The following is a 56,282-nucleotide window of genomic DNA, read 5'->3' as shown; positions in this document are numbered from 1 at the left end:
GACATGGCCGCCGCCGTGGCCAGTTCGGCCAGGGTCCACGGGTGGGCGGGGTCTCCGTGCATGAGCCGCAGCACCGGGCCGATGCGCGCGTCACTCAGCGCCCGCAGCCAGCCGGTGGGGAAGGTGTGGGCCTCGCGCAGGAAGGCGCGCAGGACCTGGACGAAGAGCAGTCGGGCCAGGTGGTTCGCCGCGAACGTGGCGCCGGGCCGGTCCGCACGCATCTCGTGGAACGCCTGGGTGAGGAGCCAGCGGGCGGCCGGAGCCTCGGGCGTCGTGGCCCGCATGTGCATCAGGGGCGGCAGCGCGTCGAGGAGAAGGTCCCGTCCGGCGGCTTCGAGCTCGATGTGGCCCCCGATCGCGACGGTCTCCGGGGCGCCCGGAGGCCCTGCGTGGTGGAAGGGCTCCACGGTCGCCTTCGGCAGCGGCAGGGCTTCGGCCGGAGGCAGGCCCGGTGCGCTTGCCAGCACGTACCGCCGATCGCCGGCGAGGACCACGACATCGCCCGCCTCCAGCAGGACCGGCGCGGCGATCCCGTCCATCAGCAGCCAGGTGGTGCCTTCGAGGACCGCGTGGAGCTTCAGCCTGCCGGGCGCGGGAAACGCCAGCGACCAGGGGCCGGTGAAGGTGAGGCCACGCGTCAGTGCCCAGCGGGCGCCGGCCAGTTCGAGTGCCTCGGCGATCGGGTCGCCCCCCATCGGGTGCGGGGACGGCACGGGCAGGAGGTCCATGGCGGGACTGTCGCGCAATCCGCAAGGGCGGGCAACTCTCCTCCCACGACCGGAAACCCGGCGCCGACCAGGGCCGGAACACGGGCCCGTCGCCCGGAGCCACGCCTGCGGGCCTCGGGGGATGCTGCTCCGGTCGGCATCCGATGGCCGGCGGGGCCCTCCGGCGGCCGGATGCCGGCCGAGTGACTCCTTTCACCCGAACGCGGTACCCGCTACCGGCGGGCCTGGACAGGGATGCCCGGCCTCCCGGGGAAATGGCGTGGACGGCGGCGTGCCCGAGTGCGGACTCTCGCGCAGGTTACCCGTACGGGCAAGCATTCACATGCCGCGACCGGTCGGTCACGATCGGTTGCGGCGCATACGCACGCTGTGCTGTGCGACCGGAGTCGGGCCGCCGACCGGTGGCCGGCTCCCCAGTCTCAGGAGGTAGTTCCCATGGGCGGATTCCAGGACCGCGACAAGTTCCACCCGGACGAGGTCGTGCTGTCGGTCGCCGAGCAGCGCATCATCGCCGAGTTCGCCACGGACGGCCGGGCCGACTCGGGCGAGTCCACCGACGAGGGCTGACACCAACCCGAGGGCATGAACAGCCAGGGGCGCCGGGCCGCGGCGGTCGCACACCGTCCACCGCGGGCCGACGCCCCACCGAGCAGACGGGACGGCCGTGACCACCACCCCCACACACACCGCACCTCCCCAGTCCGGGGAACGCAGCCTCCTCCCTGACGCGGCGTCCGGAAGGGCTGCGGCCGCGATCGCGGCCCTGGGGCTGGAGGCCGATCTCGCCCCGATCCTCGACGGCAGTCCCGGGACCTGGCGGTGCGTCCTGAGCCGAGCCGGAGTACCGCTGCGCACCGGGCTCGGGCTGGGCAAGGGCGGTCGGGCGGAGGCCCGGGCGGGTGCGCTGTTCGAGGCCCTGGAACACTTTCTCAGCGGGGTCGACGGACTGGTCGGCGCGCCGATCCGGTTGGCCGCCGCCCACGGCGTCGCCCGTGGTCCGCTCCGGTACGACGTCGCCGCCGCGCTGCTGGCCCAGGCGCCCGACCACCCGCTGGGATGCCTGCCGTACCGGTCACTGGACGGCGGCCCGGACACCGACGTCCCGCTCTTCCTGTCCATGCCCGAATACCTGAGACCGGCCGGCGACGACCTGCGCCGGGAGGCCGGCGACTCCTACGACTACCGGTCGGTGGGCCGCTACTCGGTCAACAACGGCTGGGCCGCCGGGGCCGATCCGGTCGAAGCCGCCGTGCACGCGATCAACGAGCTGATCGAGCGTGACGCGCTTTCCCTGCTGCTGGTCGGCCAGTTCCTGCGGGAGCGGCCGCGGCGGCTGGTCGTGGTCGACCCGGCGTCGCTGCCCGGCGACCTCACCACCCTCCTCGGCTTCACCACCGCCCGCACCGGCCGGCCGGTGCACCTGATCGACATGACCACCGACCTGGGCGTGCCGGCGTACACGGCCTACCAGGCACCGCCCCCGGGGCGGCCCGCGCGGATCTGCGGGTGGGGCGCGTCGCTCTCGCGCCGCTACGCGATCTCGCGGGCACTGAGCGAACTCGTCCAGCTGCACAGCACCATCGGCCTGCGTGAACAGTACGCGGATCTGCTGCCGGCGCAGCGTGACGACACCGGCCCCTACCCCGGGCTCCACGCCTGCTACCTGTCCGACTTCGGCGCCGCGCTGGAGGCCGCCGAGGTGCGCCCGTTCGAGCCGACCGTGGCGCCGGACACCCCGCACGGGCATCTCGACCGACTCCTGGGGCTTCTGCGGGAGCGCGGCTTCGCGGCGTACCAGCGCGACCACCACGTCACGCCGGACGCTGCCGTGGTCAATGTGCTGGTGCCCGGGCTGGAGCGGTTCATGCTGGTCACCGATGGCCAGGTCGTGGTGCCCGGTGGGCGCGGACTCGCGGAGGCCCGCAGTGAGTGAGCCGGTGTGGCGCCCGCTCGCCCGCTCCGACGCGCGCCGCACCGCGGAGCTGCTGGCCGTCTGCGAGCGCGCCGACGGAACGGGCGACCGGCGGGGCGAGCAGGACGTCCTCGACGGCTGGGCCGCTTCGGGCATCGACCTGGCCGCCGGCACGATCTCCGGCTGGGCCGGACCGGAGCAGGTGGCGCATGCGGTCACGCGGACGCGTGAACAGGCGGACCCCGTCCACGAGATGACCGTGGAGATCGCGGTGCACCCGGCCTACCGGACCTCGGAGACGGCCGAGTACCTCCTCGCCTGGTGCCGTCGCGCGGCCACCCGAAGGCACCGGCAGCGGTTCACCGGCACCCCGCTGGAGCTCCACGCCCGGACGCACGGCCGTCAGCGGTGGCTCGCGGGGCAGTTGGATGCCGCAGGGTACCGAAGGGCACGCAGCTACCGGGGCATGCGGATCGACCTGGCGCGGTACGCGTCGGCCGCCGCGCGGTTGCCGCCGCGCGGCACCGCGATCGTGCCGTTCGAGGACCGGTACGACGCGCAGTTGCTGGCGGCCCGGAACGAGATCTTCGCCGACACCTGGGGCAGCGTGCGGATGACGGCGGCGACCTGGCGTCATTCCGTGACCGGCAGCCCGTACTTCCGCCCCGCGTCGTCCTTCCTGCTGCTGTCCGCCGAGTGCCGGGAGATTCTCTGCTACCTGCTCTGCACCGAACTCGCCGACGCGGGAGCCGAACGCGAGCTCTACCTCGCCAACGCGGGCACCCGCCCGGACCTGCACGGCCGAGGCCTGTACCGCGCCGTGTTCACCCACACGCTCGCCCGGGCGAAGGCCGAGGGCTACCGGTGGGCCGTCGCGGACGTCGACTCCACCAACGCCATGGCGGCCGGCGGCTTCTACGACCGCGTGGGCCTGCGCACCTTCCGCACCTGGACCGGGCACGTGCTGGACCTCGCGGGCACGGCGGAGAGCAGCCCCGCCCGCGGGCGGGAGGCCGTCGGCCGGACGGGGGCGAGCGAGCGGACACCACGACCGCCGGGGCACGGCCCTGCCGCACGAAAGCTCGACCCACTGGTCACGGGCGGTCACCTGGGTGAGACGTCAGCGCTGTCCGGGTGAGTGCAGCGACCCCGGGTGCGGGCCGGGCAGGCACCTGCGGGGTGTCCGTGCGATCGTTCGAGCAGGGCGGTGCCGGACGGCGTGGGTGGGGGCGCGCAGACCGGGGGACCGGGCCGGCACGGCGAGTCCTGGCGACCAGCTGGAGGAGTCCGCGATGGATCTGCACCTGTCGGGCAAGGCCGCCGTGGTCACCGGGGCGGGGAAGGGTATCGGCCTCGCGGTCACCCGCGCCCTCGCCGCCGAGGGGGCCAGTGTGCTGGCCGCCTCGCGAACCGTGACCGAGGAACTCGCCCGCCTCGGCCGCGGTGCCAACGTCGTCCCGCTGCCAGTGGACCTCACCGCCCCGGACGCCCCTGCTCGCGCTGTCGACCAGGCTGTTTCGCTCTTCGGCGGGCTCGACGTCCTGGTCAACAACGTCGGCGCCGTCCTCCCCCGCCTCGACGGCTTCCTCTCCGTGACCGACGACGACTGGACGCGGACGCTGACGATCAACTTCCTGGCCGCCGTCCGGACCACCCGAGCGGCACTGCCCCACCTCCTGGAGCGCGGCAGCGCCTCGATCGTGACCGTCAGCTCGGTCAACGCCTACCTTCCGGACCCGCTGGTCATCGACTACAGCGCGGCGAAGGCGGCGCTGGCCAACTTCTGCAAGTCCCTCTCCAAGGAGGTCGGCCCCCGAGGCGTGCGGGTCAACACGATCAGCCCGGGGCCGGTCTCGACAGCACTGTGGCTCGGCGAGGACGGCGTCGCAGCGACCGTGGCGAAGGCCGGCGGCGGCACGGCGGACGACGTGGTCCAGCGGGCCACGGCAGAGTTCGCCACACGCCGCTTCACCCGCCCGGAGGAGGTCGCCGACCTCGTCGTGCTGCTCGCCGGTGACCGCACCGGCAACGTCACCGGCGCCGACTTCCGGATCGACGGCGGACTCGTCACCACCCTGTGACGCCTTCAGGGCGAACCGTCGAACGGTCCGGAATCGAGGGGCGGTCGCGGCCCGTAGCCGGGAGTAATAGCGTGGATACCCAAGGTGGTCCTTCTGTCATGGCTTGGTGTCCGCGAATGGGGAAATCATGACCAACAAGGCCGGCATCGTCTTCGCCCACGGACTCTGGGCCGACGGCTCGTGCTTCAACAAGCTCATCCCCGCCCTCCAGGCCGAAGGGCACGAGGTGTCCGCCTCGCAGCACGGCCTGGACTCGCTCGCGGGCGACGTCGCCTGCGTCACCCGCTCCATCGACCACGTGCCGGGGCCGGTCGTGCTCGTCGGTCATTCCTACGGCGGCACGCTGATCACCAAGGCCGGCACCCACGACCGCGTGGGCGCCCTGGTCTACATCGCCGCCCTCGCGCCTGACGATGACGAGACCTCGCAGGACCAGCAGGACAAATTCCCGCGCACGCCCGTCTTCGACCACATCGACATCGCCGACGGCCGGATCTGGCTCCTTGAGTCCGGCGTCGGCGACTTCTGCGGCGACCTTCCGGCAGCCGAGCAGAAGCTCGTCCTCGCGACGGGCGCCGTGCCGGTCCCCGACCTGTTCACCCAGCAGGTTCCCGGCACCGCCTGGCGCACGAAGCCGAGTTGGTACATCGTCGCGAACAACGACCGCACGGTGCACCCGGACCTGGAGCGGGCGGCCGCCGAACGCATCGGCGCCAAGACCTACGCCGTCGACAGCAGCCACGTGCCCATGCTCTCGCATCCCGACCTCGTCCTCGACGTCATCCGCGACGCCGCGAAGACCCTCGAAGCGTAGAACCGGTGCCGGGGAGGCGTGCCCTTCCCCGCGCGGTCTGCCGCCCGTCGGCGTAGCCCCGTGCCCTGGGCCGCTCTGCCGTCGCGCTGTGCGTATCGACCGTGCCAGGTCGGGCGGCGCCTGCTTCACGGGTCGAGGGTCGCGTGAAGCAGGCGGCCCGGGCCGCTCGGGTCAGCCCAGCACGCGGTCGAGGTTGAAGGCGGCGCTGATCAGGGAGAGGTGGGTGAAGGCCTGGGGGAAGTTGCCGAGCTGTTCGCCGGTCGGGCCGATCTCCTCCGCGAACAGGCCGACGTGGTTGGCGTAGGTGAGCATCTTCTCGAAGGCGAGCCGGGCCTCCTCCAGCCGGCCCGCGCGGGCCAGCGCCTCCACGTACCAGAAGGAACAGATCGAGAAGGTGCCCTCGGGGCCGTGCAGGCCGTCCGGGCTGGTGGCCGGGTTGTAGCGGTGGACCAGTGAGTCGGAGACCAGGTCCGTGGCGAGGGCGTCCAGGGTGGAGAGCCACTTGGGGTCGGTGGGCGAGACGAACTTGGCCATCGGCATCATCAGCAGCGAGGCGTCCAGCTCGTCGTCGTCCAGAGCCTGGGTGAACGCGCTCCGCCGGGCCGACCAGCCGCGCCGCATGATCTGCCGGTAGATCGCGTCCCGGGACTCCCGCCAGCGGGGCAGGTCGGCCGGCAGGCCGCGGCGGTTCGCCATCCGCATCGCCCGCTCCAGCGCCACCCAGCACATCAGCCGCGAGTACACGAAGTCCCTGCGGCCCGCGCGGGTCTCCCAGATTCCCTCGTCGGGCTGGTCCCAGTGCTCGCAGAGCCAGTCCGCGACCGCGCCGACCTCGTCCCAACGCTCGCTGCCGATCGGCTGCCCCCACTTGTCGTACAGGTAGACGGAGTCGATCAGGGCTCCGTAGATGTCCAGCTGGAGCTGGCCCGTCGCGGCGTTGCCGACCCGGACCGGCGCGGAGCCGAGGTAGCCCTCCAGGTGCGGCAGCTCGTACTCGGGCAGCTCACTGCGCCCGTCGATGCCGTACATGATCTGCAACGGGCCGGTCGCGCCGGCGCCGCGCATGACACCGCGTTCGTCGAGGAACCCCATGAACGCCTCGGCCTCCGAGGTGAACCCCAGCCGCAGCATGGCGTAGACGCAGAAGGCGGCGTCCCGGACCCAGACGTACCGGTAGTCCCAGTTGCGCTCGCCGCCGATCAGTTCGGGCAGGCTGGTGGTCGGTGCGGCGATGATCGCCCCGGTCGGCGCGTAGGTGAGCAGCTTGAGCACCAGGGCGGAGCGGTTCACCATTTCCCGCCACCGTCCGTGGTAGCGCGAACCGGCCAGCCAGTGACGCCAGAACCGGACGGTCGCCTTGGCCTGCTCCTGCGCCTCGGCGCGTGGACAGGACCGAGGGGCCACGTCGTCGCCGATCTGGTCGAGGGCGAAGACGTGGGACTCGCCCTCCAGGAGCTTGAAGTGCGACCACACGTCCAGGCCGTCGCTCTCCAGGGGTGCGGTGGACGTCAGGGCGAGCGTCAGGGACGGGGAGCGGAACACCGCCTGGTTGCCTTCGAGGTGTGTGGTGTGCGCTTCGGCGCCGTAGCCGAAGCGGGGGGCGATGCGCGCTCCGAAGGGGAGGGTTCCGCGGACGCAGAGCACCCGCCGGATCAGCCGGTGCCGGGCTGCCTCGCGCGCCTCGTCGACCAGGGGCATGAAGTCCTGGATCTCCGCCACACCGTCTGCGGCGAAGAACCGCGTGATCAGCACGTTCGTGTCGGGGAAGTAGAACTGCCTGGTGCGGGTCGGGACCTCGGCGGCCAACTCGAACGACCCGCCCCGGTCGGCGTCGAGGATGGACCCGAACACACTGGGCGCATCGAAGCGCGGGCAGCAGTACCAGTCGATGGTGCCGTTGGTGCCGACCAGCGCGGTCGTCCGAAGGTCGCCGATCAGGCCGTGCTCGGAGATCGGTAGGTAGCGGGAGTCGCCCGCCTGCGCGAACCCGGTCGTGTCGAACGCCATGCCGGCCTCCCTGCCGCTGAGGTGCGGGCCTGGAGATGGAGCCTTGCCCTTCATGCTAGATCGCCACCCGGGATGCGGCTCCGTCGGAGTCGCGGGCGCCGGTTCCGCATCACCCCGCCCAGGGCGGTGTCTGCTGCACCGGGCGGTGCCGGAGGCACTGGCGAACGCACTGCTCCTGCCTGCATGCCTGCCGCGACGCGCTGCCGGCGCCGCGGGGTTCCGCCTCCTGGCGGCCCGGATGCTAGGACGCCGGGCGGCCGGGCTCCGCGCCGTCGGCCGTGGCCGCGGAGTCGCAGATGTCGGCGTCGGCGTCGCAGGGCCGGCTCCCCGGTCCGGTGTCCAGCGCACTGCGGGCGACCCGCCCGAGCAGGGCCCGGAACGCCTCGCGCCCGGTCTCGTCGACGGCGGAGAGAAGGGCGTCCTCGGCCTCGCGCACCTGGCGCCGGAGGTGTTGCAGGGTGTCGATGCCGTGGTCGGTCGCAACGATCCTGCGCCGTCGCCGGTCGGAGGGGTCGAGTCGGCGCACGACCAGGTCGGCCGCGACCAGATCGTCGAGCAGGTAGGTCATCACGGTGCGGTCGATCCGCAGATAGCCGGCCAGGGCGAGCTGGCTCGGCCCGTCGCCGTCCACCACGGCGGCAAGCGTCTGGAAGCCGCGCGCACCTTGCGGCACGGCCTCCAGGACCGAGGAGACGGCGGTCCGGTAGGCATGCGCCACCACCATCAGCGAGAACCCGAAGTCCTCGGTGAGATCGGCGCACCCGGCCGCCGGCGCGGTGGACGTCTCGCTGCCCATGACAGGAATGGTACCCAGCGACTCTTTGTTGACCAGATCGTCTGCTCGGCAGACGATCTGCCGGGCCGCGTACCGTGCAGGCGCCATGCGTCCGCGCACGAGGAAAGGCAGGGCCCGTCATGCCCAAGATCGGCATCATCCTCGGCAGTACCCGCCCCAACCGCAACGGCGAACAGGTCGCCCGCTGGGTGCTGGACATCGCCGCACGCCGCACAGACGCCCGGTTCGAGCTCCTGGACCTGCGTGACCACCCGCTGCCGCACCTCGACGAGCCCATGCCGCCCTCGCTCGGCCGGTACCAGAACGAGCACACCCGGCAGTGGGCTGACACGATCGCGTCGTTCGACGGGTTCGTCATCGTGACGCCGGAGTACAACCACGGCATCCCCGGCGTGCTGAAGAACGCCCTGGACTTCCTCTACGCCGAGTGGAACAACAAGGCGGTCGGCTTCGTGTCCTACGGCGGGGTCGGTGGCGTCCGGGCGGTGGAGCAGCTGCGTCTGGTGGCCGGCGAGCTCCAGCTGGCCGACGTGCGCCAGCAGGTCGCGCTCTCGCTGATCACCGAGTTCGAGAACTACCAGGTCTTCAAGCCCGGCGACTACAACGTGCCCGCCCTGAACACGATGATCGACCAGGTCATCGCCTGGAGCGCCGCGCTCGCCCCGCTTCGGGAGTCCCGGGCCCTCGTTGCCTGAGCCGGGTTCGCGACCTGTGGCGGCCTGTCGGGATCAAGGAGTCAACGGCTGTTCACGGGTGCTGAGTTGAATGTCTCGCGGTAGGTGCTCGGCGGTGCCCCGACGTGTGCTTCGATTCGTTGCCGGCGTGCTTCGGCGTCGGGATCAGGCGCGGCGTCGGTTGCTGTCATGGCGGAGGCGGTCGGTGTGGGCGGTGAGGGCGTCGAGGCGCGTGGCGAGGTCGGTGTGGCCGGTGCCGAGGTGGGGGCGGATGTGGGTGAGGGGTGTGACGAGGTCGGCAGGGTCGGCGGTGCCGAGGGCAGTGGCGAGGGCTCTCTGGGCCGGGCGTGCTGCGGGGGCCAGATCGGTGAGGGCGGTGATCCGGGCGGCGATCACGCGCAGGTCGGCGGCGTTGTCGCGGGCCCAGGCGGTGACGGCGCGGTCGGCGGCGCGGCGGTCGCGGACGGTCTTGACCCGTCCGGCGCGGGTGTCCCCGGTCGCGTCGGTGCTGTCGGCGGGGCGCAGGCGCAGGTAGCGGTTCTCGGCGGCCTGCCGGCTGGCGACGCCCATGGGATGGGCGAGGTCGGCCCAGGTGGCGCCGGCGGCGCGGGCGGTCTCGACGAGGCCGGCCTCCCAACCGGCGAGGTTGGTGCGCAGTTCGCGCAGCAGCAGGAGCGCGGCGAGGGCCGTGGCGGGGTCGGTCGCGGGCTCGGGGCCGGTGGTGGTGGGCGGGGTTCGGGCGGTGCGGACGGCGTCGTCCATGGCGGCGAGCGCGTCGGCCGCGGCGAGGAAGGAGGAGGGCTCGGTCGGCGAGGTGTTCCCGGTCGGCGGGGTGGTCGGTTTGTCTGCCATTCGCTGTCACTCTCCCAGTGACTCGTGAGGTTGTCATCGAGTGGATGACATGTTAGAACGGATTCAGGTGAAGCGCACTGGCACCCATTCGATCTGTGGAGGTGTTTCGCGATGCTGATGCGCACTGACCCGTTCCGCGAGCTGGACCGGCTGTCCCAGGAGTTCCTGGGCACGACGGCAGGCACGTGGTCGCGGCCGAGTCCGATGCCGCTGGATGCTTACCGCGCCGGCGACGAGTACGTAATCTGCTTCGACCTGCCCGGGGTGGATCCGCAGGCGATCGACATCGACGTCGAGCGGAACATGCTGACCGTGAAGGCCGAGCGCCGTCCCCGCCATCAGGGTGAGGACGTGAAGTGGGAGCTGTCCGAGCGCCCGCTCGGCGTCTTCTCGCGGCAGGTCATGCTGTCCGACACCCTGGATCCCGAGGGGATCAGCGCCGACTACGACGCCGGTGTGCTGACTCTGAAGATCCCGGTCGCCGAGCGGGCCAAGCCCCGCAAGATCGCGATCAGCCACAGCGGCGACCGCAAGCAGATCCGGGCTTGATCAGCACGGTTCCGACCGAGGCCGGCCCGCGCGGATCTCTCCCCTCATGCGCGCGGGCCGGCCCGCCTCCGGGCCGCGGTCCGGAGGTTCGTGCCGGGCGGAGGACGAGGGTGTCATGTCCGATCGACGGAGGATGGCGGCGACCGTGGTGACCGTGAGCGGCGACCTCGACCTCGACACCGCCCCGGCACTGTGCGGCGCACTGACCACCGCCCTGAACAGTCACCGCGAGGTGGTACTCGACCTGTCCGGGGTGGAGTTCATGGACTGCGCGGGCCTGGGCGCCCTCGTCCAAGCCCACAACCAGGCCGACCGAGTCGGCGCGCGCCTGGTCCTGCGTGGTGCTGACCGCTCCGTCGTGCGGCTGCTGGGACTCACCGGCCTCGACCGGCGCCTGAGGGTGGGACCCGGGCCGGGAGCCTGCGCGGGTGCCGTCTGAGCGAAGGGAGATTCGTGGTGACCCTGCAATGGGAGGCGTTCCTGGACCGGGTCCGCGACCTCGGCCGCTACACGACCGCCCACCACGCCGAGCACGTCCTGGAAGCCGTGCTGGCCGTACTCGGTTCCCAGCTCACCGGCGAGGAGCGCTGCGACCTCGCCGCCGCTCTGCCGGTGCGGGCCCGCACCGCCCTCGCCGCCCCGATTCCCCTCACCCAACCGGTCCCGGCCCCCGCGTTCGTCGAGGCCGTCGCCCGCGAGCTCGACACCACCCTGGCCCAGGCCCGCTGGGACGCCTCCGCCGTCCTGGTCGCTCTCGGCGGCCTCGTCGGCGACCGGCTCACCGACCGCCTCCTCACCCACCTGCCCCGCGGGTACGCGCTCCTGTTCGGACGGGCCGACCTCGTCACCACCGCCTGAACCGGTGCCCGGCACCGGTGGTCGCCACTGCCCGGGTCACGGCAGTTCGGTCGCGTGCAGGCAGGTGTGCGCGTGCAGGCAGGTGCCGGCCGGCCTGCGGGAGGAGGGGGCGCACCGGTCGGCGCCCAGGAGTCTCCACTTGATCCTGGTCAGGTGCCGTCGCGCCCGCGTGGCGGCGTCGGCCCGCCGCCGACACCGTGGTTCCCGACGGGCAGCGGGGAAGCTACGGCCGCTGCCCGGGCGCTCGACCGGTCCTGGGCTCAGCGCGCCGTCGGTTTTCGCGATCGGCCTGTTCGGCGTCGGCCGGATCGGCCCGACGGGGCCTCTGCGGCCGCTGGGCGGCACACTGCCCCGGGCCCGTGCGGAGGGTCGAGTCCTCGTCCTTCCGGGCTCGTTCTATGCGCTCAGTGTTCTTCTGGGCGACTTCGTCCTTGAGGTGGGACAAGTTCTTGGATTTCCGGTGGGCCTGCTCACGGTCGAACTCGCTCATGGGCTGCCTTCCTGGGTGGGCGCGGTAGTGGGGCCCGGCTGTCAGTCGGGCCAGGTCCCCGTGAGGCGGCGGGTGCCGACGGCTCCACTGCGGTCGACCACCGCCTTGACGAGGGCGAAGACCGCTCCGTTGAGGGCAGCGGCAGTCAGCACCTCTTTCCAGGTGCGGTCCTCGTCGGTGGCCTGCGGCGCGCTGCCCTCATGACCGAGGACAGCCCACAGGCGCCGGAAGACGGCAGCCGCGATCACCCCGCCGAGGGCACCGAACAGCAGGCCGAGGGGCTTGTAAAGGATCTTCACCATTGCGGTCTCCTCCGTTGGCATGACCACCGTGGCGTGGCGGCCACTGTGCGTCTGTCCGTAGGGCGCACAGCCAATCGTCGGAACGGCCGGTGCGCGGCCGGCACCGGGAGTGCAGGCCGCGGCCGCAGTCCGGAGGCGGCAGAGGGCCGGCGGACGTAACTTGCCGACATGACCACAGACGGGGCGACCGTGCCGGCGGTAGGGGCGCGCAGGCCGGGCGCGGTACTCGACGCAGTGAGGGCAGCCAACCGTCTGCCCTTACCGTGCGCCGCTTCGAACACGGCGTGCGGGCGGCCTGTCGGTGGGCCGCGGGAGCCCGGCGATAGCTCCCCGATCCGAGGGAAGAAGCAGCACCATGGGCCAATTCGATTCGTTCGCCGCCTTGTTGGACTACCCGGTGTATGTCGTCACCGCGACGACCGGAGGGGAGCACGCGGGGTGCCTGGTCGGCTTCGCCGGCCAGTGCTCGATTCAGCCGCTCCGCTTCGCCGTGTGGATCTCCAAGGCGAACCGGACCTATGCCGTCGCGTCGCGCTCCCCGGTGCTGGTGGTCCATCTGCTCCCGACGCGCCGACATGATCTCGCCGAGCTGTTCGGCGGCCGCACGGGTGACGACGTCGACAAGTTCGCGGTCGCCGCGTGGGAGGCGGGACCATACGGAGTTCCGGTGCTGGCAGGTGCCTTGGCCTGGTTCGCCGGCCGTGTCCTCGACCGGGCGGACTGGGGCGACCACGTGGGCTTCCTCCTGGAACCGATCGACACCGAAGCCGCATCGAGCGGCAGCCCGCTGACCTTCCAGGACGTCAAGGACATCGACGCCGGACACCCCGCGTGAAGAGAGTCGGGGCCCGGCGGCGAGGCAGGACGGCGCTGCGGTTCCGGCCGGAAGGCCGCCCGTTGCCGTCCAGCGGGGCTGCGAGGCGCTGAGAGCGTCGGGAGTGACAGCCTCATCGTCTGCGGCGCACAGGCCAGGCCCGAGACAGCTCCCGGGTTCGACACCAGCGTCGTCCGGCCAGACATGGCGGCCGTCCACCATGACCGCAGGAGCCGCTCGGGAAGGTCCGGCAGGGCCGACAACCACGGCGAGGCCCTCGCCGGGCCGGGTTTGCGGCAAGCTGCCATCCTGCCCATCCTCCGACGCTCCGTTCTGCGGACAACTGCACCGCTGGGCGATCCGGCCATTGTGCCCGCGACCGGGGTGCCGACGCCGTGGCGGGGCGTCGGCGACCGCTTCGGGTGACTATGGAAAGGCACCGAAGGCCCGGGCGCGGCCACCAGCATCGGAGGGCAGGATGTCTCCTTCACTCGTGATGCGGCCGCTGGCCGTCTACCTGAACGACCACCTCACCGGCGCGGTTGCGGGCGCCGCACTGGCCCGTCGGATGGCCGACACCCACCGCTACAGCGGCCGCGCCCGTGAACTCCGGTCACTGGCCAGGGACATTGAGGAGGACCGCGAGGAGCTCGTGCGGATCATGACGCGGCTCGGCGTGCCCGTGCGCCGCTACCGCACGTGGCTGGGGCTCGCCGCGGAACGGGCCGGCCGCCTCAAGCCCAACGGCACCCTGGTCCGGCGCGCACCGTTGTCCGACCTGATCGAGCTGGAGACCCTACGCACCGGTGTCGAAGCCGAAGCAGCCTTGTGGAGAGCGTTGCAGGCCATCGCGGACGACGAACCGCGACTGGAGACCCGGCAACTGGAGCGGCTGTCCGAGCGGGCCCGTGACCAGGCGCGGACCCTGAACGGCCGGCACCGTGCCGCCAGCTCCCGGGTCCTCCCCGACAATGCCCCCGGTGTCAGCAGCAGCACCGGGCTGCCCCTGTGAGCACGCATGGACACGATCGGACGGGGCAGACGAATCCACGTCGAGCACGACGACGCTGATGACGGAGGTCGCTGACGATGGTTCCCTTCTGCTGGTGCTGCTGCTCGTTCTGATCCTCTTCGGCGCGGGGTTCGCGCTGAAGGCTCTGTGGTGGGTGGCGATCGTCGTTCTGGCCGTCCGGCTGCTCGGCTTCGTCGCACGCGGTACCAGCAGTGTCGGAAGCCGGGGCCGCTGGTACCGCCGGTAGCACTCAGATGATCCTGCACCCGCGATACGCACTGACGCTTCCCGGCAGGGCCGTGGCGAAGGTGGTTGTCGTGGTGCACCTGCTCGTGGAGGCGGTGGGAAGCCCCGTCCGGAGCGGTACAGGGGCGCAGTGGCGGGTGCGGGGACCGACGGTGGCGCCGAGACCGAGCTGGGCGCCCCTGCCGGCTGCGGGGCGCGGCAGAGCCTGCGAGCGGTCCCGCTGTCCCGGGCGGGTTGCCGGCACTCGGTGCAGAGTCGAACCGGGCACGTTCCTCGCCGACGACATGGCCGACGACATGAAGGAGCACAGCGTGAGCGTTCAGCCGATCCACCGACTCGACCGGCACCACCCCGGTCGGACCGCCGCTCACGCGGAGGAGCGATGAGGGCCGGGACCGTCGCCGAAGACCTACCCGTCGGTACGGCGGCCGAGGAGCACCGTGCGTGGGTGGGTGCGGAGTTCAGGCGGATGGGTGCCACGGGCGAGCTTGCGCTGCCGCTTCCCGGCGGCGGCAGCACCCGTGCCCGGTGGGCGACCTTCACCCGGTGGGCCCAGCGGGACCTGTCCCTGGCCCGGTTGGGGGAGGGCCACGCCGACGCGGTGGCGATCCTCGCGGAACTCGGAGCTTCGGCCGACCCAGCCGGGGACGACGCCTTGTGGGGGGTGTGGGCGGCGGAGCCGCCCGGCTACACCTTGGAGGCGCGCCGTGCGGGTGCCGGCTGGTTGTTGTCCGGGGTGAAGCCGTTCTGTTCGGGGGCGCGGGTGTGCACCCGGGCGTTGGTGACCGCGCGGGAGGGGGACCGGCGGCGGTTGTTCGCCGTGGACGCCGGCCACCCGGGTGTCGTTCCGCGCCCGGAGAGCTGGCCTGCCGCCGGGATGGCGGGCAGCGACACGCTGGATGTCGACTTTGACGCCGTCGCGGCGGTGAACGTCGGTGAGCCGGGCGCGTACGTGGAGCGGCCCGGGTTCCACCACGGCGGCATCGGCGTGGCTGCGTGCTGGTACGGCGGTGCCCGCGCGGTCGCCAACACCCTGCTGACAGCCTCACGCTCCTGGGACCTCGATTCGCACGCCCTGGCTCACCTGGGCGCCGTCGACTCCAGGCTCGCGACGGTGGGGGCGCTGCTGGAGGAGGCGGCCCGGCAGGTGGACGCCGACCCCTCGGACCGCGCCGGCACGGCCCGCCTCCGAACGATGCGGGTCCGCGCCGCCGTCGAGGACGCCGTCGGCGACGTGCTGCGACGGGTCGGCCGCGCACTGGGCGCAGCTCCCCTCGGCCACGACGCCGCTCACGCCCGCGCGGTCGCGGACCTGACCGTGTACGTGCGCCAGCACCACGCCGAGCGCGACCTCGCGGCGCTCGGCAAGGCCGCCTCCGCCACCCGTCTGTCCTGGGAGGTGGCATGAGGGAGAACGCGGTGCCGTTGGCGCCGAAGGGCCCGGCGGACGCGATCCAGGCCCCTGGTACCCCCGAAGCCGAGTGGCAGGCGTGGGGCGGACTCCGGGACCTTCCTCGGCTCGACCCGCTCAGCCGACTCCCCGCCGGCCCGGGCCGCGTTTCCAGGGTCGTCGTGATCGCGGCGCACCCGGATGACGAAGTCCTCGGCTTCGGCGGTACCCTCGCGCTCCTCGCCGACGCGGGAGTGCGGCCGGTCCTGGTGTCGGTCACCGACGGCGAAGCCTCGCACCCGAACAGCCGTTCCCCGCAGGCCCGCGACCTCGCCGCGGCCCGCACCCAGGAATTGGACCGGGCCCTGTCCCGGCTGCACGCCCGGATGCACCGGACGGCCCTGCACCTTCCGGACGGCGGCGTCGGTCGGCACGAGAAGGACCTGACGGACCGGCTCACCCGGCTGCTGGACGGATGCGACCTGTGCGTCGCCCCCTACAGTCGGGACCTGCACCCGGACCACGAGGCGGCCGGCCGCGCGGCGCTGGCCGCCGCGAAGGTTCGCGGCGTGCCGGTGTGGGAGTACCCGGTCTGGTCCTGGCACTGGGCCCGGCCCGCGGACCCCGCGCTGCCCTGGCACCGCGCGGCCCGCATCCCGCTGCCCGCCGGGATCCAGGCCCGCAAGCAGGCCGCCCTCGACTGCTTCCGCAGCCAGACCCGGCCCCTCGGCACCGGGCCGGGCGACAAGCCGATCCTGCCCCCGGAGGAACTGGTCCACTTCCAGCGCGACTTCGAGGTGATATGGCAGTGACCGCACCCCGCATCCCGGCGGCGGTCGAGGGCACGCCGGGGGACTACTTCGTCCGTATGTACGCCCACCGGCCCGACCCGTGGCAGCTCGCCGACCGCTGGTACGAACAGCGCAAGTACGCCCTCACCCTCGCTGCCCTCCCCGAGCGGCACTACCGCAGCGCCTTCGAGCCCGGCTGCTCCGTCGGCGTCCTCTCCGGCAGGCTCGCCACCCGCTGCCAGGCACTGCTCTCCTGTGACCGCGAGGAGACCGCGGTGGCCCAGGCCCGTTCGAGGCTCGCCCACCTTCCGCATGTCACCGTCCAGCAGCGGGTTCTGCCCGGTGACTGGCCTCCGGGCCGTTTCGACCTCGTCGTCCTGTCCGAGCTGCTGTACTACTTCACCGCGGACGACAGCGGTCGGCTCCTCGACCTGGCCGTCGCATCGCTGGATCCCGGTGGGACATTGATGCTCGTCCACTGGCGCCCGGAGGTGGCGGAGCACGCGCAGCCCGGAGACGCCGTCCACCAGCAGGCCCGCTCCCACCCGGAGCTGGTCCGAATCGCCGAGCACACCGAGCCGGACTTCCTCCTGGACGCATTCGTGCGATCCGAGCAGCCCGCCGCACCGCACCGGCTGTCCGTCGCCGCAGCGGAGGGCCTGCGGTGATCGGCGCCCTGGCCGTGGTCGTCCCGGCCCGCGACGAGGAGGAACTGCTCCCCGGCTGCCTGGAAGCGCTCGACCGAGCGCTCCGGCACCCGGGCGTGCCCGACCTCCCGGTCCTGGTCACCGTGGTCGCCGACGGGTGCACGGACGCCACCGCCCGGATCGGCCGCGCCTTCGGCGCCGCGGTCCTGGAGGTGAACGCCTGCAACGTGGGTGCTGCCCGCGCGGCGGGCAGCACCCACGCCCTCGGGGCCGCCGCGCAGATCGCGCCCGGCCAGGGCGCCGGCGGGGTGTGGCTGGCCCACACCGACGCGGACTCCCGGATTCCGCCCGACTGGATCGCCCGCCAGCTCGCCTACGCCGTCTCCGGCTGGCACGCCGTCGCGGGAACCGTCCGCGTGACCGACTGGCACGGCCACCCGGAGCGCACCGCGGCCGCTTTCGCACGGCACTACCAGCACGATGACGACCCGCGATCCGCCGGGCACCCGCACGTCCACGGCGCGAACCTCGGCGTACGCGGGGACGCCTACCGGGCAGTCGGAGGCTTCCAGCCCCTCGCCGTCGGCGAGGACCGGGCCCTGGTCGCGGCCCTGGACACGGCGGGCTACCACGTAGGACGCACCGTCCACAGCCCCGTGACCACGTCGGGGCGGCGGGACCCGCGCGCCCGTGGCGGGTTCGGCGACTACCTGCGCGGCCTGGACACCCTGGCCGGCTGACTCCCCGGCGGCTACGCCACTCGGCTCAGCCCGCCCCGCACCGAACAGGAGGTACTGGCAGCGTGACCCTCATGGGGGTCATACTCGCGCGAAGCACCCGAACCGCCCGCTGATTCGCCGGCCCGGGTCCTGGCGCGGCGGCCGCATGCGCGTTCCGCACGCGGGTACATGCTCAGCATGCTGACCCTCGGCGTTGAAGAGGAATACCTCCTGCTCGACCCGGCCACCGGGCTCCCGGTGGCCCGCGCCGCCCAGGTCCGGGAGGCCGCCCGCCTCCAACCTGCCCTGGAGCGCGGCGAGGTCCAGCGAGAACTGCTCCAGGCGCAGATGGAGGTCGCCACCCCCGTCTGCCACGACCTGGAGGAGGTCGGCGGACACCTGCTGCGGATGCGCCTGGCCCTCGGTGAGGCCGCCCGGCAGGAAGGCTGCCGCTTGGCCGCGTGCGGCGCGGCGCCGTTCACCGATCGCCTGCCGGTCCCCATCACGGATACCGCCCGCTACCGCGCCATCCACTCCGACACCCGGCTCCTCACCGACCAGCAGCTGATCACGGGCATGCACGTCCACCTCGGCATCCCCGACCGCGGCGCGGGCGTCACCGTGATGAACGGGCTGCGTCCATGGCTGCCGCTACTGATCGCGCTCGCCGCCAACTCACCGCTTTGGCAGAACACGGACACCGGCTTCGCCAGCTGGCGCACCGTCGTCTTCGGCCGCTGGCCCGTCAGCGGGCCGCCGCCCTTCTTCCACGACGCCGACGCCTACGACCGGCGCACCAAAGCTCTGGTCAAGGGCGGCCTGATCCGCGATGTCGGGCAGGTCTACTGGCACATCCGCCTGTCCGAGAACTTCCCCACCGTGGAGATCCGGGCCATGGATGTCCAGTTGCGCGCGGACGAAGCGGTGATGCTCGCCGGGGTCGTGCGTGCCCTTGCCACGTGCGCCCTCAGCGATGCGCGAGCTCGGCAGCGCGTCCCGCCCGTCGAGCAGGAGATGCTCGCGGCCGCCGTGTGGCACGGCGCCCGGCACGGCTGCGCGAGCACGATGTTCGACCCGCTCTCCGGCCACCTGGCCGATGCGGGGGACGCGGTGGCCGCGCTGCTGGACCACATCGACCCGGTGATCGAAGAAAGTACGGACCTGCGACACCTCGTCCCCGTCCTGGAGCGTCTGCTGCGGGACGGCAACGGCGCCGCCCGCCAGCTGCGCCGACTGCGCACCGAGGGCCGTGACGGTCTCGTGACGATGATCACCGACCAGAGCACCGGCGTGTAGCGGCGCCTCCCTTCACGGCTGAACGGCGCCTTGTCAGAGGCGGACGACGCCCGCAGCCATGTCGTCGCGAGCACCGCCGGCGACGCCGAGTCGCGCGGGCAGTGCGTCGGCCGGCCGCGCCGGGCCCGAGGCCGGTGAGGCCGGCGATGCGGTGAACGGCCGGTCCAGGCCGGTGCCGATGCCCTCTTCACGGTGTTCGATCAGCCCGCCGGCGCAGAGGGTGAGGGCGTCTGCCGGGGGAGTGGGCGATGCGGGCGTGTCGTCGGGGCACGTGCTCGGGCCGCTGTGGTACTGCCCCGCGCAAGTTCGTGGAGGGGTGCCGGAGGGCGAGTCTGGACACGTCGGTTGTGTCAGGCGAATGAGAAGTGCGCGGCGGCTTCGGCGGGCGTGGTTGCTTGGCGGCGTCCGGGGACGTCGTGGACGGCGGTTGCGCCCTCGGAGCGCAGTTGGTCGGCGGTGGCGTGTCGGGCCATGATCGCGGCGTAGGCGCGGACGTCTGCGGCGGTGATGTCACTGCGGCCTCGCTCCGCCTGTTGCCGGAGGAGGTCGGTGAGGTCCGGGTCGAATCGCAGCATGGTCACCGGGGCGTTGTAGCGCCTGGCGATGGCGATGAGTCGTGCGCGCGCCTGCGGGGTGACGTTCGTGGACTCGGCGACTGCGCTGTGTCCGGTCGCGAGCCTGGCGGCGATTCTGCGGTCGCGTTCCTCGAAGATCCGTCCGTCCGCCGCCTCCGAGTCCGCGTCGGTGGGTGACGTGCCGAAGAGTTCCACGCGGATCTCGTCGCTGGATACCACGGTTTCCATGTTGATCTGCCGACGCTCGATCAGTGCCCGAACGAAGCTGGTCTTGCCCGAGGCGGGAGGGCCGACGAGGATGACCAGTCCCGCGGGCCCACGGATCGGCCCGGAGCCGCCCGGCGCGAGAGCGTCGAGGTAGAGGTTGCCTGCGCAGTCGAGGGCCTCTTCGGCGGAGCCGGCAGGCAGGCCGCTGGGCAGGATGCTGTCCTTGTAGGTGTCGGTGTCACGGCCGGGGAGACCGAGAACCCCGAGAAGATCATGCCGAAGGCGATCAACTCGATCATGTGGCGGGTGGGCCTCTTCTACGTCGGCTCGGTGGTCCTGCTGTCGATGCTGATGCCCTGGAACAGGTACACCTCCGGCCAGAGCCCCTTCGTGACCGTGCTGTCCCACATCGGTATCCCGGCGGCCGACAGCGTGATGAACCTGGTCGTCCTCACCGCGGCCATGTCCTCGCTCAACTCCGGCCTGTACTCCACCGGCCGCATCCTGCGCTCGATGGCCGTCAACGAGTCCGCCCCGCGCTTCACCGCCCGGATGAGCCGCACCCAGGTGCCGTACGGCGGCATCCTGCTCACCAGCGGCATGTGCGTCCTGGGCGTCGGTCTCAACTTCGTGGTGCCCGCCGACGCGTTCGAGATCGTGCTCAACCTCGCGGCGATCGGCATCATCGCCACCTGGGGCATGATCATGGTCTGCCACCTCTTCTTCTGGCGGAAGACCCGGGCCGGCGAACTGTCCCGCCCCGCGTACCGCCTGCCCGGCTCCCCCTGGACCCAGATCGTGACGCTGGCCTTCCTTGCCGTCGTCCTGGTCCTCATGTACGCCGACGGCGGCGCCGGACGCACCACCGTGCTGTGCGTGCCGCTGATCGCCGCCGCACTCGTCGCCGGCTGGTACGCCGTCCGCAGGCGCCTCGCGCGCGAAGCCGCCAGGGCCGACGGCTGAACCGAGCGGCGGCCCGCGACGACGCGCGGACGGCTCCCGCCGTCGCCGGGGCCGCCGCCGGCCGACTGACCGGAAGCGACCCACCACCGATCGAGGCAGTGATGCACAGAACTCCATCGGCCTGGTGACGGCACTGAACCCGCATATCGGGTACACGGCCGCCACCGACATCGCCAAGGAGGCCCTCGCCAGCGGCCGGGGCGTGGCCGAACTCGTCCTGGAGAAGGGCCTGCTCCCGGCCGAGACGCTCAGCGCGCTGCTGCGGCCCGAGGTGATCGCGGGCAGCGGCGTGCCCGTGGTCTGAGAACGGGCGCGGTTCGGGAGCGAATGACGGGCCGCCGCACCGGGACCGGTGCGGCGGCCCGTCGCGTCCATCCGGATCGGACCGGACCACCCCGCGGCACGATCGAAGAAGGGCGTCGAAGTCCGACGTACCGGATCTCAGGAATTGGCACAGCGAGACTGTGACGGACCGTGCGGCCTGCTCGACCAGTTCAGCCACCTGAGTCGAGCAACGCGGTCAGGGGCGGCTCCGGCACCACCGGACCTCACGATCGGCTGACCACTTGCCTGACGATGCGCGAGGGTCCCGGCCGTAGCGGCCGGGACCCTCGCGTGTGCAGGACCCAGGGGGGTGTTCAGTGCTTGAAGGCGTCCTTGACGTGTTCGCCGGCCTGCTTGAGGTCGCCCTTGGCCTGGTCGGTCTTGCCCTCGGCTTCGAGGCGCTCGTTGCCGACCGCCTTGCCGACGGTCTCCTTGACCTTGCCCTTGATCTTGTCGGCGGTGTTCTCGGCCTTGTCGCTCGTGCTCATCGCACTCTCCTCACAGCTGGTGGACCGTGGCGTACGGCAGCACGCCTGCCCGCCGACAGCCCGAAGATTCCTACGAATAGTCGTCCCGGGCCGGGGCAGCCGGTCTCCCGACACTGACTGTGGAGGTCACGATGGTTCCCCTTCTTCTCGTCCTGCTGCTCGCTCTGCTCCTGTTCGGTCTCGGTTTCGCGGTGAAGGTCCTGTGGTGGGTCGCGATCATCGTTCTGGTGGTGTGGCTGGTCGGTTTCGTGGCCCGCGGCACCGGCGCCTCCGGCAGCCGCGGCCGCTGGTACCGCTGGTAGGAGTGGTTCGGAGGACACCGGACCGAGCGGGGCGCACGCCACGGCGTGCACCCCGCTCCGGCATGCCCCGCCCCCCACCGCCCGATGTCGTCCAGCGCCTCCACCTGGGACCTGTGGCTGCGGGACCGGGGCACTGGCACCTGGACCATGCCCGAGGTCGACCCGAAGGAGTTCCCGGCCCGCTGTGGCGAGGCTCTGACGTGGAACGAGCTTGCCTGCGAGTACGGCCCGTTGACCGCACTGGCCGACGACCGCCGCATCGGCGGCCGCCGGCGCTGACTGACGGGTGGCCTGTTGTGTGTTCCGGTCGACGTCGTACAGGACGTCTCCCGGCCGGCCCCCCCGCAGCGACACGGTGACGACGCTGCGTTCCGCGGACGCCTCCAGTGTCCCCGTCGGAAGGTTGGTCAGCCGAGGCCTTCGGGGCGGGGGGCACGAGCGGTTGACGTTGCGTCACCGCGCAGTGGTCGGATGCCGTCGGTGGGGGCGGGGGTGGTGAGGTATTCGAGCGTGCCGGTCGTTTCGAGGAGGCGGTCCAGCTTCGCCGGGCGGTCGTCGAGGTGGAGGTTCACACCTGCTTCGGCGGTGCGCCTGCGGATCATCAGCAGGACGGACAGGCCCGTGGAGTCGGTGGTGTCGAGCCCGCCGCAGTGGAGGTGCAGGTGTTCAAGATCGTGCCGGCCGGCGAGTTGCGTGGTGACCTGGGCCAACAGCATGCCGGCGTTGTCGTGGTCCAGGTCGCCGTGGAGTTCTATGCGCACGGTGTCCTCGGTGTCCACCGTGATCAGGCGGAGGGGGGCGAAGGAGGGGCTGGTCATGCGGTCTTCCCTGCGGGTGCGGTGTGGTGGTCGGCGAGCTCCCGTAGGCCGTGCCGCAGGACGCGGGTGGCTCGGGGGAAGTCCTTCAGCTCGTCTGCGAGGAGGCCGAGGGCCGCCGGCACGCTTGGGGCGAGGACTGTGCGGGCCGCCAGGATCTGTGCGGTCCAGGCGATGAAGGAGGCGAAGAGGTCGTCCTCGTCGAGGTAGAGAGCGGTGGCGAGGAACTCCACGATGTGAGCGAGGTCTTCGGCGGCGTGCTCACGATGTTTGTCGCTGTAGGCGCTTACGGCGGGGAAGGTGTCCTCCAAGCCGGTGAGGACGGCGCGGACCAGGTCTGAGCTGTTCCGGGTGACCAGTGTGTACTCCTGGTCCGTGAGGTGCGGCAGGTCGTCCAGTTGCTGGTGGTCGGGCTGCGGACGCGGCAGCGGCTCGGCTGCCAGGAGGTCGGCGGCGGCCCGAGCGTCCGGGGCCCAGGCGTCCGCTCCCAGCCGCCTGGCGTACCGGCCGCCCGGTCCGAAGGCAGCGCCGCCGGTGAGGACGGGTACGCCCACGGTCTGGCAGGCGGTGATCACCGCGTGGGCGGTGGGCAGGCGGGTGGAGATCGAGCCGGACAGCGCGACGGTGTCGGTCCGGGTGGTGTGGAGGTGGGCGATCAGGCGTGTGGAAGGGACCTGCGCGCCCAGGAAGTCGACCTGCCATCCCCGCAGCTTCAGCACCTCGGCCAGCAAGCGGGCGGGAAGGGCGTGCCACTCACCCTCCACGCATGCCACCGCGATCCTGCCCCGGGAGGCGGTGGTGCGGGTGCGGGGGTGGCCGGCCAGGGCAGCGACGCAGCGTTGGTTGATGGCGGTGGCAGAGTGTTCCTGCGCGACACTGATCGTGTTGGCCGCCCACCGCTCGCCGATCCTGCCCTGGACCACCGCGATCACATCCAGCAGAAGACTCTCCGCGTCGACGCCCTCCTCCAAGGCGCCCACCAGCAGGTCGGTGGCACGGTACTCGTCCTTTGCCAGGACGGCGTCCAAGAGGGCATCCGCCAGCAACGGCTGCGGGGAAACGGCGAGGAGCCCGTCCGAGGTACTGGTGATCATGCGGTGTACCGACCGTCGGCGTGCCCGTTGACCATGGTCAGATGTCGGGCGGGGGGTGCGGAGATGACGACTACGGCCATGTCGTCGTGGCGCTTACTGCCCAGCCACTGGGCGGCGAGCATCTGGACGTGTTCCACGACACCTTCGGCGGGCATGCCCACGCACTCGGCGAGCGCCCGTTTGAGGCGCTCCTCGCCGAAGAGGACGCCCCCGAGTGGACCGCCCTTCGCCTCGGTGATCCCGTCGGTGTACAGCACGCAGAACTCGCCCGGCGCGAGTGTGACCTCGGCGGTGCGGGCAAAGACCTGGGGAAGGACCCCGACCAGGCTCCCGCGAGTGTCGGCCTCTTCCACAGTGCCGTCAGCCCGGACGATCAGCGGGACGGGATGGCCGCCGCTGGTCAGCCGCAGGCCCACCGCGGAGCCCTGGCGGACGGCGGAGGCCAGGACCACCGTCGCGAACCGGGTGTGGCGGGAGGTGAGCAGGGCGGTGTTCAGCAGGTCCAGAATCCGCTCGTGGTCGCCCGCCAGGGGAAGCAGTGCGTGCAGCGTGTTGCGGATCTTCCCCGCCAGCACGGCCGCCTCCAGGCCCTTGCCGCAGACGTCCCCCATGATGACCAGTGACGGTTCACCCTCCACCGCGGCGGGGTGCACGTCGTAGAAGTCCCCGCCGACCCGCTCGTGATCGGCCGAGGGCTGGTAGCCGCCCGCGAAGTCCACCCCGGCAATCCGGTGCAGCGCCGGCGGCAGCAACTCCTGCGTCAGGACCTCGCTGATGGCGGTCTGCTCCGCGTAGAGCCGGGCGGCCGAGATCGCCGCCCCGGACCGGGCGGCGAACAGGCGGGCGAAGACTTCCTCCTCCTCGGAGAACGCCGTGCTCTCCGACCGGCGCAGCAGTACCAGGGCGCCGGCGGGCACACCGTGCCCGGGCAGCGGGGTGATCACGATCGAGCCCACCGGGCCGAAGTCCTCGGGCACCATCCACTCCGGAGCAGAGGCTGGGTCGATCCAGCGGGCCGGGACGGGTGGGAATCCGCGCAGCGCCTCCCCGAGTCCGGTAACCCCGTCCGGGTCCACCGTGTGCCGGGACTCGAAGGGGGTCCCGCCACGCAGGCAGGCCACCACCGGGAACCACGGGCCCCTGGACGGCGCCAGGACCAGTGCTGCATCCGCCAGGCTCTCCGCGGCCAGTTGTGCCGTGACGTTCATGCAGCGCTCGAGGTTGAGAGAGGAGAGCAGGGCACTGGAGGCCTTGGCCAGGAAGGCGGTTCGCTCCCGCTCCATACGCAGCGCTTCCCGGGCGAGCCGGTAGTCGGTGTCGTCCACCAGCCACCACGCCACCGCGCCGTCCTCCCGCACACTCGGGTGCGCCTCGTAGCTCCGTCCGCCGATCAGGCCGGACGGCGGGTCGCCCGCCGCCGCGTCCGCATCTGCACCGCCGGCCGAACCGAGAGCGTGGTGTGCTTCGGAGAGCCAGTCGGGGACGGCCTTCGCGAGTGGCGTTCCGGGATCCGCCAGCGGAAGCAGCAGACCGGCAGCGTCGTTGCGCTGGACAAGCACTGCCTGCGCGTCAGCGACCAGTACCGGACAGGGAGCGCCTGACCAGGGGAAGTGCCGGCCCTGCGGTTCGGTGGTCAGCGTGTGGGTTGAAGCCAAATGTTGAGGATCCGCTAGGCGAATCCCTCACCTCATCAACTCGACGGAACAGTTGTCGTGCGACAACAATCCCTCATGGTGCCTCGCGGCAGCAACCCGTACTCCCGGGGGAGGCTCCCCAGCCCGCCCCGGCCGTCCTGGGCGCGGGCGCGCCGTCCGCCCGCGGGAAGGCGGTGGGCGGCCGATTACAGGGACGCCAACATTTGCCCACTGGCAACATTTGCCATGTGGAACAATGGGCGGATCATCATCGACGACGCCAACACGAGGAGCCGTGATGTTCAGGCGGTGCGCACATGCGGTACCGCTGTACGGTCCGCAGCCAGTTCGGCACTCGCGGCACGGAACCCCTTCAGCCCGGCCGACAGCGCCCGACGGTCGGCCGCGGACATGACGGCGAGGACCTTGCCGAGCGACTCCTCACGTGCGGCGCGCATATCGGTGACCAAGGCCAGCCCCGCAGGCGTGAGGTGCAGCTCCAGCTCACGCCTGCTGACAGCGCTGGCGGTGCGCTGAAGAAGCCCGACCGCCTCGAGACGGTCGCACAGCCGGCTCACCGAAGAAGGCTTCGAATCGAGGCTCTCGGTGAGGGTACGCAGATTGATGCCGTCGCTTCCCGCCAGAACGAAGAGGACGCGCAGTTGGGACACCGACACCGGCGTCGCTGCCAGATCACGGCCCCCGCCCCAGAGCACCTCCAGCAGCTCGGCAACCGACGACGCGATGCCCGCGACATCGGCGGGGCTCGGGAACTGCGAGGCGGGGTTCATGAGCCCATCCTGACACTGCCCCCGACGCCACTGACAACCCAACGACCCAATCAGCCGACTTTCACAGAAGCAAGGAGCAAGGGTGACCCCCGCCCTGTCCGCCGTCGAGCGCGCGCTGCGCACCGCCGCCCCGTACGCACTGCTGGACGCCCTGCGCGAGAACCTGACGCGCCTCTACGGTGTAACGACGACCGAACTGCTGCTGGCCGACTACAGCCTCACCGTCCTGCAAAGGGTCACGGAGCTTCCGCTCACCACCGAGCCGATCTCCGTGCACACCAGTGCGGCCGGCCGTGCCTTCGGATCCCAACTGCCCCACACCGAGGCGGCACGCGACACCGGTCGTGTGATCCTGCACCTGCCTGTCACCGTACGCGGCGACCGCCTCGGCGTTCTCAGCCTCGGCCTGCGAGCCACCGACCTCACACCGGGGTTGCGGGACGAGTTCTGCGAGATCGCCGAAATACTCGGCCACCAGATCGTCGTGGCCGACCGGGACACCGACCTCTACCTCCAGGCCCGTCGCAAGGACCGCCTCACCCTCGCCGCCGAGATGCAGTGGCAGCTCCTCCCGGCTCGTGCCTGTGCCCGCGAGGAGTACGCCGTCGGCGCGCAACTCGAACCCGCGTACGCCATCCACGGTGACAACTTCGACTGGTCGGCCACCGAGGACCGCCTCACCCTGACCATTACCAACGGCATGGGCGAAGGCATCGACGCCTCCATGCTCACCAACCTTGCCGTCAATGCCCTACGGAACGCCCGCCGCGCCGGCGTCACCATCGCCGACCAAGCCGCACTCGCCGATCAGGCCGTCTACGCCCGGCATCGCGGGGAGGCCTACCTCTCCGTCCTCCTCCTGGAGTTCCACCTCGACACCGGCCTGGTGGAGGTCGTCGATGCGGGCTCACCGCAGCTGCACCGGCTGCGGAACGGCACCGTCAGCCACGTCCCCTTCGAGGCCCAGCTCCCGCTCGGGCTGGCCGACGACACCCCTTACGAAGCGCAGCGCATCCGGGTACAGCGCGGTGACCGGCTGATCTTCGTCAGCGACGGAGTCCACGCGGTGGCCTCCAAGGTCGGCGAGATCTACGGCCGGGCGGCACTTGCGCGTGCCATCCAGTCCACGCGTCTGCTCCCCGCGGCCGAGGTACCCCGGGCCATCCTGACCGAACTCGCCACCTACCGCGACGACGACCCCCAGGACGACGCCCTGATCGTCTGCCTCGACTGGAACGGCCGCCATCCCTCCTCCGAGGACGCCCGCCCGAGCTGATCACCGGGGTGACCGCAGCGGAGAGACCTGAAATCGACCGGGCTACGTCGTCGGTGGCTTCGGCCCCGAGCCCCGCCCCCCGCCCGCCGCCCCTAAGCGGATGGATCATCCGTTTGCATGTTACGGTTCCAGCAAGCGGATGAACTATCCGAATATCTGGGTGGAGGGGCACATGACGAAGACAGCCGTGGTCACAGCGGGAACGGCCGGTATCGGACTGGAGACGGCCCTGGGGCTGGCCGACGCCGGCTTCTCGGTCACCGTGGTCGGACGCGACGCCGACCGTGGTGCCCGGGCGGTCGACCGGATCAACGCGACGAACCCCGCGCATCCCGGACGGTTCCTGCCCGCCGACCTCGGCTCGCTCGACCAGGTGCGCGCGCTCGCCGACCGGATCGCCGCTGAGCACACCGCCTCCGGCGACCCGCTGACCGTACTGGTCAACAACGTCGGGGCGATGTTCCCGCAACGACAGACCCTGGACGGCATCGAAGCGTCGTTCGTCGTCAACCACCTCTCGCCGTACCTGCTGACGGAACTGCTGCTGCCCACGCTGACAGGCGGAGCGCCGAGCAGGATCGTGAACGTGACCTCGGGCGCGGTCGGGCTCGCGAAGAAGGCCTTCGACACCGTCGAGCCGCCCGGCGGCTACTACGGCTTCCACTGGTACGGCCGCGCCAAGCTCGCCAACCTCGCCTACACGATCGACCTGGCGAACCGCCTGAAGGGCACCGCCGCCTCCGTCTTCGCCGCCGACCCGGGAGGTGCCGCGACCGACATGACCAACGGCACCATGACCGACCCGAAGATCGTCTCACCGGCCCTTCGACTGCTGTGGCCACTGGTGCGCCGCAGGTTCGAACGCTCCACCTCGGGTCCGGCGTCCGTGGCTGCCCGGCCCTCGATCGTCGCCGCCACCGACGAAGCCCTCACGGGCCGGACCGGCATCGTCATCGGGGCTCGGGCACACCCGGTGACGCCGCTGCGCGCAGCGACCGACCCCCGCATCGCCCAGGACGTGCGCCGGCTCAGTGAACGGTACGCACCTCTCGCCACCACCTGACCCGCCAGGCGGTGCGGGTGCTGTGGGTGGCATCATCCGGATGGAGAATCCGGTTAGCATGTCCCCATGACGATGCCCCTGCGCAAGGACGCGGCCCGCAACTGGGACCGGATCGTCGCAGTCGCCCGTGCCCTGGTTGACCAGGGCACACCCCTGCAGCTGAACGACGTCGCCGGCCGTGCCGGACTCGGAGTCGGCACCGTCTACCGGCACTTCGCCACCCCCGAGGCGCTGCTGGAGACCGTCGCCACCCCGTGCCTGGAAGCCCTGGCCGACCACGGCCGGCAGGCCCTGACCGGGACCGACCCCTGGCGCGCCCTCGAAGGTTTCCTGTTCCGCACCATCGAAGCGCAGGTCACCGATGCGTCCCTGGCCCCGGTCACCGCGGCAGCCACTGACACCCTGCCGCGTACCACGGAACTCAAGGAGACGCTTCGGTCGGTCGGCACCGTACTCCTCGACCGGGCTCGCGATGCCGGAACGGTCCGACGTGACCTGGCCGCGACCGACCTCGTCCCGCTCATGTGCGGCATCGCCTACGCCGTCAACGTCCACGGCGGCACACCCGCCGACCGGATCGACACCGCACACCGCTACCTGGCCACACTCCTCGAAGGCCTGCGCGCTACGCCGCGGCACGCGTGAGAGCACCGCTTGCGCCGTCGGTTCCGGCTGCGGTGAGGACATGCTGCACGTGGGTCTTGGCAGTGCCGCGGTAGCGGCAGTGGCGGAGGCCATGGGCGTGCACGGTCTCGGAGACGGTGGCCTCCCAGCCGGGCGCTGAGGGCGTATCGCTCGCGCCATGGACTGGTCTGCTGGTCGCGTCGCACCTGGTTCTGGATCTCCTGCAGGGGGTGAGGCAGGAGGAGGATGTGCCGGCCTTTGCCGTCGACGTTGCCGGTGCCTTTCAGCCGGTCCTCGCAGGCCCGCCAGGTTGCTCGGGGGAAGAGCACCGGCATGCGCTCCTGGCCGTCGGAGAGCGCCGGCTTCCCTGGCGGGCTGCTCCCTCCGTTCGGGCAAGTCAGAGCCTTCTGCCGCCAGTTGGGAAGGCCGTCTTCTTCAGCCGCTCGCGCTCGGCGGCGCGCAGGGCTGTCGGGCGGGCAGTGGCAACGGGCAAGGCAGGCAGGCCGATCGGGAGAAGTGGATCACGACCCGCCGAAGCGTGCCGTATCCGGGAACCGGCCCGTCGGGCAGGATGGGCGCCATGCCCACGCCTTCGGGACACCCCCGCCCGTAATGCGTGGCGGGTGGTGGATGGCTGGTGCCAAGATGGCCGGATGCCAACGCGGGCGATGCCCGCGGACTTCCCCGCCTGGGACCGCGTCTACGCGTTCTTGCGGCGCCGGCGGGACAAGGGCCTGGTCGGCGAGTTCCACGACCGGCTGGTGGAGCGCTGCGCGACAGTCGGCGGCCGCCTGGGCCGGCCTTCCGGCGTCCAAGGCGTCATTGAGCCGGCCCGGGGCACGCTGCAGGCCTGTGTCTGCCGCGTCCAAGTAGTCATCGCCCGACCGCACACGCGATCCGCCTGTTATTGCCGTGGATCGACTGTTCCGCGAGTCCGGCAGGCTTGGCGCTTCGAACCTTCGCACAACATCTGGTGCTTCGCCCGTCAGCCGCTAACATGAGGATGCCTCATATTTGATGCTTCCGTTGAGTGCATACTCATCGCCATCGCCATCGCCATCGCGAGCAAGGAGCGGGCCGTGCAGGATCGTCTCGACCTTCCGGCGGGGTTCCGCTGGGGTGTTTCCACCGCCGCCTACCAGATCGAGGGAGCCGTCGAGGAGGACGGCCGCGGCCCGTCCGTCTGGGACGTCTTCGCCGCCCGCCCCGGCGCCGTCCGCGACGGCCACACGGGGGCGGTCGCCTGCGACCACTACCACCGCTACACCGAGGACATCGCCCTGATGAAGGGCCTCGGCCTGGACGGCTACCGCTTCTCCATCGCCTGGCCCCGCGTGCAGCCCACCGGCGCCGGCTCGGTCAACCCGGCCGGACTCGCCTTCTACGACCGCCTGGTGGACGCCCTGCTGGAAGTCGCCATCACCCCGCTGCCCACCCTCTTCCACTGGGACCTGCCGCAGGCCCTGGAAGACACCGGCGGCTGGCTGAACCGCGACACCGCGTACCGCTTCGCCGAGTACGCCGCGGTTGTCGCCGACCGCCTGGGCGACCGGATCCCCGCCTGGATCACTCTCAACGAGCCCTTCGTGCACATGGTCTACGGCTACGCGCTGGGCATCCACGCCCCCGGCCGCACCCTGATGCTCGACGCACTGCCCGCGGCCCACCACCAGCTGCTCGGCCACGGCCTCGCCGCCTCCGCACTGCGCGAGCGCGGCCTGGAGGTGATGATCGCCAACAACCTCACACCGGTGTGGCCGGCCTCGTCCTCCGACGCCGACCTCGCCGCGGCCGAGGCCTACGACGCCCTCCACAACCGGCTCTTCACCGACCCGCTGCTCCTCGGCCGCTACCCCGACCTCTCGGCCTTCGGCGTCGGTCCCGACCTCGGCGGCAGCGTCCAGGACGGCGACCTCAAGCTGATCGCCGCCACCTCGTTGGACGGCCTCGGCGTCAACTACTACAACCCCACCCGGATCGCCGCCCCCACCGACCCCGGCCTTCCCTTCACCGAGGCCCCGATCGAAGGCGTCCCCCGCACCGCGTTCGACTGGCCGGTCGTCCCCGACGGCCTCCGCGAACTCCTCACCGGCCTCCGCGACCGCTACGGCTCCGCCCTCCCGCCCATCACCATCACCGAGAACGGCTGCTCGACGGCCGCGGCCGTCGACGACCAGCCCCGCATCGACTACCTGGCCGGCCACCTCGACGCCCTCGCCGCCGCCGTCGCCGAGGGCGTCGACGTCCGCGGCTACTTCACCTGGTCACTTATTGACAACTATGAGTGGGCGCAAGGGTTCAGCCAAAAGTTCGGTCTCGTCCACGTGGACTTCGAGACCCAGCAGCGCACCCCGAGGTCCTCGTACATCTGGTACCGCGACCTGATCGCCGCCCACCGGGCGCGGTGTACGAAGGAGGGGTCGGTGACTTTCCGGTGAAGTCACCGAGCCGGGTCGGAAGAGCGGCTCAAGGTCGAGCACCGTCACGATCGTCGGCGGTGGTCGTCGGTCCCGTGACGGCGGACCGCGGACGTCGTGGGGCGCCCGCGGTCCGCTGCTGCAACTACCGGACCACCGCCAGGGAGCGGGGTGCCTCGGGAGCGGGCTTCGGCTGGTAGTACTCCGTGTGTCCTTCGACGTGGAGGTGGGGCAGACGGCGGTCCAGCCAGCCGGGCAGCCACCAGTTGCCGCGGCCGAGGAGGTGCATCACGGCCGGTACCAGCAGCAGTCGGACCAGCGTGGCGTCGATCAGGATGGCCGAGCCCATGCCGACGCCGATGACCTTGATCGGCAGGTCGGGCGAGGGGACGAAGGCCGCGAACACGGCGACCATGATGGCCGCCGCCGCGGTGATGACCCGCGCGGTGCCCGCCAGTCCGCTGACGATGGACTCCGCGTTGTCGTTGCTGCGAAGCCAGGCCTCACGCATCCGACTCACCAGGAAGACCTCGTAGTCCATCGACAGGCCGAACAGGACGGCGAAGGTCAGCACCGGCACGAAGGCCGGCAGCGGGGTGGGGCTGTCGATGCCGATCAATCGGCCGGCGGTGCCGCCTTCGAGGACGAGCGCGACCACGCCGTATGCGGCTCCGACGGAGAGCAGGTTCATCACAGCGGCCTTGAGGGCGACGGCGAGGCTGCGGAAGGCCACCAGGAGCAGGAGCATCGACACCGTGACCACGCCGCCGACCAGCAGTGGGATGCGACGGGAGATGTTGTCGGTGCTGTCGATCGCGCTCGCGGTCGCCCCGCCGACGTGCACCCGGACGCCGGGGCCGACCGCAGCCGGGACGACGTGATCGCGGAGGTCGCGGACCAGGGCCTTGGTGGCGCCGGCCTGCGGACCGCTGTCCGGGACGACGGTGAGCAGCAGCGAGCGGCCGTCGGAGCCGGGCATCGGAGGGGTCACCGCCGTGACGCCGGGCATCGCCTTCAGCGCGGTGGGCAGCGCGGCTGTCGCGTCGGCGGGGGTGCCCGGCGCCAACTCGGCGACCAGGACCAGCGGTCCGTTGCTGCCCGGTCCGAAGCCGGCGGCCACCGTGTCGTACGCCAGCCGGTTCGAGCGCCCGGCGGGGTCGTTGCCCGCGTCGGGGAAGCCGAAGCGCACTCCCAGGAACGGTGCCGCGAGCGCCAGCAGGACGACGGCGCCGGTGACGGCACCGAGGACGCGGTGACGCTCGACGAGCCTGCTCCAGCGCAGCCAGCCGGTGCCCACCGAGCTCCCGCCCCGGGCGGCGCGGCGCTGGGGCAGGGGCAGTCGGAGGCGCTCGATGTGTCGGCCGAGGTAGCCGAGCAGGGCGGGGAAGAGCGTGGTGGACGCGGCGATCACGACGAGCACGGAGAGGATCGCCGAGACCGCGGCGCCGCGCATGAACGACAGGCCCATCGCGAACAGCCCGAGCATGCTGACCACCACGGTCATTCCGGCGACCACGACCGCGCGGCCCGCGGTGTCCAGCGCGGCGACCGTGGCGGCCTCGGGTTCTAGCCCCTCGGCGCGCCACTCGCGGAACCGCGTGACCAGCAGCAGCGCGTAGTCGATGCCGACGCCGATGCCCAGCATCGCGGCGAGCGAGGTGGACCAGTCCGGGACCGGCATGATCGCGGCGAGGACCGGAAGCAGGGTGCTGCTGACCGCGAGCCCGCCGAGCGCGGTGAGCATCGGCAGGCCGGCGGCCACGACTGAGCCGAAGGTGATCACCAGGATCACGGCGGCGGCCGCGATGCCGATGGCCTCCGAGCCGATCGCGCCCTGCTCGGCCTGCTGGACCGTCATGCCGCCGAGGTGGACGCGCAGGCCGCCGTCGACGGTGCGGGCGAGGTCGAGCAGCCGCTGGGTGTCCGCCTTCGGCATGTCGGGTGCGACGGCGACGTCCAGGTGAATCTGCCCGAGGGCGGTGCGGCCGTCCGCCGACACCTTGCCGCGCGGGCCGTACGGGTCGTCGATGCCGCTGACGTGCGGCACCGCGGTCATCCGGGTGACCAGGTCCTCGACCCGGTCGCGGGTGGCGGTGTCGGTCACGCTGCCGTCGGTGGCCAGCACCAGGCTGATCGATTCACCGCCCAGCCCGGGGAAGTCCCGTGTCAGCAACTGCTGGGCCTGCTTGGAGTCCGAGCCGGGTGCGGTGTAGTCGGCGCTGTACTTGGCGCCGAGGCCGGCCGAGAGGCCGAAGGCCGCGCCGGCGGCGAGCAGCCAGAGCAGCACCGTGCGGCCCCGGTTCCGGAAGCTCCAACCGGCTATTCGGCCGAGCGGGCCGGGCCGGTGTGGCCCGCTCTCCCCGGCGGCTGTCCGCCGGTCCTCGCGCAGTCCCTGGGACATGTGGTCCTCCGTGCGTCGTCAGGGGCTCCGGCCCCAGGCGGTGCGTTACGCTTCATAACGCACCTTATGACGCGTAACGTTCCCCTCGATGGGTACGGATTGTCAACGCGGTGACTGGCGCGGCGGGCGGACGGAGATGCGATGACGAGTGGGCCGGCCGATGAGAGCGGGCAGCGGAACCGCCGTGAACGGTTGCGCGCCGACACCGTGGAGGAGATCAAGCGCGCGGCCCTGAGCCTCATCGTCGAGCGCGGCGCCGCGAACCTCCGATTCACCGACATCGCCCGCAGCATGGGGATGACCCCGCCCGCCCTGTACCGCTACTTCGCCGACCGGGACGAGCTGCTCACCGCGCTGGTCGCCGATTCCTACGACAGCCTGTCGGACGCGTTGACGGCGACGCGTGGGACCGTGCCGCCGGACGACCTGGACGGCCGCTTCGTGGCCACCTGCATTGCCTACCGCACCTGGGCGCAGCGGAATCCGGAGCGCTTCGCCCTCATCTTCGGCTCCCCCGTACCCGGGTACGCGGCCCCACCGGACGGACCGACTGTGGCGGCCGGTCAACGGGCGATGGAGCACATGGCCGAACTCGTCGCCGACACGGCCGGGCGTGGCCGGCTCGGCAGCTCGCTGGTGCCGGACCCGGCGGAAGCCCTGATGCTGGCCTGGGCCACGGTGCACGGCTTCGTCACCCTTGAGGCGCACGGCCACTTCCACACGCTCGACCAGCAAGCGCGGGACCGCCTCTTCGCAGTCCAGGCGGGCGTTGCCGCGCGCACCGCAGGCCTGTCGCCGACCGTGGACCAGCAGTGATCAGGGCCCGCGAGGCACACGGCGCCGGCTCGGGCGACGAGGACAGTACCGTCCTCGACCTCTACGCCTCCCCGACGTGCCGGTTGGTCCGGGCCGGCCGGTACGCAACGGACTGACACGAATTCCCGGTGACGGCTCCCACGAGCGGTTGCTCGACCTGGCGCGACCCGAGGTCGGTAGCCCGACACCGCCAAGCTCCGGCGAAGCACCGAACCAGAACGGGGCGCGCGGCGAGTTCGTCTGACGCCAGCAGTAAATGATCGACCGATTTGTACAATGACAGTCTGTTCGACAGGCCGAGGGGTTCCATCAGAGGTTCGGTCTCGTCCGCGTCGACTTCGGGACGCAGCGGCGCACACCGAAGGCCTCGTACGCCTGGTACCGCGACCTGATTGCCAGTCATGATGGCGACCTGAAGCAATAGTTGTGGACGAGTCACCGTGACGGTCGAGAGGCCGTCCGAACGGTGCGTCCCGCCCCCGTGGAAGTCGGGGGCGGGACGCGGTGCGGGCTCGGGGCCCGCGGGGGTTGGGCGCGGTGTCACGTCACGCCCGGTGGCTCAGGCAGCGGCTCAGTACCAGAGGTCGGGGCTGAGCTGGTAGTCGTAGCCGCTGCCGGGCTGCCAGTAGAAGCGGGCCTCGGCCTTGTAGTCGTGGCCCGGGGTCGGGTTGGTGAGGGAGTAGGTGTAGGAGTACTGGCCGGAGTGGCAGGGGAACGAGGTGGAGAGCGCCTGGCTGCCGGTGGTGTAGTCCCAGATGATGATCTGCTCGGTGCAGTTGTTGCTGGAGAAGTTGGTGGTGACCTGCGCCGACACCTGGCCGCCGCCGGCGCTGATACAGGTCTGCTTCCAGCCGGGGCCGCCGCAGCCGCCGCCACTCGATGCCGAAGCCGCCCCGGCGCCGGTCAGCGCGATCCCGCCGGCGAGCGCGGTGGTGGCCAGGCCCAGGACGACCCGACGGATTCCCTTGACGGACATGTGCAGTCCTCCCTGTCTGCCCGGCCTGATTGACCGGGGCACGACATGAGGCTCGGTCACGGCGATGGACATTCGATGACCACGCCGAGCAGCTGCTCGGTCTCGGCCGCGTAGGCGTCGAGATTCAGCCGCCGGAAGTGCTCCAGTGCCTGCCCGAGACAGGCCCGGGCCCGGCTGCGGTGACCCAGGTCGGCGAGGGCCTGGCCGAGGGCGCTCAGCACGGTGCCCTCCAGCATGCCGCCGACGCAGCGGGCCTGCGGAAGTGCCTCCTCGGCGGCCCGGACGGCCGCCGTCGGCCGCCCCGCCGTGAGGTGGATCCGGGTGATCAGGCCGCCGGTCGCGGCCTGGAAGCCGGGCATGCCGAACGAACGGAACCGGGCCAGGGCGGCTTCCGCCCGCTCCAGGGCCCGGGCGAGGTCGCCGCAGAGGTGGAGGATCCGGGCCAGGTAGTAGCTCCCGACGGACGAGGAGATGGACACCTCGCCACCGGTCAGCTCGGCACACCGCTCGCCGGCCGTGCGGGCCAGGGAGAAGCGGCCGCACCTCGCGTGGTTGTAGCCGAGCTCGCCGAGTGCGAGGCCCTCGGCGGTTGCGTCGTCGAGCCGGTGGAACAGCGACGACGCCTCTTCGAGCGGACCGATCGCCGCCTCGAAGTCGCCCAGCACGCGCGCGTTCGCCCCGATCAACTGGAGGACGTTGGCGCGCAGTCGGCGCAGCGGCGCCCGGGCGCACAGCGGCAGGCAGCGGCGGAGCTCCTCGCCCGCCGCCGGGTAGGAGCCGGCGTGCCAGAGCATGCTGCCGCGGACCGAGCGGGCGAGCGCCTCGGCGTCCCGTTCGCCCCGGCCCGGCGCCGCCTCGGCGACCAGGGCCGCCAGGTCGCCGACCGTGGTGACGTAGTCGCGGCCGAACAGGATCGAGCCCATCTTGTCCGTCAGGTCGGCGGCCTGGGCGAGCGGCAGGGCCGGGTCCTGGCAGGCCCGGCGGATCACCGCCTGGTGGAGGTCGGTCTGGTCGCGCAGCCAGGCGGTGGCGTCCTCGACCGTCCCGAAGGTCCGGCCCGGCACGGCGGCCTCCGCCGTGATCAGGCTGCGCCGGGCGTGCTCGACGTGGTGGGCGGTCGCCTCGGCGTTGCGCGCGCTGGCCAGGCAGAAGGCGAGCAGTCGGGCGTACGCGGCCGAGACCTCCGCCGGAAGGTCCTCGCCGGCGCCGCGCCGACGGGCGAAGACCCGCAGCAGGTCGTGGAGCCCGTACCGGTCGGCGGCCGGCGAGTGCAGCAGGTTCAGGTCGACCAGGGTCTCCAGGAGTTCGCGGGTGCCTCCCAGGGAGCGGTCGAGCAGTGCTGCGGCCGCTCCCAGGCCGAGTACGGGCGTGTCCGGGAGGGCGAGCAGTCGCAGGGCGCGGGCCTGTCCGGGGTTGAGCCGGGCGTAGGAGAGCGCCAGGACGGGCTCCACCGCCGTGTGGTGGTGGGCGAGTTCGGCGAGTCGTGTCTGCTCGTCCGCCAGGGCGGCGGCCAGGCCGGCCAGGGACTGCGCGGGGTCGGCGGCGAGCCGCGAGCCGACCACGCGTACGGCCAGCGGCAGCCGGCCGCAGGCTGTGACGATCGCGGTGGCGGCCTCGGGCTCGGCCGCGGTCCGGGCGCGGCCGGCGACGGCGGCGAGCAGGTCCAGCGCTTCGGCCGGCTCCATCGCGTCGAGGTGGAGGTGGTGGGCGCCCGGGAGGCGGGTCAGCCAGACCCGGCTCGTGATCAGGACGGCGCAGGTCCGATCGCCGGGCAGCAACGGTGCGGTCTGATCGGCGGAGGCCGCGTTGTCGAGCAGTACCAGCAGGCGGCGGCCGGCCACGGTGGTGCGGTAGAGCGCGGCGCGCTCGGCCGGGTCGGCCGGGATCTCCCGGTCCGCGACGCCGAGGGCGTTCAGCAGCAGGCCGAGTGCCTCGGCCGGGTCGAGCGGATCGGCCTGGGCGCCGCGCAGGTCCAGGTGCAGTCGGCCGTCGGGGAACCGCTCGCGCAGGGCGTGGGCGACGTGGACGGCCAGACTGCTCTTTCCCGCTCCCCCGATTCCGTTGACCGCCGCGATGACCACGGCGCCCGGGTCGGGCCGGGTGAGTACGGTGGTCAGCTCCGCAACGGCGCTCGATCGGCCGGTGAAGTCGACGAGGGGAGGGGGAAGTTGTTCCGGTATTGGCAGCCGGCCGGCGGCCGTCCCCCGGTCGGGGACCGGCCGGTCGTGGGCGGCGGCCGAGCGGTGCCCAGGGCGGGAGTCCGTGCCGAGCGTGGGGTCGGCACGCCGAATCCGCGCGTGCAGCGCGTCGAGCTCCGGGCAGTCCAGCCCCTCGGTGTGGTAGTCGCGCCGGGCATCGGCGTACGCGGCCAGCGCCTCGGCCGGGCGGTCCGCCAGGTGGTACTCCAGCATCAGCAGGGCGCGGAACCGCTCGCGGAACGGGTGGGCGAACACGGCCTGGTCCAGCTCGACCAGGCAGGACGGGTTGTCCCCCAGGTCGACGTCGAGGGCGAGTTTGGCCTCCAGCGCGTCGACCCTGCGTTCGGTCAGGTGACGGCGCAGCTCGACGGCATGGCCTCCGGGCAGTCCGGCCAGCGGCTCGCCCTCGTGCAGGGCCAGCGCCCTGGTCAACAGGTCACGGGCCGATGGCCGGTCGGCGGCGGCGCGGGCGTCCTCCGCCTGCGAGACGAGGCGGTCGAAGGTGACGGAGTCCAGTGACTCGGCGGGGACGTCGAGGCGGTAGCCGCCGTCGACGGTGACCAGGAGGTGTTCGGCGTGGTGGTCGCGCAGCGCGCGACGCAGCCGGTAGGCGTGGGTGGCGAGGGCGGACTTGGGCCGGGCGGGCGGGTTGTCCTCGTCGAAGACGCCCGCGGCGAGGTGGGCGGCGGTCAGTGGCCGGCCCGGGTGGGCGAGCAGCATGGCGAGGAAGGACTGCTGTTGGCTGCGGCCCAGGTCGAGGCGGCGGTCGCCGACCCGGGCGGTGAGCGGGCCGAGCAGGTGGAAGCGCAGGTCCGGCGTGCTGGCAGGTGAGCGTTCGGTGGAGACTGCGGGTGCGGGTGCGCGTTCGGTGGCGATGACGGCTCTCCCGGAGGCTCGTCGGGCCCCGGCCCGGCCGGGCCGGCGCGCCGGGGCTGGTGGATGGCGGTGGCGCGAGGGGATGCCCAGCGGGCCGAGACGGAGAGCCGGGCGTCGGGGGAGGGGGGCACGGTGCGCGGGGGCTCAGCAGCTCTCCGGCACCGGCCGGACGACATGGGGGCTCTCGGTGGAGCCCGGGGCGGTGACCCCACCGTGCAGCCCGCCTCCGGTGGCCGGTACGCCGGTCCCCGGCATCGCGACGGCGGCACTTCCGGCCGACGCGCGGCTGATACGTGTGACGGTTCCACTCATCTGTTCGTCCTCTTCCCGTCGCTGGTGATACCGGGCGGCCTGCCTGATCAGACGGTGGTCGCGGCCGCCGACGGGATTTTGTGATGGGCCGGTTGACGAGGGATGAACGCTCGCGTTTATTCGCAGACGGATCTTATCCACAGGAGTGCGAAAGGAGGGCGGAAACAGGCCAGGCGGGACGGCCCACCAAGCGGCTCGCGGCCAGGCGCAGGGCGTGGGGCTGGTGGTCGCACGCGGCGGCCAGGGCCCGGACGGCGTCCGGTTCCCGGGCCAGGCGACAGGGGCCGAGGGCGCGGGACAACAGTTCGACCCCCTCGTCGGGCGTCATCCGGCCGACGGTGACGGTGGGTCCGCCCGGTAGCGGTCGGCCGGTGGTGGTGACGAGAGCCGCGCTTCCGGGCTCGGCCGGCAGCAGCGGGCGGACCTGCTCGGCGCCGGCAGCGCCGTCGAGCAGTACCAGGACGCGCCGCCCGGCGAGCAGCCGGAGGTAGAGCGCGCGCAGGTCGGCGAGGCCCGGCGGGACGGCTCGCTCCTCGACGCCCAGGGCCCGTACGAAGCTGGCCAGGACGGTGGCCGGGTCCGCACCGAGGGTCTTCCCGTCCAGGCCGGCGTGGAGCTGGCCGTCGGGAAAGCCGGGGGCGAGCCGGTGGGCGGCGTGGACGGCGAGCGCGCTCTTGCCGTAGCCGGGCGGCCCGGTGACGGTGACCCAGCGTGGGCCCGGCGCGGCCAGGGCGGCGGCGAGCTCGCCGAGCAAGGCCGCTCGCCCGGTGAAGTCGGCGATGTCCGGCGGGAGTTGGTACGGCCGCCGAATCGGCCTGGGGGTGGTCCGGGAGGCCCAGGGTGTCCAGCTCGCCAGGTCCGTGGCCCGGCCGCGGAGGCGTGCCGCCAGAGCCGCCGCCTCGCCGCCGGGGGCGGAGTCGGCGAGCAGGGCGAGGGCCTGCACGGTGCGCCCGGCCCGGGCCAGCGCGAGCGCGTGGGGGACGACGGTGGCCGGTTTCGGCCCGAGGTCCGCCGGGAGCGCCAGTCCGAGTTCGACGTCGAGTTCGAGTCGCGCCAGCCGGGCCTCCTCCCGGCGCCCGGCCAGCATCCGGCGGTCGTGCTCGGCGAACGGGCCCGGCACGCCGTCCAGGGCCACCGGAGCGGACCACCGGCCGAGCGCGGCCGTGAGCAGGGCGTGGGCCCGCTCGGGCTGCCGGTTCCGACGGGCGGCGGTGGCGGCGGCGAACTCGGTGAGGAACGCCGTACGGTCGATGTTCACCCGGTCCACCTCCAGCCGGTACGCCTTGCCGACGTGCCGCAGGACGCTGCCGCTCTCGACGGCGCCGCTCTCGACGGCGCCGCCCTCGACGCTGCCGTCCTCGCCGGCCAGGGTGTTGCGCAGCCGGTACATGGTGGCGGGCAGCCCCCTGGCCCGGTTCGGCGCCTCGTCCGCCTCCTCGCCCCAGACGCCGTCGATGATCTCCGCCACGGGCACCGGCCGCCCGGCGTGGACGAGCAGGACGGCGAGCACCGCGCGGTCCCGGGCCCGGTTCAGCCGCAGCTCCCGGTCGCCGCGCCGGGCCTTGAGCGATCCGAGCATGCTGAAGTGCAGCTCCAGGGGGATTCTCCTTACGCGACCGAATCCGACAACCGGTCATGCTACGGAGGTGACGCGTGCGGACAAGAGGGCCGGTCGGTATCACGCCACCGACCTGGGCCCTCGCCCGGCGGCGGACCGGCTGGTGGTGGCGGCCGGTGCCTGGTCGGGCAGCCTGCCCGGCCTGCCGAGCCTGCCCGTCCACCCGCTGCGCGGTCAGATGATCGAGTTGCAGGACCCGGAGATCCGGATCGATCACGTCATCTCCGGGCGGACGTACCTGTGCCCCTGGCGGGACGGCGGGCTGTGCACGGGCGCCACGGAGGAACAGGCCGGCTTCGCCGAGCACGTCACCGCCGCCGGAGTCGCCTTCCTGCTGTCCCGGCTGGTGCGGGACTTCCCGCTGCTCGCCCGGGCCCGGCCGGTCCGCTCCTGGGCGGGGCTGCGGTCGGCCGCCCCGGACGGCCGGCTCGTCCTCGGGGGTACCCGTCGACCACCCGCGTCCTGGTCGGCACCGCTCACGGCGGACAGGGCATCCTCACCGGTCACCGCACCGGCCGGCTGCTGGCGGAGATCCTGGCCGGTCACGCCACCGCCGGGCCGGCCGAGTTCGCCCCCGACCGGGCCGGGAGCCCGGCCCCCGGGGGCGGGTCGACGGGTGGCGCACCGTCCGGCGGCCCGCCGGGATCTCCGCCCGGGACCAGGACGACCTCCGGCACGTCATCAGCGGCGAGCAGCGATCCCGCGGCGCGGGCCGCCCGGCCCGGCAGGACAGGAGGCGCCGGCCGCGCGGCGCCGGGAGGTCAGGCGTAGACCCGGGCGTAGAGCTCCCGGATCTGGTCGGCGGTGGGCACGACGGGGTTGTTGGCGGGCGAGCCGGACCGCAGGGCCTGCTCGGCCATGAGCGGCGTCAGCCGGGCCCAGGCGTCCGGGTCGATGCCGTGGGCGCGGGGAGTGGGGACGTCGAGGTCGTGGCAGAGCGCGCGGAGCGCGTCGACGAGCGCGGCGGCGGCAGCGTCGTCGGAGTCCGTCGCGGCCGCGGCGCCCAGGGCGCGGGCGCAGTCGGCGTACCGGCCGGGCGCCGCGTGCACGGAGAAGGCCGTCACCGCGGGGAACAGCATCGCGTTCGACAGGCCGTGCGCGACGTGGAAGTGCGCGCCGATCGGGCGGCTCATGCCGTGCACGAGGGCGACGCTGGAGTTGGAGAACGCCATACCGGCCTGCGTCGCGGCGAGCATCATGGCCTCGCGGGCCGCGGCGTCCGAGCCGTCCGCGTAGGCACGGCGCAGATGGCGGCCGATGGTGGTGACGGCGGCGAGGGCGAGGCCGTCGGAGAACGGATTGGCCTTGCGGCTGACGTACGCCTCGACGGCGTGGGTGAGGGCGTCGATGCCGGTGTCGGCGGTCAGCCGGGGCGGCATCGACATGGTCAGGTCGGCGTCGACCACGGCCGCGAGCGGCAGGAACGCCGGGCCCAGGCAGAGCATTTTCTCGTCCGTGCCGCTGTCGGTGATGACGGTGACCTGGGTCGCCTCCGATCCGCTGCCGGCGGTGGTGGGCACGGCGATCACCGGGAGCGCCGGCCCGCGGTTGACGCGCGGCGCCCGGTAGTCGCGCATGTGACCGCCCTGCACGCCGAGGAGGGCGAGGGCCTTGGCGCTGTCCATCGGGCTGCCGCCGCCGAACCCGATGACCGAGTCCGCTCCGTGCTCGCGCAGTGCTTCCAGGCCCGCGGCCAGCGAGTCGGTCGTCGGGTCGGGCACGGTGCCGGAGAAGAGCCGCGGGTGCAGTCCGGCCCGGCGCAGCGTCGCCGTCAGGCGCTCGGCCGCGCCCGTCCCGACCAGGAACGCATCCGTGACGAGGAGGGGGCGGCTCAGCCCCAGGTCGGCGACGACGTCGCCGAGGTCCTCGGCGGCACCGCGGCCGACGCGCACGATCCGGGGCAGGGACAGGCCGGCGACCATGGTGGACCCCTCGACGGTGGGCGGAACGGCGGCCGGGTCCGCCGGCCGGCGCGCTTCGACTCTGCCGCCCGCGCGGTGGCGCGTTCAAGCGCCAATCGTGCAGAGGGCGTGTGCGCGGATGCAGATACGCTGCCCCGGTGCGCTCCCGATCCCGTCCGGCCGGCGACGGCCCGGACCCGCCTCCGCCTTCGCCTCCGCAGAGGGGGGCCGGCCGTCCCGATCCGGGCGCGGTGCGCGCCGACGACCTGCGGTACCTGCTCGCGGTCGCCCGGACGGGGCGCCTGGTGAGTGCGGCCGACGCGCTCGGGGTGGACCACACCACCGTGTCCCGCCGGATCACCGCCCTGGAGAAGACCCTCGGGGCGCGGCTGATGGAGCGCGGCACCGAGGGCTGGGGCCTGACCGAGGCCGGACGGGCCGTCGCGGAGAGCGCCCGCGCGGTCGAGGAGGCCCTCGTCCGGGTCGTCGACGCGGTGTCCGGTCAGGACGCGCCGTCCCTGCACGGTACCGTCCGGGTGAGTGCCCCGGACGGCTTCGGTACCGTCTTCGCCACCCCGGCGCTGGCCCGGGTCCGCCGGTACCACCCCCGGCTGCGCGCCGAACTCATCACGGCCACCCGGCAGTTGTCCCTGCGGCCGGCCGGCTTCGACCTCGCCCTGGCGATCGGCCGGCCGCCCCGGAGCCGGCTGGTGACCGAGCACCTCACCGACTACGCGCTGGGGCTGTACGCCGGTGCCGAGTACCTCGCGCGGTGCGGAGCCCCCGGCTCGGTCGCCGAGCTCCGGGAGCACCCGCTGATCTTCTACATCGAGTCGATGCTCCAGGTCGGCGACCTCGACATCGAGCGCCATCTGCCGGGCGTCACGCCCGCATTCTCCTCCACCAACGTCTTCGCCCAGCTCGAAGCCACCCGGCTGGGGGCCGGCATAGGGGTGTTGCCGGCCTTCCTCGCCGAACGGGCCGGGCTGCGGCGGCTGTTGCCGGACGAGGTCGACATCCGGTTGCCGATCGTCCTGGCCGTGCGCCGGGAGGCGGTGAGCCACCCCGCCGTCCGGGCGGTGCGCGACGCCCTGCACCACGAAGTCGCCCGCCGCGCCGACGAGCTGCTCCCACGCGGGAGCGCCAGGACCGGCGACGCGCACGACACGGGCGGGGCCGGCGCGGGCGACACGGGCGGAGCCGGCGCGGGCGACGCGGGTGGGGCCGTACGGGATCGCCGCGCCGGTGGGCGGTGACTTCAGCCTGGCCGACCGGGCGCCCGGCGCCCGGCGCCCGGCGCCCGGTGTCCTTGTGCACGCCGACAGTCCTCGCCGGGCGGGCGCCGCTGCGGAAGCTCCCCGGGCCCGGAGACCCGCGGATGCGGCCCGTGGCGGCACCATGGGTGTATGGCGAGAGACGCGGGCCCGTCCCCCCGGCCGTCCCGGCGCCGGCCGAACGGCCGCCGCGGGCGGGGGGACGCGCGCCCGGCCGCCGCGCAGGCGCCTCCGCCGCGGCGCCTGCGGTCGGTGCTCAGCATCCGCAGCGTGGCCGGGCAGATGTTCGCCCTGCAGGTGCTCATCGTGCTGCTGCTGGTGGTGGCGGCCGTCGTCGCGCTGCTGATCCAGTCCCGCAGTGACCGGTACGCCGCGGCGCGTGACCGCTCGCTCGCCGCGGCCCAGACGTACGCCCACAGCCCCGGCCTGGTGGCGGCGATGCAGGGCCCCGACCCCAGCGCGGTGCTCCAGCCGTCCACCGAGGCGGCCCGCAAGGCCGCCGGGGTCGACTTCATCGTGGTGGCCGACCGGAACGGCATCCGCTACACCCACCCGCAGCCCGAGCAGATCGGCAAGAAGTTCGTCGGCACCATCGGGCCGTCGCTGCGGGGCATGGTCACCGTCGAGCAGGTGAACGGCCCGCTCGGCCGGGAGTACCAGGTGGTGGTCCCGGTGGAGGACGCCCGCGGTGCGGTGATCGGCATCGTCTCCTCGGGGATGAAGGTCGCCAACGTGAGCAGCGCGATCAACCGCCAGCTGCCCGTCGTTCTGGGCGCGGGCACCCTCGCGCTCGGCCTGGCCACGGCCGGCACGGCGCTGGTGGGCAGGCGTCTCCTGGGTCAGACCCACGGGTTGGGCCCGGAGGAGATGACGCGGATGTACGAACACCACGACGCCGTGCTGCACGCGGTGCGCGAGGGGGTGGCCATCGTCGGCGGCGACGGCCGGGTCCTGCTCGCCAACGACGAGGCGCGCCGGCTGCTCGACCTGCCGCCCGACACGGAGGGGCGCGCCGTCGCCGGCCTCGGCCTCGCGCCGCGGACGGCCGAGCTGCTGCTCTCCGGCGACGCCGTCACCGACGAGGTGATCCCGGTCGGCGAGCGCCTGCTGGCGGTCAACACCCGGTCCACCGGGAACGGGGGAGGCCCGGGCGGCAGCGTCACCACCCTGCGGGACTCCACCGAGCTGATGGCCCTCGCGGGGAAGGCCGAGGTCGCCCAGGGCCGGCTCCGGCTGCTGTACGACGCGAGCATGGCGATCGGGACGACGCTGGACGTCCGGCGCACCGCGGAGGAGCTCGCCGGGATGGCCACCCGGGAGTTCTGCGACTACGCCACCGTCGACCTCGCCGAGGACGTTCTGCACGGGGACGAGCCGCCGACCCTGGCCGTCGGCGCCCCAGTGGAACTGCGGCGGGTGGCCGTCGCCGGCGCCCGGGACGATTCGCCGCTGTACCCCCCGGGGGAACTCGTCCGCTGGGCGGGGCGCACCCCGCAGGCGGAGGGCTTCGTCAGCGGGAGCTCCGCGCTCGTCTCCGAGCCGGCGGCCGACGCGGGGTGGCGCACGCAGGACGCCGAGCGCACGCAGGCGGTGCTGGAATTCGGCCTGGCGTCGCTGATCGCGGTACCGCTGACGGCCCGCGGCGTGCTGATGGGCGTCGCCTCCTTCTGGCGCGTCCACGACCGGGAGCGCTTCGACGAGGACGACCTGTCGCTGGCCGAGGAGCTGGCGGCCCGGGCCGCCGTGTCCATCGACAACGCCCGCCGCTTCACCCGCGAGCACACGATGGCCGTCACGCTGCAGCACAGCCTCCTGCCGCGGGCGCTGCCCGAGCAGAGCGCCCTCGTCGTCGCGCACCGCTACCTGCCGGCCCAGGCGGGGGTCGGCGGCGACTGGTTCGACGTCGTCCCGCTGCCGGGCGCCCGGGTGGCGCTCGTCGTCGGCGACGTCGTCGGACACGGTCTGCACGCGGCCGCGACCATGGGCCGGCTGCGCACCGCCGTCCAGAACTTCTCCACGCTCGACCTGCCGCCCGACGAGCTCCTCGGGCACCTGGACGAACTGGTGAGCCACATCGACCAGGAGACGGACCCGGCCGAAGGGGCGCTCGCGATCTCCGGCGCCACCTGCCTCTACGCCATCTACGACCCCACCACCGCCACGTGCGTCCTGGCCGGGGCCGGGCACCCGCCGCCCGTCCTCGTCCACCCGGACGGCAGGGCGGAGTTCCTCGACGTCCCCGTCGGTCCGCCGCTCGGCGTGGGCGGGATGCCCTTCGAGGCCACCGAGCTGCGGCTGCCGGAGGGCAGCAGCCTGGTGCTCTACACCGACGGCCTGGTCGAGGACCGCACCCGTGACATCGGTGTCGGGCTGGATCTGCTCAGGGCCGCCCTGGCGCACCCCGACCGGTCGCCCGACGAGGTCTGCGACGCGGTGCTCGGCGCCCTCCTGCCCGCGCGGCAGACCGACGACATCGCCGTCCTCGTCGCCCGCACCCGGGTACTGGACCGCGACCGGACCGCCGAGTGGGAGGTGGCCGGGGTGCCCGAGGCCGTGGCCCTGGCCCGCGCCGAGGCCACCCGGCGGCTCACCGCGTGGGGCCTGGACGAGGCCGTCTTCGTCACCGAGCTGGCGCTCAGCGAGCTGGTGACCAATGCCATCCGCTACGCGACCGGTCCGATCGGGGTGCGACTCCTCTACGACCGCACGCTGATCTGCGAGGTGTCGGACACCAGCAGCACCGCCCCGCACCTCCGCTACGCCGTCGCGGAGGACGAGGGCGGCCGCGGGCTGTTCCTCGTCGCCCAGCTCGCCGACCGCTGGGGCGTCCGCTACACCGCCGGCGGCAAGATCGTCTGGGCCGAGCAGGTCCTGCACCCGGACGCGCCGGCGGGCTGACGCGGGCCGCCCGCCGGGGCCGGTGCGGACGGTCAGCGGCGCGTGCGGCGGGCCCGGAGGTACTCGCGGCCGAGCAGGCGAAGGGCGGCGGGTCTGGCCGGGCCGGCCGAGCGGCGGAGCAGGGCGGGAACGTCGGCCCGGGCGGCGCGGCTGGTCAGCTCGTCCAGGCCGATCATGCAGCGGACCATGGGCCGGTGCGCGGGCGGGACGAGACCGACGACGGCGCGGCCCTCGGCGAGGGTGCGGTCGACCCGGTCGAGCTGGTCGGTGACCATCGCCCGGACGGCCGGGAGATTGCGGCCCCGTTCGAGGTCGCCGCGGGTGACCCCGTGCGCGCCCAGGTACTGCTCGGGGACGGTCAGGCGGCCGTCGGCGAGGTCCTCGGCGAGGTCGCTGACGAAGTCGAGCCGCTGGCTGGCGTCGATGAAGGTGCGGCAGGCGGACCGGTAGGCCGTCCGGTCGCCGTCCGGGCCGAGCAGGGTGGCGACCACCATGAACGCGGGCAGCGAGTACGCGTCCACGTAGCGCTGGTAGTCGGCCTCGGTGGCGAATCCGGCGAAGTCGAGGTCGGCGGCGGCGCCGGCGAGGTGCTCCAGGGCGGCCTCGCGCAGGGCGGGGTGCACGGCGACGGTGTTCAGCAGCGGACGCAGCTCGGGGTGGTCCGTCCCGCCGCCGGCGAGGCCGTCGGCGACCTCCTGCTCCCAGCGCGCGTACGCCGCCTTCCGGCCGTCGGGCGGGCCGCTGTCGAGCAGGCTGTCGGTGCGGTGCATGTAGGCGGTGGCCGCGATCACGTGCGGGACGAGCCGGGCCGGCAGGAGGAGCCGTGCGGCGAGGACGGCCTCGGGCTTGTACCGCGTCACCCGGCGGCGCTGCCGGCCGTAGTCCTCGCGGAGTCCGGGCTCCCCGATCCCGGCGGCGTCCAGCGCCTTCTCCCAGCTGCCCACGCGTGCTCGCCCTCTCCCCGGTCGGTGTCCCCCGAGCCTAGAGGAGCCGACACCGTGCCGGCGCCCGGCCCGGCCACCCCGGCGCGGACGCAGGGTCAGGAGCGGGGGCGGTGCCGGAGGGGAGGGCCGGTGACCAGGAGAATGGTGCGGACAACTCCCGGAAGTACAGAGAAAGCGAACCCCCCACATGGATCTCGGCGTGCGCTGGAAGCTGCACGGTGACGGGCGGACGCCCGCACCGGGAGCGGTCGTCCGCCCCGACGAACGACTCTCCTGGCCCCGGACGGCGGGGCTCGGCGCCCAGCACGTGGTGGCCATGTTCGGCGCGAGCTTCGTGGCGCCCGTGCTGATGGGGCTCGACCCCAACCTGGCGATCATGATGTCCGGCGTCGCGACCGTCATCTTCCTGCTGGCGACCCGCGGCCGGGTGCCCAGCTACCTCGGCTGCTCGTTGTCCTTCGTCGGCGTGGCCGCGGTGATCCGGGCGCAGGGCGGCACCAGCGCGACCGTCACCGGTGCCGTGTTCGTGGTGGGCGGGGCGCTGTTCCTGGTCGGCGTGGCCGTCCAGCGGTTCGGGGCGAGGATCATCCACGCCGCGATGCCGCCGATCGTCACCGGCGCCGTCGTCATGCTGATCGGCTTCAACCTCGCGCCGGTCACCGCCTCGACGTACTGGCCGCAGGACCAGTGGACGGCGCTGCTGGTGATGCTGTTCACCGGGCTGGCCGTGGTCTGCCTGCGCGGCTTCTGGTCACGCGTGGCGATCTTCCTCGGGCTGGTCTTCGGCTACGGGATCTCCTGGCTGTTCGACCGGGTCTTCGGGCGGATCCACTCGGCGGACGCGGCCGGCCACCTCACCGACCACTGGCGCCTGGACCTCTCGGGCGTCGGCAAGGCGGACTGGGTCGGCCTGCCCGCCTTCCACGGCCCGTCCTTCCAGTGGTCCGCGATCCTGGTGGCCCTGCCTGTGGTGATCGCGCTGGTCGCGGAGAACGCCGGGCACGTCAAGGCCGTGGGGGAGATGACCGGTCAGACGCTGGACGACAAGCTCGGCACCGCGATCTCCGCCGACGGCGTCGGCTCGATGCTCTCCACCGCGCTCGGCGGCCCGCCGAACACCACGTACTCCGAGAACATCGGCGTCATGGCCGCCACCCGCGTGTACTCCACCGCCGCCTACTGGGCCGCGGCCGGCTTCGCGCTGCTGTTCGGCGTCTGCCCGAAGTTCGGTGCCGTCGTGGCCGCGATCCCCGGCGGGGTGCTCGGCGGCATCACCGTCATCCTGTACGGCATGATCGGCCTGCTCGGCGCGCAGATCTGGACCAACGCCCGGGTGGACCTGCGCAACCCGCTGAACCTGGTGCCGGCCGCCGCGGGCATCATCATCGGCATCGGCAACGTCACCATCGAGTTCACCGACACCTTCAGTCTCAGCGGCATCGCGCTGGGCACCCTGGTCGTCATCACCGGCTACCACGTGCTGCGGGCGCTCGCCCCCGCGCACCTCAAGACGCAGGAGCCGCTGCTGGACGAGGGCACCTCCTCCTACGACGCGGACGCCGAGGGCCCGGGGGAGCCCGGGGAGCCGGGCGGGGCGCAGCCGCAGGCGCGGTAGCGGGGCACGGGCGGGCCCGTGGTGCCGGTGGGACACCACGGGCCCGGTGCCCGGTTGCCCGAGGCCGGCCGGCGGGACTGCCCGAAAGGGCCACGGCCGGCCGGCCCGCTTGGCCCGACGCGTCGTCAGGTGGTCGAATCGCTCCGTGCGTCCGGGCCGATCGGCCCGGACCGCTTCCGTTCCGGCCACTCATCCCCCCGGGAGAGGCATGTCCCTTCTGTCCCACCACCGCAGGACCGCCGCCGGCGTCGTGGCCCTCACGACGTTCGCGATCTCCTTCGGCTCGGCCACCGCCAGCAGCTCCGCCGCGACGGGCAAGGTCCTCTGGAGCCCGAGCACCAGCAAGGGCGCGTCCTCCTTCGCCGCCGTCCAGTGCGCCTCGGGCAACTTCGGCGTCGTCAAGGACGCCACCAAGGGCAGTGTGTGGCGGGCCTTCCAGGCCGCGGGCGAGGAGCGCTGCGAGACGCTGAGCCCCGACCTGAAGGAGGGCGACACCTTCTATCTCGGCTGGTCGTCCAAGGTGGACATCAAGGACGCGAACAGCCGCTACGTCTTCCAGCTCAAGTGCTCGCCGAGCACCGACACGGCGAACCACCCGATCGAGATCGACGCGACGACCGGGCGCATCCGCCTCCAGGAGTGGGACACCGAGCACGTCGCGCACCAGCTGTGGACGGCGCCGACGGCCAACAACCAGTGGCACTCCTACGCGCTGAAGATCCGCCTGGGCCGCACCGACGGCACCATCGACTTCTGGTTCGACGGCGTGAAGCAGACCTTCACCACCGGCTCGGGCACCTTCAAGGGCACCACCTGGGACGGCGACCGCAACTACCTCAAGTGGGGCTCCTACCACCCCTCCACGGGCGACGCGACGAACACCTTCACCAGCCCGGTGATGGCGACCACCCTGGAGGCGGCCACCGCCGGCTCGTAGCGGCGGGGCAGCGGCGGGGCCGGCCCCGGCCCGGCCCCGTCCGGGCAGACGGGCACCCCGACCGGTGGCCGCAGCGCCGCCCGCCCCGGCCCCCGGCCGCGGGGATTGTCAAGCCCGCACCGGAGCCGGTCGTTCCGCAGTAGCCTCGGCGTCGTCAACGACGTTCGCACGACGGCGCATTGGGGGCGAAGGTGACCGATGGGGGGACCGCGGCCGGGGGTGACGGCGGATCCGGCCGGGACGGCTGCCAGCTGCACGAACGCGAGGCCGAGATCCGGTCGGCCGGGCGGGCGGTCGAGGCCCTGACCCGGCCCGCCGGAGCCGGCACCGGCGAGCTGCTGCTCTACACCGGTGCGGCCGGGCTGGGCAAGACCGCCGTGCTGGCCGAGGTCCGGCGGGAGGCGAAGCGCGCGGGGTGCACGGTGCTGTTCGCCCGCGGCGGCGAGCGGCAGCGCCACGAGCCGTTCCGCGTGGTGCGCCAGCTGCTGCAACCGGTGCTGGCGGCGCTCTCCGCGGAGGAACGGGCGCAGGCCTTCGGCCCCTGGGAGGACATCGTCGGCCCGGCCGTCGGGCTGCTGCCGCCCGGCGGGCAGCTCGACCCGCAGGGCGTCCGGGACGGGCTGGACTTCGTGCTCACCCACCTCGTGCAGCGGCACTCACCGGTGGCCGTGATCGTCGACGACCTGCACTGGGCCGACCCGGAGTCGCTCGGCTGGCTGGCGGGCTTCGCGGTGCGCGCCCGCGAGCTGCCGGCGCTGCTGGTGCTCGCCTGCCGCGACGAGTTCCCCGACGACGCCCTGGCGCTCCAGCACGGCCTCGTCGGCCGGGCCGACCGGCGGCACGAACTGCGCCCGCTCCAGCCGGCCTCGGTCGCGCACCTCGTCCGGGCCGCCGTGGGCGTGGAAGCGGAGGACGCCTTCTGCCGGCACGTCTGGGCGGTCACCGGCGGGAACCCGTACGAGACCACCGCCCTGCTGCGCGAGGTGCTCGACCAGCGGCTCGACCCGGTCGAGGAGAGCACCGGCCAGCTGCGCGAACTCGCCGCGGGAGCACGTGGCATGACGCTCCGTCACTGGCTCGACAAGCTCGGCCCGGCCACCCTCCGCTTCGCCTGGGCGGCGTCGATGTTGGGCACCGACATCCGCCCCGACCTCGCCGCCGTCGTCTGCGCCCAGGGCCCGGAGACCGCCGACCAGTCGATCCGGGAGCTGCGCCGGCACGGGGTGCTGACCGGCACGCCGGGCGGCCGGCTGGAGTTCGTCCACCCACTGATCGCCACCTCCGTCTACCAGTCGATGCCGCCCGCCGTCCGGACCGGGATGCACGGAGTCGCCGCCGTCGAGACCGAGAACGCCGGCCTCGGCCTGCTGACGGCATCCCGGCACCTGCTGGAGACCCTGCCCGAGGGGGACGGCGCGATCGTCGGCAAGCTGCGCCGCGCCGCCCGCGAACACCTGGCCATCGGGGCGCCCGAGGCGGCCCAGCGCTGCCTGCGCCGCGCCATCAGCGAACCCCCGGCCGACGAGGACCGCGCCGTGGTGCTCCACGAACTCGGCTGCTCCGCGCTGCTCACCGACCCGGCGACCACCGTCAACCAGCTGCGCCTGGCGCTCGCGGACCCGTACGGATTGGGCCCCGAGCTCCGGGTGGACGCGACCTTCCGGCTCGCGCAGGCCCTCGCCCACAGCAACCGGGTCGGCGAGGCCGCCGAGGTGTGTGCCGAGGAGGCCGCGCGCACCGAGCCCGGCCCGGGCCGGCTGCGCCTGGAGGTGGCCCACTTCATGTTCGCCGCGTTCCAGTCCGAGGACGCGGACGGGCCGGGACGCTCGCGGCGGCTGGCGGAGTTCGCCCGGATGCTCGACATGATCGGACTGGCCTTCACCGACGCGGGTGCCGGTGCCGGCACTGCCGTCGGCCCGGGTGCGGGCGGCGGGCCGACCCCCGACGAGGTCCTGTTCGAACGCGACGGCCTGGCCCACGCGGTGGCCGTGCTGCGCTGCTGGGACCTCACGCTCCGCGGTGCCGACCGGGCGGAGGCGATCGCGCTCGCCGAGTCCGCGCTGCCGGGCGGCCGGCTGCCCCGCAGCCTCGGCTGGACCAACACCATTTGGGGTTTCGAGCTGCCCGGGATCCTCGGCATCAGCTACCTCTACGCGGACCGGGTCGACCGGGCGGAGGAGCTCTTCACCGAGGCGGTCCGGGCGTACGAGGTGGCCGGGTGGAGCGGCGGCCACCTCGGCTTCGCCCACCTGCTGACCGGCATGCTCCGATTTCGCTGCGGCGCCCTCGTGGAGGCGGAGGACCACCTGCGCCGGGCCCTGCGGATCGCCGAACGGATCGGCCCGGAAGGGCCGTTGCACTGGGACGCGGTCGGGGCGCTGGCCGAGACCCTGGCCGCGCGCGGGCAGCTCGCCGAGGCCCTGGAGCTCACCCGGACGCACGCCTTCGGCCCGCCGTACCCGACGGTGATGGTGCTGCCCGACGCGCCGACGCTGTACGGCCGCCTGCTGCTGGCCCGGGGCGACGCGGCCGGCGCGGCCGAGACGCTGACCGCCGCCGGCGCGGCCCTGGACGCGCGCGGCTGGCGCAACACGGTGTGGGCGCCGTGGCTCGGGCACCTGGCGCGCGCCGTCGCCCCCGACCGGCCGGAGGAGGCCCGCGAACTCGCCGGGGAGGCCGTCCGCCGGGCCCGGGAGTCCGGGACGGACTCGGCCGTCGGCAGTGCGCTGCGGCTCTGCGCGGCGGTGCACGAGCGGCCGCGCGCCGCCGAACTGCTCACGGAGGCCGTCCGGCACCTGGAGCGCTCACCGGCCCGCTACGAGCATGCACTCGCCCTGGTCGACCTGGGTGAGGCGCTGGGCACCGCGCCGACCGCCCGCACGGCGCTGGCCCGGGGGCTGGAGCTGGCCGCGCACTGCGGCGCGGAGGCCCTGGCGGCCCGGGCCGGGGAGCTCCTGCGGACGGGCGCGGCGGGCTGAGGCCTGGGTGCCGGGCCGCCGGCGCCGAAGTGACGGCTGCGGCCCGGAGGGGCCAGACCCTGTCCGGTCGATCATGCGCGGAGCAAGGTCATGAAGGCTGCGACCGTGACGGTCCCCAGGTGGACGTATGCCCGTTTGTCATATCGCGTCGCGACGGCGCGGTAGTTCAGCAGTTTGCTGATGGCTCGTTCGACGGTGTTGCGCTTCCTGTACCGAACCGGGTCAAACCCGGGTGGTCGGCCGCCGGCATGCCCGCGAGTCCGGCGGATGGCCGCCTGGTCGCGCTTCCCGGGGATGCTGTGGCGTATCTTGCGTCGCCGCAGGCATTGGCCTATCGCCTGGTTGCTGTACGCCTTGTCCGCGCTGACGCTCGACGGGGTGCTCCGAGGCCGGCCGGCACCGATGCGAGGAACCTGAATGCCGTTCATCACTGCCTCGAACTCTGTACAGTCCGCGCGCTGGCCCTGTGTCAGGACCAGCGAGAGCACGCGGCACCGGCCGTCGGCGCTCAGGTGAATCCAGGTTGTGGAGCCGCCTCGCGGGCGACCCGGGGCATCGCCCTCACATACCGCAGTTGCCGCTTTGCCAACACCCGGCCCGAGCCCGCCGGCGGAGTAGCACCCGTACGAAAGGGGCATCGGCACAGCACGGTGGGCACCAGCGGCGTGCTGGTGGGCGCGCACGGATGTGGAGTCGACCGCGATCTCCCAGTCGATGTCACCTTCCGCATCGGCTTCGGCCTGGAGCCGACGCAGCACCAGGGCCCAGGTACCGTCCGCCGACCACCGCCGATGCCGTTCGGAAACGGTCTTCCACGGCCCGTAGCGGTGCGGCAGGTCACGCCACGGCACACCGGTCCGAATCCGGTGCAGCACCCCGTTGATCACCTGCCGGTGGTCGCGCCACCTGCCGCACCGCCCGGTGCCCACCGGCAGGTACGGCCGAAGCCGCTCCCACTGCGCATCCGTGAGATCGCCCCTGCCTCTGTCCTCCACGGCCGGGTCAACGACCGATCCGCCAACCGGAAACCGGGCAGACGCCTGCGGCGTGCCGCGCTCAAGGAAGGTGCGCAGACGGACGATGCATCAGGTGACCGTCGTGCGTGGGGCTGTCCCGGCCCCGGGGACGGTCCCCTTTTCGTGAACGGAGACCTGATGCGACTGTCCGCGCGTTGCGCGTCCGCCGCCCTCATGCTGATCATTCCCCTGGCCGCCGCGCAGGGAGCGGCAGCCGACGGCCCCTCCGGGCGGGCTGTCGCGGCTCCCCTGCACAGGACGGCCAAGGCCGTCCCCGGTGAGTACATCGTCACGGTGGACAAAGGCCTGGACCCGGCCCGGGTGGCGGCCAGGGCCGGGGGCGTCGAGCCGCTGCACACCTACCGCCACGTCCTGAACGGGTTCTCCGCCCGCCTGGACGCAGCCCAGCTGGAGCGGGTACGTGCCCTGCCCGGGGTGGAGGCCGTCGAGGAGAACGGCCGCGCCGGCACCGGGGCGGGCACCGTCTCGCCCACCCAGGACAAGCGGGCGGTGGCCGCCAGCTGGGGTCTGGACCGCATCGACCAGCACGACTGGGACAAGGACGCGGGGACCGGTGACGGGCAGTTCAACGTCGAGGGCAACGGAGCCGGCGTCACCGCCTACCTGATCGGCACCGGCATCGACTTCGGCCACGACGAGTTCGAGGGCCGCGCCACCCTGGGCACCGACACCGTCGGCGACGGGAAGAACGGTGCCGACTGCAACGGCGTCGGCACCAACGTCGCCGGCATCGTCGGCGGCAAGACCTACGGCGTCGCCCGCAAGGTGAACCTGGTCAGCGTCCGGGTCGTGGGCTGTGACGGCAAGGGCACCACCGAGCAGATCATCGCGGGCCTCGACTGGGTGGCGGCCAACGCCAAGAAGCCCGCCGTCGCCAACATCTCCGTCGGCGGCGACAAGGACGAAGCACTCAACAAGGCCGCCACCGCGCTCTCCGACGCGGGCATCATGCCCGTCGTCTCCGGCGGCAACGTCGCCCGTGACGCCTGCGACGCCTCCCCCTCCTCCGCCGAGCGGGTCATCACCGTCGGCGCGACCGACAAGTACGACGAGGAGACCGACTTCAGCAACTACGGCCGGTGCGTCTCGCTGTACGCGCCCGGCAAGGACATCACCTCCGCCCAGCTCGGCGGCGGCAGCATCTCCAACAGCGGCACCGCCATGGCCGCCCCGCACGTCACCGGCACCGTCGCCCTCTACCTCGCCGGGCACACCGACGCGACCCCCGAGGACCTCGCGGGGTGGCTCTCCACCGAAACCACCAAGGACGCCCTGACCGTCACCAAGAGCAGCCCCAACGAACTGCTGTACACCGCCGGTCTCTGACCCGCCCTGCCGCACAACCGCCGCCCCGCCGAGCCCACAAAGCCGGCGGGGCGGTCCCACGTCAAGACCCACACCGTGCACGGCCCCACCCAGAACCCAGCACAGCCACGCACATGATCGACCGGACAGGGCCTAGAGCAGGTGGTCGGCGTTGCCCGCCTTGATGTCCAGGATGAGGGTGCGCAGGGCAGCCCTGGAGTCGGTGATGGCCCGGTCCTCCTGGCCCTTGACGGCGATGTAGGCGTTGCCGTCGGCGTCGGTGCCGAGGCGGAAGCATGAGTTGCCCTCGCCGCAGAAGGGGTCTTCCCAGGTGATGGTGGGCATCGAACGTCTCCTTACAGTTGGTCGGCGATCTCGCGGATGAAATCACGGGATCGTCGCGGGGTCAGCGCCAGATCTTCCAACCGATCAAGCTGGGCACGGTGTTTCGTCAGCTGTCCTTCGGCCTCCAGGAACTGGGGGCCATGCGCCCTGTCCACCTGAACCGTGTCGAGCTGTGGCACCGGCCCCTCCGCGTAGAGGACGGTGTGCCCGGCGCCCGGAAAGGCCCCGTGCTCGAAAGGAACGACGCGAAGCGTGACGTTGTCCCGTTCGGATGCGTCGAGCAGGTATTCCAGTTGGGCG

50 protein-coding genes and 4 pseudogenes (2 of these 54 cut by a window edge) are annotated in these 56,282 nt (G+C 72.8%); 33 read left to right on the top strand and 21 right to left on the bottom strand.

The features are described from left to right. A protein-coding gene (locus OH807_RS07020; protein WP_406195222.1) for an AraC family transcriptional regulator crosses the window boundary here: on the bottom strand, positions 1–728 show its 5' portion. It extends 262 nt beyond the left edge of the window; the window shows 728 of its 990 coding nt (coding positions 1–728); its start codon is at positions 726–728; its stop codon lies beyond the left edge, outside the window. Positions 729–1,163: 435 nt separating this feature from the next. Between OH807_RS07020 and OH807_RS07015 the strand changes: the two genes are divergently transcribed. The 5 genes from OH807_RS07015 to OH807_RS06995 all read left to right on the top strand — a co-directional run bounded on the left by OH807_RS07015 (position 1,164) and on the right by OH807_RS06995 (position 5,535). Next, positions 1,164–1,295 (top strand): hypothetical protein, encoded by a 132-nt coding sequence (locus tag OH807_RS07015; protein ID WP_406195219.1) that lies wholly within the window; start codon positions 1,164–1,166, stop codon positions 1,293–1,295. A gap of 97 nt (positions 1,296–1,392) precedes the next feature. Next, positions 1,393–2,661: a YcaO-like family protein gene (locus OH807_RS07010; protein ID WP_406195216.1), complete on the top strand. Its 1,269-nt coding sequence runs from the start codon at positions 1,393–1,395 to the stop codon at positions 2,659–2,661. Further along, complete coding sequence (locus tag OH807_RS07005) at positions 2,654–3,778, top strand: GNAT family N-acetyltransferase (protein ID WP_406195213.1); 1,125 nt, start codon at positions 2,654–2,656, stop codon at positions 3,776–3,778. The genes OH807_RS07010 and OH807_RS07005 overlap by 8 nt, the downstream gene beginning before the upstream one ends. A gap of 154 nt (positions 3,779–3,932) precedes the next feature. Further along, entirely contained in the window at positions 3,933–4,721 is a 789-nt protein-coding gene (locus OH807_RS07000) for an SDR family NAD(P)-dependent oxidoreductase (protein WP_406195210.1), read from the top strand. 127 nt (positions 4,722–4,848) lie between these two features. Beyond that, positions 4,849–5,535, top strand: a complete 687-nt coding sequence (locus OH807_RS06995; RefSeq protein ID WP_406195208.1) for an alpha/beta fold hydrolase — start codon at positions 4,849–4,851, stop codon at positions 5,533–5,535. A gap of 171 nt (positions 5,536–5,706) precedes the next feature. Here the strand turns inward: OH807_RS06995 and OH807_RS06990 are convergent, their stop codons facing one another. Then, entirely contained in the window at positions 5,707–7,542 is a 1,836-nt protein-coding gene (locus tag OH807_RS06990) for a glycoside hydrolase family 15 protein (protein ID WP_406195206.1), read from the bottom strand. 241 nt (positions 7,543–7,783) lie between these two features. After that, on the bottom strand, positions 7,784–8,338 hold the full coding sequence (locus OH807_RS06985) for a MarR family winged helix-turn-helix transcriptional regulator (protein WP_406195204.1): 555 nt from the start codon (positions 8,336–8,338) through the stop codon (positions 7,784–7,786). Between the two features lie 119 nt (positions 8,339–8,457). On the opposite strand from OH807_RS06985, the gene OH807_RS06980 reads away from it, so the two are divergent. Beyond that, on the top strand, positions 8,458–9,033 hold the full coding sequence (locus tag OH807_RS06980; RefSeq protein WP_406195202.1) for an NADPH-dependent FMN reductase: 576 nt from the start codon (positions 8,458–8,460) through the stop codon (positions 9,031–9,033). A gap of 144 nt (positions 9,034–9,177) precedes the next feature. Here the strand turns inward: OH807_RS06980 and OH807_RS06975 are convergent, their stop codons facing one another. Beyond that, positions 9,178–9,864, bottom strand: a complete 687-nt coding sequence (locus OH807_RS06975; RefSeq protein WP_406195199.1) for an HSP18 transcriptional regulator — start codon at positions 9,862–9,864, stop codon at positions 9,178–9,180. A gap of 111 nt (positions 9,865–9,975) precedes the next feature. Between OH807_RS06975 and OH807_RS06970 the strand changes: the two genes are divergently transcribed. From OH807_RS06970 to OH807_RS06960, 3 genes are all read left to right on the top strand, one after another. Then, positions 9,976–10,413, top strand: coding sequence for an Hsp20/alpha crystallin family protein (locus OH807_RS06970; protein WP_406195197.1), 438 nt, complete (start codon positions 9,976–9,978; stop codon positions 10,411–10,413). 115 nt (positions 10,414–10,528) lie between these two features. Next, a complete protein-coding gene (locus OH807_RS06965; protein ID WP_406195195.1) occupies positions 10,529–10,852 on the top strand; it encodes an STAS domain-containing protein in 324 nt (107 codons plus the stop codon). A gap of 17 nt (positions 10,853–10,869) precedes the next feature. Continuing rightward, complete coding sequence (locus OH807_RS06960; RefSeq protein ID WP_406195192.1) at positions 10,870–11,271, top strand: DUF2267 domain-containing protein; 402 nt, start codon at positions 10,870–10,872, stop codon at positions 11,269–11,271. Between the two features lie 531 nt (positions 11,272–11,802). Here OH807_RS06960 and OH807_RS06955 read toward each other — a convergent pair. Next, a complete protein-coding gene (locus tag OH807_RS06955; protein WP_406195190.1) occupies positions 11,803–12,063 on the bottom strand; it encodes a DUF4235 domain-containing protein in 261 nt (86 codons plus the stop codon). A 355-nt stretch (positions 12,064–12,418) separates the two neighbouring features. Between OH807_RS06955 and OH807_RS06950 the strand changes: the two genes are divergently transcribed. The 8 genes from OH807_RS06950 (at position 12,419) to OH807_RS06915 (ending at position 18,978) form a co-directional block, all read left to right on the top strand. Beyond that, on the top strand, positions 12,419–12,898 hold the full coding sequence (locus tag OH807_RS06950; RefSeq protein WP_406195186.1) for a flavin reductase family protein: 480 nt from the start codon (positions 12,419–12,421) through the stop codon (positions 12,896–12,898). 457 nt (positions 12,899–13,355) lie between these two features. Then, the gene (locus OH807_RS06945) at positions 13,356–13,889 is read left to right on the top strand and encodes a hypothetical protein (RefSeq protein WP_406195183.1); all 534 of its coding nucleotides are present in this window, start codon (positions 13,356–13,358) and stop codon (positions 13,887–13,889) included. Between the two features lie 58 nt (positions 13,890–13,947). After that, entirely contained in the window at positions 13,948–14,136 is a 189-nt protein-coding gene (locus OH807_RS06940) for a hydrophobic protein (protein WP_406195181.1), read from the top strand. A 468-nt stretch (positions 14,137–14,604) separates the two neighbouring features. Beyond that, positions 14,605–15,543 (top strand): acyl-CoA dehydrogenase family protein, encoded by a 939-nt coding sequence (locus OH807_RS06935; RefSeq protein WP_406195179.1) that lies wholly within the window; start codon positions 14,605–14,607, stop codon positions 15,541–15,543. Then, positions 15,540–16,337 carry a PIG-L deacetylase family protein gene (locus OH807_RS06930; RefSeq protein ID WP_406195176.1) on the top strand — a complete coding sequence of 266 codons (798 nt, stop codon included), beginning with the start codon at positions 15,540–15,542 and terminating at the stop codon, positions 16,335–16,337. The genes OH807_RS06935 and OH807_RS06930 overlap by 4 nt, the downstream gene beginning before the upstream one ends. A gap of 56 nt (positions 16,338–16,393) precedes the next feature. Further along, entirely contained in the window at positions 16,394–16,984 is a 591-nt protein-coding gene (locus OH807_RS06925; RefSeq protein ID WP_406210769.1) for an SAM-dependent methyltransferase, read from the top strand. After that, on the top strand, positions 16,981–17,703 hold the full coding sequence (locus OH807_RS06920; RefSeq protein ID WP_406195174.1) for a glycosyltransferase: 723 nt from the start codon (positions 16,981–16,983) through the stop codon (positions 17,701–17,703). Before OH807_RS06925 ends, OH807_RS06920 begins: the two co-directional genes overlap by 4 nt. A gap of 177 nt (positions 17,704–17,880) precedes the next feature. Continuing rightward, on the top strand, positions 17,881–18,978 hold the full coding sequence (locus OH807_RS06915; RefSeq protein ID WP_406195172.1) for a glutamate--cysteine ligase: 1,098 nt from the start codon (positions 17,881–17,883) through the stop codon (positions 18,976–18,978). Between the two features lie 350 nt (positions 18,979–19,328). Here the strand turns inward: OH807_RS06915 and OH807_RS06910 are convergent, their stop codons facing one another. Then, the gene (locus OH807_RS06910) at positions 19,329–19,853 is read right to left on the bottom strand and encodes an AAA family ATPase (RefSeq protein WP_406210766.1); all 525 of its coding nucleotides are present in this window, start codon (positions 19,851–19,853) and stop codon (positions 19,329–19,331) included. 138 nt (positions 19,854–19,991) lie between these two features. Here OH807_RS06910 and OH807_RS06905 point away from each other — a divergent pair. Both OH807_RS06905 and aspA read left to right on the top strand, forming a co-directional pair. Continuing rightward, positions 19,992–20,723: pseudogene (locus OH807_RS06905) on the top strand (L-asparagine permease); the annotation flags it as partial. Positions 20,724–20,829: 106 nt separating this feature from the next. Continuing rightward, a pseudogene (aspA, locus tag OH807_RS06900) lies at positions 20,830–21,027 on the top strand (aspartate ammonia-lyase); the annotation flags it as partial. A gap of 334 nt (positions 21,028–21,361) precedes the next feature. Here aspA and OH807_RS06895 read toward each other — a convergent pair. Next, the gene (locus OH807_RS06895; protein WP_406195169.1) at positions 21,362–21,535 is read right to left on the bottom strand and encodes a CsbD family protein; all 174 of its coding nucleotides are present in this window, start codon (positions 21,533–21,535) and stop codon (positions 21,362–21,364) included. Between the two features lie 131 nt (positions 21,536–21,666). Between OH807_RS06895 and OH807_RS06890 the strand changes: the two genes are divergently transcribed. Together OH807_RS06890 and OH807_RS06885 are read left to right on the top strand one after the other, a co-directional pair. Beyond that, a complete protein-coding gene (locus OH807_RS06890) occupies positions 21,667–21,837 on the top strand; it encodes a hydrophobic protein (protein WP_406195168.1) in 171 nt (56 codons plus the stop codon). A gap of 84 nt (positions 21,838–21,921) precedes the next feature. After that, positions 21,922–22,116: a hypothetical protein gene (locus OH807_RS06885; protein ID WP_406195166.1), complete on the top strand. Its 195-nt coding sequence runs from the start codon at positions 21,922–21,924 to the stop codon at positions 22,114–22,116. Positions 22,117–22,244: 128 nt separating this feature from the next. Here OH807_RS06885 and OH807_RS06880 read toward each other — a convergent pair whose 3' ends face one another. The 4 genes from OH807_RS06880 to OH807_RS06865 form a co-directional block, all read right to left on the bottom strand. After that, entirely contained in the window at positions 22,245–22,655 is a 411-nt protein-coding gene (locus OH807_RS06880) for an STAS domain-containing protein (protein WP_406195163.1), read from the bottom strand. Next, entirely contained in the window at positions 22,652–23,746 is a 1,095-nt protein-coding gene (locus OH807_RS06875; protein ID WP_406195161.1) for a B12-binding domain-containing protein, read from the bottom strand. Before OH807_RS06875 ends, OH807_RS06880 begins: the two co-directional genes overlap by 4 nt. After that, positions 23,743–25,305, bottom strand: coding sequence for a PP2C family protein-serine/threonine phosphatase (locus OH807_RS06870; RefSeq protein ID WP_406195159.1), 1,563 nt, complete (start codon positions 25,303–25,305; stop codon positions 23,743–23,745). Before OH807_RS06870 ends, OH807_RS06875 begins: the two co-directional genes overlap by 4 nt. A gap of 377 nt (positions 25,306–25,682) precedes the next feature. After that, complete coding sequence (locus OH807_RS06865; RefSeq protein ID WP_406195157.1) at positions 25,683–26,171, bottom strand: MarR family winged helix-turn-helix transcriptional regulator; 489 nt, start codon at positions 26,169–26,171, stop codon at positions 25,683–25,685. 82 nt (positions 26,172–26,253) lie between these two features. Here OH807_RS06865 and OH807_RS06860 point away from each other — a divergent pair, with 82 nt between their 5' ends. From OH807_RS06860 to OH807_RS06850, 3 genes are all read left to right on the top strand, one after another. Then, positions 26,254–27,447, top strand: a complete 1,194-nt coding sequence (locus OH807_RS06860) for a PP2C family protein-serine/threonine phosphatase (RefSeq protein ID WP_406195155.1) — start codon at positions 26,254–26,256, stop codon at positions 27,445–27,447. A gap of 172 nt (positions 27,448–27,619) precedes the next feature. Further along, entirely contained in the window at positions 27,620–28,510 is an 891-nt protein-coding gene (locus OH807_RS06855; protein WP_406195151.1) for an SDR family NAD(P)-dependent oxidoreductase, read from the top strand. 66 nt (positions 28,511–28,576) lie between these two features. Next, positions 28,577–29,155, top strand: a complete 579-nt coding sequence (locus OH807_RS06850; protein WP_406195148.1) for a TetR/AcrR family transcriptional regulator — start codon at positions 28,577–28,579, stop codon at positions 29,153–29,155. Here OH807_RS06850 and OH807_RS06845 read toward each other — a convergent pair. Further along, positions 29,136–29,276 (bottom strand): annotated as a pseudogene (locus OH807_RS06845) (transposase); the annotation flags it as partial. The gene OH807_RS06850 and the pseudogene OH807_RS06845 overlap by 20 nt on opposite strands. 937 nt (positions 29,277–30,213) lie before the next feature. Here OH807_RS06845 and OH807_RS06840 point away from each other — a divergent pair. Further along, positions 30,214–31,572, top strand: coding sequence for a GH1 family beta-glucosidase (locus OH807_RS06840; protein ID WP_406195146.1), 1,359 nt, complete (start codon positions 30,214–30,216; stop codon positions 31,570–31,572). Positions 31,573–31,696: 124 nt separating this feature from the next. Here OH807_RS06840 and OH807_RS06835 read toward each other — a convergent pair whose 3' ends face one another. Beyond that, positions 31,697–33,952 (bottom strand): MMPL family transporter, encoded by a 2,256-nt coding sequence (locus tag OH807_RS06835; protein ID WP_406195144.1) that lies wholly within the window; start codon positions 33,950–33,952, stop codon positions 31,697–31,699. Positions 33,953–34,093: 141 nt separating this feature from the next. On the opposite strand from OH807_RS06835, the gene OH807_RS06830 reads away from it, so the two are divergent. Then, on the top strand, positions 34,094–34,768 hold the full coding sequence (locus OH807_RS06830) for a TetR/AcrR family transcriptional regulator (RefSeq protein WP_406195143.1): 675 nt from the start codon (positions 34,094–34,096) through the stop codon (positions 34,766–34,768). Positions 34,769–35,063: 295 nt separating this feature from the next. Continuing rightward, positions 35,064–35,192, top strand: a pseudogene (locus OH807_RS06825) (family 1 glycosylhydrolase); the annotation flags it as partial. Positions 35,193–35,339: 147 nt separating this feature from the next. Here OH807_RS06825 and OH807_RS06820 read toward each other — a convergent pair. The 4 genes from OH807_RS06820 to OH807_RS06805 all read right to left on the bottom strand — a co-directional run bounded on the left by OH807_RS06820 (position 35,340) and on the right by OH807_RS06805 (position 42,670). After that, positions 35,340–35,744, bottom strand: coding sequence for a hypothetical protein (locus tag OH807_RS06820; RefSeq protein WP_406195141.1), 405 nt, complete (start codon positions 35,742–35,744; stop codon positions 35,340–35,342). Between the two features lie 56 nt (positions 35,745–35,800). Continuing rightward, positions 35,801–38,695, bottom strand: a complete 2,895-nt coding sequence (locus OH807_RS06815) for a BTAD domain-containing putative transcriptional regulator (protein ID WP_406210763.1) — start codon at positions 38,693–38,695, stop codon at positions 35,801–35,803. Between the two features lie 568 nt (positions 38,696–39,263). Further along, entirely contained in the window at positions 39,264–40,709 is a 1,446-nt protein-coding gene (locus OH807_RS06810) for a BTAD domain-containing putative transcriptional regulator (RefSeq protein WP_406195138.1), read from the bottom strand. Between the two features lie 800 nt (positions 40,710–41,509). Then, positions 41,510–42,670, bottom strand: a complete 1,161-nt coding sequence (locus tag OH807_RS06805) for an iron-containing alcohol dehydrogenase (protein ID WP_406195136.1) — start codon at positions 42,668–42,670, stop codon at positions 41,510–41,512. 230 nt (positions 42,671–42,900) lie between these two features. Between OH807_RS06805 and OH807_RS06800 the strand changes: the two genes are divergently transcribed. Beyond that, positions 42,901–43,905: a LysR family transcriptional regulator gene (locus OH807_RS06800; RefSeq protein ID WP_406195134.1), complete on the top strand. Its 1,005-nt coding sequence runs from the start codon at positions 42,901–42,903 to the stop codon at positions 43,903–43,905. A gap of 150 nt (positions 43,906–44,055) precedes the next feature. After that, positions 44,056–46,821, top strand: a complete 2,766-nt coding sequence (locus OH807_RS06795; RefSeq protein WP_406195132.1) for a SpoIIE family protein phosphatase — start codon at positions 44,056–44,058, stop codon at positions 46,819–46,821. Positions 46,822–46,853: 32 nt separating this feature from the next. On the opposite strand, the gene OH807_RS06790 is transcribed toward OH807_RS06795, so the two are convergent. Beyond that, on the bottom strand, positions 46,854–47,765 hold the full coding sequence (locus OH807_RS06790; protein WP_406195130.1) for a phytoene/squalene synthase family protein: 912 nt from the start codon (positions 47,763–47,765) through the stop codon (positions 46,854–46,856). 187 nt (positions 47,766–47,952) lie between these two features. Between OH807_RS06790 and OH807_RS06785 the strand changes: the two genes are divergently transcribed. From OH807_RS06785 to OH807_RS06775, 3 genes are all read left to right on the top strand, one after another. Then, on the top strand, positions 47,953–49,380 hold the full coding sequence (locus OH807_RS06785) for a uracil-xanthine permease family protein (protein ID WP_406195128.1): 1,428 nt from the start codon (positions 47,953–47,955) through the stop codon (positions 49,378–49,380). A 208-nt stretch (positions 49,381–49,588) separates the two neighbouring features. Beyond that, the gene (locus OH807_RS06780; RefSeq protein WP_406195126.1) at positions 49,589–50,317 is read left to right on the top strand and encodes a heparin lyase I family protein; all 729 of its coding nucleotides are present in this window, start codon (positions 49,589–49,591) and stop codon (positions 50,315–50,317) included. A 191-nt stretch (positions 50,318–50,508) separates the two neighbouring features. Beyond that, the gene (locus OH807_RS06775) at positions 50,509–53,295 is read left to right on the top strand and encodes an ATP-binding protein (protein WP_406195124.1); all 2,787 of its coding nucleotides are present in this window, start codon (positions 50,509–50,511) and stop codon (positions 53,293–53,295) included. Positions 53,296–53,366: 71 nt separating this feature from the next. On the opposite strand, the gene OH807_RS06770 is transcribed toward OH807_RS06775, so the two are convergent. After that, positions 53,367–54,290, bottom strand: a complete 924-nt coding sequence (locus OH807_RS06770) for an IS5 family transposase (protein WP_406195122.1) — start codon at positions 54,288–54,290, stop codon at positions 53,367–53,369. 159 nt (positions 54,291–54,449) lie between these two features. Here OH807_RS06770 and OH807_RS06765 point away from each other — a divergent pair, with 159 nt between their 5' ends. Then, on the top strand, positions 54,450–55,658 hold the full coding sequence (locus OH807_RS06765) for a S8 family peptidase (protein ID WP_406195120.1): 1,209 nt from the start codon (positions 54,450–54,452) through the stop codon (positions 55,656–55,658). 132 nt (positions 55,659–55,790) lie between these two features. Here the strand turns inward: OH807_RS06765 and OH807_RS06760 are convergent, their stop codons facing one another. Together OH807_RS06760 and OH807_RS06755 are read right to left on the bottom strand one after the other, a co-directional pair. Next, positions 55,791–55,982 (bottom strand): hypothetical protein, encoded by a 192-nt coding sequence (locus OH807_RS06760; RefSeq protein WP_406195118.1) that lies wholly within the window; start codon positions 55,980–55,982, stop codon positions 55,791–55,793. Between the two features lie 11 nt (positions 55,983–55,993). Then, positions 55,994–56,282 carry the 3' portion of a DUF5753 domain-containing protein gene (locus tag OH807_RS06755; protein ID WP_406195116.1) on the bottom strand. The gene runs 194 nt beyond the window's last position, so only the last 289 of its 483 coding nucleotides appear in the window; the start codon falls outside the window, past its right edge; the stop codon is at positions 55,994–55,996.

The organism is Kitasatospora sp. NBC_01560 (genome assembly GCF_045208415.1).
In the GTDB taxonomy this organism is placed as follows: Bacteria; Actinomycetota; Actinomycetes; order Streptomycetales; family Streptomycetaceae; genus Kitasatospora.
This window is presented reverse-complemented; position numbering and strand designations above follow the sequence as displayed.

Coding starts and splice junctions, on each gene's coding strand:
- OH807_RS07015 (WP_406195219.1), top strand. CDS start 1,164: ATGGGCGGATTCCAGGACCGCGACAAGTTCCACCCGGACGAGGTCGTG.
- OH807_RS07000 (WP_406195210.1), top strand. CDS start 3,933: ATGGATCTGCACCTGTCGGGCAAGGCCGCCGTGGTCACCGGGGCGGGG.
- OH807_RS06995 (WP_406195208.1), top strand. CDS start 4,849: ATGACCAACAAGGCCGGCATCGTCTTCGCCCACGGACTCTGGGCCGAC.
- OH807_RS06990 (WP_406195206.1), bottom strand. CDS start 7,542: ATGGCGTTCGACACGACCGGGTTCGCGCAGGCGGGCGACTCCCGCTAC.
- OH807_RS06985 (WP_406195204.1), bottom strand. CDS start 8,338: ATGGGCAGCGAGACGTCCACCGCGCCGGCGGCCGGGTGCGCCGATCTC.
- OH807_RS06980 (WP_406195202.1), top strand. CDS start 8,458: ATGCCCAAGATCGGCATCATCCTCGGCAGTACCCGCCCCAACCGCAAC.
- OH807_RS06975 (WP_406195199.1), bottom strand. CDS start 9,864: ATGGCAGACAAACCGACCACCCCGCCGACCGGGAACACCTCGCCGACC.
- OH807_RS06970 (WP_406195197.1), top strand. CDS start 9,976: ATGCTGATGCGCACTGACCCGTTCCGCGAGCTGGACCGGCTGTCCCAG.
- OH807_RS06965 (WP_406195195.1), top strand. CDS start 10,529: ATGTCCGATCGACGGAGGATGGCGGCGACCGTGGTGACCGTGAGCGGC.
- OH807_RS06955 (WP_406195190.1), bottom strand. CDS start 12,063: ATGGTGAAGATCCTTTACAAGCCCCTCGGCCTGCTGTTCGGTGCCCTC.
- OH807_RS06950 (WP_406195186.1), top strand. CDS start 12,419: ATGGGCCAATTCGATTCGTTCGCCGCCTTGTTGGACTACCCGGTGTAT.
- OH807_RS06945 (WP_406195183.1), top strand. CDS start 13,356: ATGTCTCCTTCACTCGTGATGCGGCCGCTGGCCGTCTACCTGAACGAC.
- OH807_RS06940 (WP_406195181.1), top strand. CDS start 13,948: ATGACGGAGGTCGCTGACGATGGTTCCCTTCTGCTGGTGCTGCTGCTC.
- OH807_RS06935 (WP_406195179.1), top strand. CDS start 14,605: ATGGGTGCCACGGGCGAGCTTGCGCTGCCGCTTCCCGGCGGCGGCAGC.
- OH807_RS06930 (WP_406195176.1), top strand. CDS start 15,540: ATGAGGGAGAACGCGGTGCCGTTGGCGCCGAAGGGCCCGGCGGACGCG.
- OH807_RS06925 (WP_406210769.1), top strand. CDS start 16,394: ATGTACGCCCACCGGCCCGACCCGTGGCAGCTCGCCGACCGCTGGTAC.
- OH807_RS06915 (WP_406195172.1), top strand. CDS start 17,881: ATGCTGACCCTCGGCGTTGAAGAGGAATACCTCCTGCTCGACCCGGCC.
- OH807_RS06895 (WP_406195169.1), bottom strand. CDS start 21,535: ATGAGCACGAGCGACAAGGCCGAGAACACCGCCGACAAGATCAAGGGC.
- OH807_RS06890 (WP_406195168.1), top strand. CDS start 21,667: ATGGTTCCCCTTCTTCTCGTCCTGCTGCTCGCTCTGCTCCTGTTCGGT.
- OH807_RS06885 (WP_406195166.1), top strand. CDS start 21,922: ATGTCGTCCAGCGCCTCCACCTGGGACCTGTGGCTGCGGGACCGGGGC.
- OH807_RS06880 (WP_406195163.1), bottom strand. CDS start 22,655: ATGACCAGCCCCTCCTTCGCCCCCCTCCGCCTGATCACGGTGGACACC.
- OH807_RS06875 (WP_406195161.1), bottom strand. CDS start 23,746: ATGATCACCAGTACCTCGGACGGGCTCCTCGCCGTTTCCCCGCAGCCG.
- OH807_RS06865 (WP_406195157.1), bottom strand. CDS start 26,171: ATGAACCCCGCCTCGCAGTTCCCGAGCCCCGCCGATGTCGCGGGCATC.
- OH807_RS06855 (WP_406195151.1), top strand. CDS start 27,620: ATGACGAAGACAGCCGTGGTCACAGCGGGAACGGCCGGTATCGGACTG.
- OH807_RS06850 (WP_406195148.1), top strand. CDS start 28,577: ATGACGATGCCCCTGCGCAAGGACGCGGCCCGCAACTGGGACCGGATC.
- OH807_RS06835 (WP_406195144.1), bottom strand. CDS start 33,952: ATGTCCCAGGGACTGCGCGAGGACCGGCGGACAGCCGCCGGGGAGAGC.
- OH807_RS06830 (WP_406195143.1), top strand. CDS start 34,094: ATGACGAGTGGGCCGGCCGATGAGAGCGGGCAGCGGAACCGCCGTGAA.
- OH807_RS06820 (WP_406195141.1), bottom strand. CDS start 35,744: ATGTCCGTCAAGGGAATCCGTCGGGTCGTCCTGGGCCTGGCCACCACC.
- OH807_RS06810 (WP_406195138.1), bottom strand. CDS start 40,709: ATGCTCGGATCGCTCAAGGCCCGGCGCGGCGACCGGGAGCTGCGGCTG.
- OH807_RS06805 (WP_406195136.1), bottom strand. CDS start 42,670: ATGGTCGCCGGCCTGTCCCTGCCCCGGATCGTGCGCGTCGGCCGCGGT.
- OH807_RS06795 (WP_406195132.1), top strand. CDS start 44,056: ATGGCGAGAGACGCGGGCCCGTCCCCCCGGCCGTCCCGGCGCCGGCCG.
- OH807_RS06785 (WP_406195128.1), top strand. CDS start 47,953: ATGGATCTCGGCGTGCGCTGGAAGCTGCACGGTGACGGGCGGACGCCC.
- OH807_RS06780 (WP_406195126.1), top strand. CDS start 49,589: ATGTCCCTTCTGTCCCACCACCGCAGGACCGCCGCCGGCGTCGTGGCC.
- OH807_RS06765 (WP_406195120.1), top strand. CDS start 54,450: ATGCGACTGTCCGCGCGTTGCGCGTCCGCCGCCCTCATGCTGATCATT.
- OH807_RS06760 (WP_406195118.1), bottom strand. CDS start 55,982: ATGCCCACCATCACCTGGGAAGACCCCTTCTGCGGCGAGGGCAACTCA.